64 protein-coding genes (2 of these 64 running past the window's edge) are annotated in these 57,671 nt (G+C 35.2%); 7 read left to right on the top strand and 57 right to left on the bottom strand.

Going from position 1 to position 57,671, the window contains the following annotated elements; translation table 11 throughout:
- The 7 genes from rplB to CALKRO_RS04830 form a co-directional block, all read right to left on the bottom strand.
- Positions 1-684, bottom strand: the 5' portion of a protein-coding gene (rplB, locus tag CALKRO_RS04855; RefSeq protein ID WP_013402925.1) for a 50S ribosomal protein L2. It extends 147 nt beyond the left edge of the window; only the first 684 of its 831 coding nucleotides appear in the window; the start codon lies at positions 682-684; its stop codon lies beyond the left edge, outside the window.
- 38 nt (positions 685-722) lie between these two features.
- Positions 723-1,013, bottom strand: a complete 291-nt coding sequence (gene rplW, locus CALKRO_RS04850; RefSeq protein ID WP_013402924.1) for a 50S ribosomal protein L23 — start codon at positions 1,011-1,013, stop codon at positions 723-725.
- 1 nt (position 1,014) lies between these two features.
- The gene (gene rplD / locus CALKRO_RS04845) at positions 1,015-1,641 is read right to left on the bottom strand and encodes a 50S ribosomal protein L4 (protein ID WP_013429970.1); all 627 of its coding nucleotides are present in this window, start codon (positions 1,639-1,641) and stop codon (positions 1,015-1,017) included.
- 29 nt (positions 1,642-1,670) lie between these two features.
- A complete protein-coding gene (gene rplC / locus CALKRO_RS04840) occupies positions 1,671-2,303 on the bottom strand; it encodes a 50S ribosomal protein L3 (protein WP_013429969.1) in 633 nt (210 codons plus the stop codon).
- Positions 2,304-2,309: 6 nt separating this feature from the next.
- A complete protein-coding gene (gene rpsJ / locus CALKRO_RS04835) occupies positions 2,310-2,630 on the bottom strand; it encodes a 30S ribosomal protein S10 (RefSeq protein WP_013290149.1) in 321 nt (106 codons plus the stop codon).
- 338 nt (positions 2,631-2,968) lie between these two features.
- On the bottom strand, positions 2,969-3,130 hold the full coding sequence (locus tag CALKRO_RS13670) for a hypothetical protein (protein ID WP_013402921.1): 162 nt from the start codon (positions 3,128-3,130) through the stop codon (positions 2,969-2,971).
- 59 nt (positions 3,131-3,189) lie between these two features.
- Entirely contained in the window at positions 3,190-3,696 is a 507-nt protein-coding gene (locus CALKRO_RS04830) for a ferritin-like domain-containing protein (protein ID WP_013429968.1), read from the bottom strand.
- A gap of 218 nt (positions 3,697-3,914) precedes the next feature.
- On the opposite strand from CALKRO_RS04830, the gene CALKRO_RS04825 reads away from it, so the two are divergent.
- Positions 3,915-5,093 carry an HD-GYP domain-containing protein gene (locus tag CALKRO_RS04825; protein ID WP_013429967.1) on the top strand — a complete coding sequence of 393 codons (1,179 nt, stop codon included), beginning with the start codon at positions 3,915-3,917 and terminating at the stop codon, positions 5,091-5,093.
- A gap of 5 nt (positions 5,094-5,098) precedes the next feature.
- On the opposite strand, the gene CALKRO_RS04820 is transcribed toward CALKRO_RS04825, so the two are convergent.
- Together CALKRO_RS04820 and CALKRO_RS04815 are read right to left on the bottom strand one after the other, a co-directional pair.
- Complete coding sequence (locus CALKRO_RS04820) at positions 5,099-6,463, bottom strand: sensor histidine kinase (protein WP_013429966.1); 1,365 nt, start codon at positions 6,461-6,463, stop codon at positions 5,099-5,101.
- Positions 6,447-7,151 (bottom strand): response regulator transcription factor, encoded by a 705-nt coding sequence (locus CALKRO_RS04815; RefSeq protein WP_013429965.1) that lies wholly within the window; start codon positions 7,149-7,151, stop codon positions 6,447-6,449. Before CALKRO_RS04815 ends, CALKRO_RS04820 begins: the two co-directional genes overlap by 17 nt.
- Positions 7,152-7,291: 140 nt before the next feature.
- Between CALKRO_RS04815 and CALKRO_RS04810 the strand changes: the two genes are divergently transcribed.
- Complete coding sequence (locus CALKRO_RS04810; protein ID WP_013429964.1) at positions 7,292-8,683, top strand: phosphoglucomutase/phosphomannomutase family protein; 1,392 nt, start codon at positions 7,292-7,294, stop codon at positions 8,681-8,683.
- 41 nt (positions 8,684-8,724) lie between these two features.
- Here the strand turns inward: CALKRO_RS04810 and CALKRO_RS04805 are convergent, their stop codons facing one another.
- Entirely contained in the window at positions 8,725-10,152 is a 1,428-nt protein-coding gene (locus CALKRO_RS04805) for an aminopeptidase (protein WP_013429963.1), read from the bottom strand.
- Positions 10,153-10,368: 216 nt separating this feature from the next.
- Between CALKRO_RS04805 and CALKRO_RS04800 the strand changes: the two genes are divergently transcribed.
- A complete protein-coding gene (locus CALKRO_RS04800) occupies positions 10,369-11,583 on the top strand; it encodes an Nramp family divalent metal transporter (protein WP_013429962.1) in 1,215 nt (404 codons plus the stop codon).
- Between the two features lie 60 nt (positions 11,584-11,643).
- On the opposite strand, the gene CALKRO_RS04795 is transcribed toward CALKRO_RS04800, so the two are convergent.
- From CALKRO_RS04795 to CALKRO_RS04770, 6 genes are all read right to left on the bottom strand, one after another.
- Complete coding sequence (locus CALKRO_RS04795) at positions 11,644-11,844, bottom strand: DUF6485 family protein (protein ID WP_013290141.1); 201 nt, start codon at positions 11,842-11,844, stop codon at positions 11,644-11,646.
- A gap of 18 nt (positions 11,845-11,862) precedes the next feature.
- Positions 11,863-13,470 carry a B12-binding domain-containing radical SAM protein gene (locus CALKRO_RS04790; protein WP_013429961.1) on the bottom strand — a complete coding sequence of 536 codons (1,608 nt, stop codon included), beginning with the start codon at positions 13,468-13,470 and terminating at the stop codon, positions 11,863-11,865.
- Positions 13,471-13,601: 131 nt separating this feature from the next.
- Entirely contained in the window at positions 13,602-14,078 is a 477-nt protein-coding gene (locus tag CALKRO_RS04785) for a DsrE/DsrF/DrsH-like family protein (protein WP_011917807.1), read from the bottom strand.
- Between the two features lie 17 nt (positions 14,079-14,095).
- Positions 14,096-14,320 (bottom strand): sulfurtransferase TusA family protein, encoded by a 225-nt coding sequence (locus CALKRO_RS04780; protein WP_013432999.1) that lies wholly within the window; start codon positions 14,318-14,320, stop codon positions 14,096-14,098.
- 184 nt (positions 14,321-14,504) lie between these two features.
- Positions 14,505-14,762: a metal-sensitive transcriptional regulator gene (locus tag CALKRO_RS04775; protein WP_013429960.1), complete on the bottom strand. Its 258-nt coding sequence runs from the start codon at positions 14,760-14,762 to the stop codon at positions 14,505-14,507.
- A gap of 11 nt (positions 14,763-14,773) precedes the next feature.
- Complete coding sequence (locus CALKRO_RS04770; protein WP_013429959.1) at positions 14,774-14,977, bottom strand: 4Fe-4S binding protein; 204 nt, start codon at positions 14,975-14,977, stop codon at positions 14,774-14,776.
- Between the two features lie 205 nt (positions 14,978-15,182).
- Here CALKRO_RS04770 and CALKRO_RS04765 point away from each other — a divergent pair, with 205 nt between their 5' ends.
- Both CALKRO_RS04765 and CALKRO_RS04760 read left to right on the top strand, forming a co-directional pair.
- Positions 15,183-16,295, top strand: a complete 1,113-nt coding sequence (locus CALKRO_RS04765; RefSeq protein ID WP_013429958.1) for a S1C family serine protease — start codon at positions 15,183-15,185, stop codon at positions 16,293-16,295.
- 30 nt (positions 16,296-16,325) lie between these two features.
- Complete coding sequence (locus CALKRO_RS04760; RefSeq protein WP_013429957.1) at positions 16,326-18,191, top strand: hypothetical protein; 1,866 nt, start codon at positions 16,326-16,328, stop codon at positions 18,189-18,191.
- An 84-nt stretch (positions 18,192-18,275) separates the two neighbouring features.
- On the opposite strand, the gene CALKRO_RS04755 is transcribed toward CALKRO_RS04760, so the two are convergent.
- The 31 genes from CALKRO_RS04755 to CALKRO_RS04605 form a co-directional block, all read right to left on the bottom strand.
- Positions 18,276-19,391, bottom strand: a complete 1,116-nt coding sequence (locus CALKRO_RS04755; protein ID WP_013429956.1) for a THUMP domain-containing class I SAM-dependent RNA methyltransferase — start codon at positions 19,389-19,391, stop codon at positions 18,276-18,278.
- Entirely contained in the window at positions 19,388-19,699 is a 312-nt protein-coding gene (locus CALKRO_RS04750; protein ID WP_013402904.1) for a YerC/YecD family TrpR-related protein, read from the bottom strand. Before CALKRO_RS04750 ends, CALKRO_RS04755 begins: the two co-directional genes overlap by 4 nt.
- A 102-nt stretch (positions 19,700-19,801) precedes the next feature.
- Complete coding sequence (gene ytxC / locus CALKRO_RS04745; RefSeq protein ID WP_013429955.1) at positions 19,802-20,698, bottom strand: putative sporulation protein YtxC; 897 nt, start codon at positions 20,696-20,698, stop codon at positions 19,802-19,804.
- A gap of 88 nt (positions 20,699-20,786) precedes the next feature.
- Positions 20,787-21,539, bottom strand: a complete 753-nt coding sequence (locus CALKRO_RS04740; RefSeq protein WP_013429954.1) for a DUF6873 family GME fold protein — start codon at positions 21,537-21,539, stop codon at positions 20,787-20,789.
- Positions 21,536-22,087 carry an ECF transporter S component gene (locus CALKRO_RS04735; protein ID WP_013429953.1) on the bottom strand — a complete coding sequence of 184 codons (552 nt, stop codon included), beginning with the start codon at positions 22,085-22,087 and terminating at the stop codon, positions 21,536-21,538. The genes CALKRO_RS04740 and CALKRO_RS04735 overlap by 4 nt, the downstream gene beginning before the upstream one ends.
- A gap of 143 nt (positions 22,088-22,230) precedes the next feature.
- Positions 22,231-23,781: a methyl-accepting chemotaxis protein gene (locus CALKRO_RS04730; protein WP_013429952.1), complete on the bottom strand. Its 1,551-nt coding sequence runs from the start codon at positions 23,779-23,781 to the stop codon at positions 22,231-22,233.
- 38 nt (positions 23,782-23,819) lie between these two features.
- Positions 23,820-24,302 carry a chemotaxis protein CheW gene (locus CALKRO_RS04725; protein WP_013429951.1) on the bottom strand — a complete coding sequence of 161 codons (483 nt, stop codon included), beginning with the start codon at positions 24,300-24,302 and terminating at the stop codon, positions 23,820-23,822.
- A 9-nt stretch (positions 24,303-24,311) separates the two neighbouring features.
- Positions 24,312-26,204, bottom strand: coding sequence for a chemotaxis protein CheA (locus CALKRO_RS04720; RefSeq protein WP_237699146.1), 1,893 nt, complete (start codon positions 26,202-26,204; stop codon positions 24,312-24,314).
- A 29-nt stretch (positions 26,205-26,233) separates the two neighbouring features.
- Positions 26,234-26,587, bottom strand: coding sequence for a response regulator (locus tag CALKRO_RS04715; RefSeq protein ID WP_013429949.1), 354 nt, complete (start codon positions 26,585-26,587; stop codon positions 26,234-26,236).
- Between the two features lie 137 nt (positions 26,588-26,724).
- Positions 26,725-27,543, bottom strand: a complete 819-nt coding sequence (locus CALKRO_RS04710; protein ID WP_013429947.1) for a purine-nucleoside phosphorylase — start codon at positions 27,541-27,543, stop codon at positions 26,725-26,727.
- A gap of 17 nt (positions 27,544-27,560) precedes the next feature.
- Complete coding sequence (locus CALKRO_RS04705) at positions 27,561-28,733, bottom strand: phosphopentomutase (protein WP_013429946.1); 1,173 nt, start codon at positions 28,731-28,733, stop codon at positions 27,561-27,563.
- 41 nt (positions 28,734-28,774) lie between these two features.
- Positions 28,775-29,437 carry a deoxyribose-phosphate aldolase gene (gene deoC, locus CALKRO_RS04700; protein WP_013429945.1) on the bottom strand — a complete coding sequence of 221 codons (663 nt, stop codon included), beginning with the start codon at positions 29,435-29,437 and terminating at the stop codon, positions 28,775-28,777.
- A gap of 20 nt (positions 29,438-29,457) precedes the next feature.
- The gene (locus CALKRO_RS04695) at positions 29,458-30,783 is read right to left on the bottom strand and encodes a pyrimidine-nucleoside phosphorylase (RefSeq protein ID WP_013429944.1); all 1,326 of its coding nucleotides are present in this window, start codon (positions 30,781-30,783) and stop codon (positions 29,458-29,460) included.
- 19 nt (positions 30,784-30,802) lie between these two features.
- A complete protein-coding gene (locus CALKRO_RS04690; RefSeq protein WP_013429943.1) occupies positions 30,803-30,973 on the bottom strand; it encodes a XapX domain-containing protein in 171 nt (56 codons plus the stop codon).
- A 34-nt stretch (positions 30,974-31,007) separates the two neighbouring features.
- The gene (locus CALKRO_RS04685) at positions 31,008-31,424 is read right to left on the bottom strand and encodes a cytidine deaminase (protein ID WP_013429942.1); all 417 of its coding nucleotides are present in this window, start codon (positions 31,422-31,424) and stop codon (positions 31,008-31,010) included.
- A gap of 3 nt (positions 31,425-31,427) precedes the next feature.
- Positions 31,428-32,159 (bottom strand): GntR family transcriptional regulator, encoded by a 732-nt coding sequence (locus CALKRO_RS04680; protein ID WP_041741932.1) that lies wholly within the window; start codon positions 32,157-32,159, stop codon positions 31,428-31,430.
- Positions 32,160-32,181: 22 nt separating this feature from the next.
- A complete protein-coding gene (locus CALKRO_RS04675; protein ID WP_013429940.1) occupies positions 32,182-33,111 on the bottom strand; it encodes an ABC transporter permease in 930 nt (309 codons plus the stop codon).
- 1 nt (position 33,112) lies between these two features.
- A complete protein-coding gene (locus tag CALKRO_RS04670) occupies positions 33,113-34,186 on the bottom strand; it encodes an ABC transporter permease (RefSeq protein ID WP_013429939.1) in 1,074 nt (357 codons plus the stop codon).
- 6 nt (positions 34,187-34,192) lie between these two features.
- The gene (locus tag CALKRO_RS04665) at positions 34,193-35,704 is read right to left on the bottom strand and encodes an ABC transporter ATP-binding protein (RefSeq protein ID WP_013429938.1); all 1,512 of its coding nucleotides are present in this window, start codon (positions 35,702-35,704) and stop codon (positions 34,193-34,195) included.
- Between the two features lie 18 nt (positions 35,705-35,722).
- On the bottom strand, positions 35,723-36,457 hold the full coding sequence (locus tag CALKRO_RS04660) for an S-methyl-5'-thioadenosine phosphorylase (RefSeq protein ID WP_013429937.1): 735 nt from the start codon (positions 36,455-36,457) through the stop codon (positions 35,723-35,725).
- Positions 36,458-36,561: 104 nt separating this feature from the next.
- Positions 36,562-37,584 carry a BMP family lipoprotein gene (locus CALKRO_RS04655; RefSeq protein WP_013429936.1) on the bottom strand — a complete coding sequence of 341 codons (1,023 nt, stop codon included), beginning with the start codon at positions 37,582-37,584 and terminating at the stop codon, positions 36,562-36,564.
- A gap of 173 nt (positions 37,585-37,757) precedes the next feature.
- Positions 37,758-38,486 (bottom strand): type 1 glutamine amidotransferase, encoded by a 729-nt coding sequence (locus CALKRO_RS04650; RefSeq protein ID WP_013429935.1) that lies wholly within the window; start codon positions 38,484-38,486, stop codon positions 37,758-37,760.
- Positions 38,477-39,832, bottom strand: coding sequence for a Mur ligase family protein (locus tag CALKRO_RS04645; RefSeq protein ID WP_013429934.1), 1,356 nt, complete (start codon positions 39,830-39,832; stop codon positions 38,477-38,479). The genes CALKRO_RS04650 and CALKRO_RS04645 overlap by 10 nt, the downstream gene beginning before the upstream one ends.
- A 91-nt stretch (positions 39,833-39,923) precedes the next feature.
- Complete coding sequence (gene xerD, locus CALKRO_RS04640; protein WP_013429933.1) at positions 39,924-40,799, bottom strand: site-specific tyrosine recombinase XerD; 876 nt, start codon at positions 40,797-40,799, stop codon at positions 39,924-39,926.
- A gap of 55 nt (positions 40,800-40,854) precedes the next feature.
- Positions 40,855-41,418, bottom strand: a complete 564-nt coding sequence (locus tag CALKRO_RS04635; RefSeq protein ID WP_013429932.1) for a hypothetical protein — start codon at positions 41,416-41,418, stop codon at positions 40,855-40,857.
- Positions 41,419-41,470: 52 nt separating this feature from the next.
- Complete coding sequence (locus CALKRO_RS04630; RefSeq protein WP_237699132.1) at positions 41,471-41,785, bottom strand: hypothetical protein; 315 nt, start codon at positions 41,783-41,785, stop codon at positions 41,471-41,473.
- Positions 41,786-41,793: 8 nt separating this feature from the next.
- Positions 41,794-42,927 carry a stage II sporulation protein P gene (spoIIP, locus tag CALKRO_RS04625; RefSeq protein WP_013429930.1) on the bottom strand — a complete coding sequence of 378 codons (1,134 nt, stop codon included), beginning with the start codon at positions 42,925-42,927 and terminating at the stop codon, positions 41,794-41,796.
- Between the two features lie 99 nt (positions 42,928-43,026).
- On the bottom strand, positions 43,027-44,010 hold the full coding sequence (gene gpr, locus CALKRO_RS04620; protein ID WP_013429929.1) for a GPR endopeptidase: 984 nt from the start codon (positions 44,008-44,010) through the stop codon (positions 43,027-43,029).
- A 140-nt stretch (positions 44,011-44,150) separates the two neighbouring features.
- Positions 44,151-44,324: a small, acid-soluble spore protein, alpha/beta type gene (locus tag CALKRO_RS04615; RefSeq protein ID WP_013429928.1), complete on the bottom strand. Its 174-nt coding sequence runs from the start codon at positions 44,322-44,324 to the stop codon at positions 44,151-44,153.
- A gap of 77 nt (positions 44,325-44,401) precedes the next feature.
- Positions 44,402-45,802, bottom strand: coding sequence for a germination protein YpeB (gene ypeB, locus CALKRO_RS04610; protein WP_013429927.1), 1,401 nt, complete (start codon positions 45,800-45,802; stop codon positions 44,402-44,404).
- 29 nt (positions 45,803-45,831) lie between these two features.
- Positions 45,832-46,389, bottom strand: a complete 558-nt coding sequence (locus CALKRO_RS04605; protein ID WP_013429926.1) for a cell wall hydrolase — start codon at positions 46,387-46,389, stop codon at positions 45,832-45,834.
- 116 nt (positions 46,390-46,505) lie between these two features.
- Between CALKRO_RS04605 and CALKRO_RS04600 the strand changes: the two genes are divergently transcribed.
- Positions 46,506-47,618 carry an MGDG synthase family glycosyltransferase gene (locus CALKRO_RS04600; RefSeq protein ID WP_013429925.1) on the top strand — a complete coding sequence of 371 codons (1,113 nt, stop codon included), beginning with the start codon at positions 46,506-46,508 and terminating at the stop codon, positions 47,616-47,618.
- A gap of 25 nt (positions 47,619-47,643) precedes the next feature.
- Here the strand turns inward: CALKRO_RS04600 and CALKRO_RS04595 are convergent, their stop codons facing one another.
- Positions 47,644-48,543 (bottom strand): M23 family metallopeptidase, encoded by a 900-nt coding sequence (locus CALKRO_RS04595; RefSeq protein WP_013429924.1) that lies wholly within the window; start codon positions 48,541-48,543, stop codon positions 47,644-47,646.
- A gap of 158 nt (positions 48,544-48,701) precedes the next feature.
- Here CALKRO_RS04595 and CALKRO_RS04590 point away from each other — a divergent pair, with 158 nt between their 5' ends.
- Complete coding sequence (locus tag CALKRO_RS04590; protein ID WP_013429923.1) at positions 48,702-48,974, top strand: hypothetical protein; 273 nt, start codon at positions 48,702-48,704, stop codon at positions 48,972-48,974.
- Between the two features lie 43 nt (positions 48,975-49,017).
- On the opposite strand, the gene CALKRO_RS04585 is transcribed toward CALKRO_RS04590, so the two are convergent.
- From CALKRO_RS04585 to CALKRO_RS04545, 9 genes are all read right to left on the bottom strand, one after another.
- Positions 49,018-50,289 carry a PDZ domain-containing protein gene (locus tag CALKRO_RS04585; RefSeq protein WP_013429922.1) on the bottom strand — a complete coding sequence of 424 codons (1,272 nt, stop codon included), beginning with the start codon at positions 50,287-50,289 and terminating at the stop codon, positions 49,018-49,020.
- Between the two features lie 17 nt (positions 50,290-50,306).
- Positions 50,307-51,500: a S41 family peptidase gene (locus CALKRO_RS04580; RefSeq protein WP_013429921.1), complete on the bottom strand. Its 1,194-nt coding sequence runs from the start codon at positions 51,498-51,500 to the stop codon at positions 50,307-50,309.
- Positions 51,501-51,515: 15 nt separating this feature from the next.
- Positions 51,516-52,655, bottom strand: coding sequence for a murein hydrolase activator EnvC family protein (locus tag CALKRO_RS04575; protein WP_013429920.1), 1,140 nt, complete (start codon positions 52,653-52,655; stop codon positions 51,516-51,518).
- A 44-nt stretch (positions 52,656-52,699) separates the two neighbouring features.
- Positions 52,700-53,584: a permease-like cell division protein FtsX gene (ftsX, locus tag CALKRO_RS04570; protein WP_013429919.1), complete on the bottom strand. Its 885-nt coding sequence runs from the start codon at positions 53,582-53,584 to the stop codon at positions 52,700-52,702.
- Entirely contained in the window at positions 53,541-54,260 is a 720-nt protein-coding gene (gene ftsE / locus CALKRO_RS04565) for a cell division ATP-binding protein FtsE (protein WP_013429918.1), read from the bottom strand. Before ftsE ends, ftsX begins: the two co-directional genes overlap by 44 nt.
- A 22-nt stretch (positions 54,261-54,282) precedes the next feature.
- Positions 54,283-55,377 (bottom strand): PucR family transcriptional regulator, encoded by a 1,095-nt coding sequence (locus tag CALKRO_RS04560; protein WP_013290895.1) that lies wholly within the window; start codon positions 55,375-55,377, stop codon positions 54,283-54,285.
- A 135-nt stretch (positions 55,378-55,512) separates the two neighbouring features.
- A complete protein-coding gene (locus CALKRO_RS04555) occupies positions 55,513-56,625 on the bottom strand; it encodes an ABC transporter ATP-binding protein (RefSeq protein WP_013429917.1) in 1,113 nt (370 codons plus the stop codon).
- Positions 56,626-56,822: 197 nt separating this feature from the next.
- Complete coding sequence (locus CALKRO_RS04550; RefSeq protein WP_013290897.1) at positions 56,823-57,098, bottom strand: GlsB/YeaQ/YmgE family stress response membrane protein; 276 nt, start codon at positions 57,096-57,098, stop codon at positions 56,823-56,825.
- Between the two features lie 60 nt (positions 57,099-57,158).
- Positions 57,159-57,671 carry the 3' portion of a thiamine diphosphokinase gene (locus CALKRO_RS04545; protein WP_013429916.1) on the bottom strand. The gene runs 123 nt beyond the window's last position, so the window shows 513 of its 636 coding nt (coding positions 124-636); the start codon falls outside the window, past its right edge; it ends in the stop codon at positions 57,159-57,161.

Genomic DNA, 57,671 nt, shown 5'->3' with positions numbered 1-57,671 from the left:
TGGGTTCATTGCAGAACCTCTAACAGTTGGTCTGATACCCATCCATCTTTTGCGGCCTGCTTTTCCTATTCTGACATTTTCATGGTCCAAGTTACCAACCTGACCAATTGTAGCTCTGCATTCTTGGCTCACATACCTGAGCTCACCGGACGGAAGTTTTATCAGCGCATATTTCCCTTCTTTTGCCATAAGCTGAGCAACACTACCTGCTGAACGGCAAAGCTGTCCTCCTTTTCCCGGCATAAGCTCTATGTTGTGTATCATTGTACCAACAGGAATGTTTTTAAGCGGTAGTGCATTTCCCACCTTAATATCCGCATCTGGTCCAGACATAACAGTGTCGCCAACTTTTAAACCTTCAGGTGCTATGATATATCTTCTTTCACCATCAGCATAGCACAAAAGTGCCAGAAAAGCTGTTCTGTTTGGATCATATTCAATTGCCTCAACCTTCGCAGGGATTCCATCTTTATCTCTTTTGAAGTCTACAATTCTTATTTTCTTTTTATGACCGCCACCTCTGTGACGAACAGTTATTCTACCTTGGTTGTTTCTACCTGCCCATTTCTTTTCTGTAAACACTAATGATTTTTCAGGTTCGGTTTTGGTAATAATTTCTTTGTAGTTTAGAACCGATGCATTTCTTCGTCCTGGAGATGTAGGTTTATAGACTATTATACCCACCTTTGTTTCCCTCCTTAAACTCAGCATTTATATTAGTGTTAGATTAAGCTGTCGAAAAACTCTATTGTTTTGCTTCTATCTGTTAACTTTACAATCGCTTTTTTCCATGCCTTTGTTCTTCCTTCAAATCTTCCAACTCTTTTTCTCTTTGGTTTTACATTCATAGTCCATACTTTTTCAACCTCAACACCAAATAGCTGTTCAACAGCTTTCTTTATCTCAATCTTGTTTGCCCTTCTGTCAACCTCAAATGTGTATTTTTTCTGTGGAATCATGCTCATACTCTTTTCTGTAATTATAGGTCTTTTGATTATTTCTTCTGGCAACATGTTATGCGTACACCTCCTCAACTTTCTTCACAGCATCCTGGAGGATGACAAACTTGTCATATTTGAGTATGTCAAATACATTTAAGTTGCCAACCTGCAAAGTTTTTACCTCAGGAATATTCTTTGTTGATTTTTGCAAATACTCATTCTTCTCTGGAATGACAATTAGTGCTTTTTGGTTTTCAAGCCCTAAGTTCTTCAAAACTCTTAAAACCTCTTTTGTCTTGTACTGGTTCATATCCCATCTGTCAAGCACAATAAGATTGTTTTCTTTTACCTTTGACGACAGTGCACACTTGAGAGCAAGTCTCTTTACCTTCTTTGGCAATTCTATTGAGAAATCTCTTGGCTTTTTAGCAAATACAACCCCACCTTTTCTCCATGTTGGAGCTCTGATAGATCCTTGTCTTGCCCTACCTGTTCCTTTTTGTCTCCAAGGTTTTCTTCCACCACCGCGAACCTCAGCTCTTGTCTTTGCAGCAAATGTTCCTTGACGCCTATTCGCCAAGTGTGCAACAACAGCTTGGTGCAAAACATGATTATTTATCGGCACATTGAAGATTGAGTCATTTAGCTCAATCTCTCCAATCTGCTGTCCTTCTATATTGTAAACCGGCACCTTTGCCATTCTGTTTCCTCCTTCCTAAAACTTAAAGCTTATTTGCTTTTGACAGAATCTCTGATGATTAAAAGCGAATTCTTATTTCCTGGAACACTTCCTTTAACAAGAAGCAAGTTTCTGTCTGGGTCAACCTTTACAACCTGCAAATTCAAAACTGTAACCCTTTCACCGCCCATTCTACCAGGCATTTTCTTACCAGGGAATGTTCTTGCTGGGAATGTATTTGAACCCATTGAACCAACTCTTCTGTGATACATGGAACCATGGCTCATTGGACCTCTTTGCTGACCATGTCTTTTGATAACGCCCTGGAACCCTTTTGCCTTTGAAATACCTGTAACATCTACTCTTTCGCCCGGCTGGAAAATATCAACTCTTATCTCCTGACCAACTTCATACTTATCTGCGTCTTTAAGTCTCAGTTCTCTCAAAAATCTTTTTGGTTTTACCCCATGCTTTGCAAAATGACCTCTTAATGGTTTATTGAGCTTGCTTTCTTTTATATCCTCAAAACCAACTTGAATTGCAGAATAACCATCTTTTTCAACAGTTTTTTTCTGAACAACAACACATGGCCCTGCCTCAATCACAGTAACAGGTATTGCTCTTCCTGCTTCATCAAATATCTGGGTCATACCTATTTTCTTGCCAAGTATCCCTTTTGTCATTTACATTTACACCTCCTTCAGCTTGATCTCGATGTCTACACCTGCTGGAAGTTCAACACGCATTAGTGCGTCTACAGTTTTTTGTGTGGGCTTGATTATATCAATAAGTCTTTTGTGAGTTTTGATCTCAAACTGTTCACGTGAATCTTTGTACTTGTGCGGAGCTCTGATAATTGTAATTACCTCTCTGTCTGTCGGCAGCGGAACTGGACCCGATACCTCTGCCCCTGTGTTTTTAGCTGTCTCAACTATCTTTTTTGCTGACTGTTCTAACAGCTTGTAATCAAATGATTTCAGCTTAATTCGCATTCTCTGTGCTTTTGACATACATTCCCCTCCTCTAAAATAATGTGATTCTAAGATCTTTCAAGCAATTTGCGACAGGGGAACTTTGCAACTTGGCCGTGTGTGTCCACAACCTTTATATAAAAATACCCGGAGTTTTTCCTTTTCGGGCATAAAAACACCGGGCATGAAATATTCTTTCACACCTTCCCCGTGTCGCCCGTCTCAAAGGACAAGACATACTCAGCAAAAATTCCCTGCAAAGTGACTTTGCACCTTGCAGCAACCTTTTGCCTCATCGCAACATATGAACATTATTTTTCACCCACACAACGACTTTATAATTTTATAATAAAAAAAGGCGGTTTGCAAGAGAAATTTTAATAAGTTGCCCCGCCTTCTTGATAGATTTTTTTTATTAGCTCAACATCAACTTCATCCGCCCTAACAAAATGGTTTGGTTCAGCACCACAGTATGGACACGGGGAATTTAAATCTACAATCTCATAGCCGCAAATACCGCACACATATTTTTCTTGCATACTAAATTTCCCTCCTCAGTATATTGTACTTCTTTTGTTATTTATTTAATACCCACAAATCAAAACTTTCTATCAAGATAATCTTTTAACAATTTTATGTGTTTCTCCTCATCCAAAATTATCCTTTCAAGCAGCTTTTTGATGTACCTATCATCTATCATTTCAATGTGTCTCTTGTAATTCTTGATAGCCTCTTTCTCGGATTGGATATCAATCTTTATCATATCTTTTAAATCTTTATCGTAGTTTACAAAGTATCCGTTCCAGTACTGTCCATAGGTTGTGTAAGAGCCTCTGTATTTTGGCAGTGCACCAAGCAGATAAATTGTGGTGCCAAGAAGGTCCAAGTGTTTCATTTCAACCTGGGCAATACCAATTATGAGGTCTGCAAAATCTCTGTGTTTTACGTCGCTTATAAAATGCTGATACGAATATAGAGCGATTGCGGTAAACTCACTTGCGTATCCTGCATAGTCATCAAGCAGAATCTCTGCATAGTGCCTGTTGGGCTCTTCTACCTTAGGTTCTGGATAAGGCGCATCATATGCAAACTTTGTTAAGTCCATTTTAACTTTATTCCCTCCTTTATACCCCAGTTTGTGCTTTTAATACATTATATTGTTCAAAGAGATTTTTGCTACCCAAATTACTTTTCAGTTGTACAAAGTCTTATATAAAAAATGAAGTAGAGATTTTAAAAACTTTGTCAAAAAATTTTTTAGCTTTTGAGTTATAATAAGGTTACGAAAGACAGTGCTTTTTAAAAAGGTGGTTGATTTTTCCTATGAAGATTAGTGTTGGAAATCTTCTTTCAGCTATTTCACATCTTATCGATATAGCTCAAGGAAGAAGAGAACATGCGCCAAAAGTTACATATATCTCTTTGCAGCTTTCAAACCTTTTAGGACTTAAACCTGTTGAAAAAAAGAAGATATACTATGCAGCTTTTTTTCACGACATAGGAATAACAGTTGCCGATAAAAAATTCATTACATCCCATATTGACCCAAACCTTGCCAAAAACCACTGTCTACTTGGCTATGAATTTTTGCAAAAACTTCCTTTAGATAAAGATATTGCTGAGTTTATAAAATATCATCATGAGTTTTATAACGGATCTGGTGCATTTGGATATGACCACTTGGTCACACCATTTGCTTCTCAGATTATAAATCTTGCTGACCAGATTGATATCACCTTAGATTTTTCAAAACCATATTATCAACAGATTGAGGAGATAACAAATTGGGTGTTGAAAAAGAAAGGTGTGCTTTTTAATCCTATCATTGTTGAAGCTTTTTTAGAAATTGCTCAAACAGATAAATTCTGGTTGGACCTTTATAACCCTCACTTGAGGCACATTGTCATGGCTTTATCACCTGAAGACGAGGTTTATTTTGATATAGAGCAGATGCTAAAGTTCTCTGAAGCAATATCTTTGCTTATTGACAACAAAAGCTTCTTTACTCATATTCATTCCCAAGGAGTTTCACAAACGGTTTATACAATTGCTAAAACAATGGAACTGGATAGTGAGATGTCAAATAAACTTAAAATCGCAGGTTACCTTCATGATATTGGCAAAATGGTTGTTCCAAATGAAATTCTCAACAAAGAAGGAAAGCTTACAAAAGAGGAGTTTTATATTATAAAATCCCATCCTTACTATACAAAATTGATTCTTTCTCAAATTCCTGCCTTCAAAGATGACATAGCTAACTGGGCAGGAAATCACCACGAGAGAGCAGACTCAAGTGGTTATCCCGAAAAACTTGGAAAAGATGGACTCTCACTTTTAGACAGAATAGTAGGCATTTGTGATGTCTATCAGGCTTTAATAGAGGATAGACCTTACCGCAGAGGACTGCCCCAATCTACAGCACTGAGCATTATTTCTGATATGGTTAAAAATGGTTTATTTTTAGAAGAAGAATTTTTGCTATTAAAAAGAGCAGTAAGCTAAAAAACTTACTGCTCTTTGTAGATTTTTCCTTTTATCTTAAAGCGGGCGCCTTTGGTTATTTTGTTTTCAGCTTCTATAATAAACCCATGTTTTTCGAATATAGCTTTTGCAATTGAAAGACCAAGTCCACTTTCGCCCCTTTTCCCTTTATAAAATCTTTCAAAGATTTTATCAATTTCTCCTTGCCCAAAACCCTCTCCGTCATCCTCAATTGTTACCTCAAATTTATCTTTTTCAGATTTTATTTCAATTGTAACCTTATTGTTCGCATATTTTATGCAGTTTGAGATAATATTTGAAAAAGCTTCTTTTAGTCTGTGTTTGTCGCATTGGACATACGTCCTTGTCTGCGGAGCAAATTCAATATCTACTGTCTTAGAAAGTAAATAGCCTTCATTTTCTAAAATAGCTTCAAAAATGACCTCTTCAAGCATACTTTTTTCGAAATTAAAATAGTTTTCAATAGATTCAATCTTTGTGAGGTCAATAATCTGGTTTATTAAACTTTTCAATCTGTCAACATGCCAAATTATTTTATCTGCAGCTGATTCCATCTTGCTTTTATCTAAAATTCCCTCTTTTAGCATCTCGGCGTATCCACGCACTGAAGTAAGAGGAGTCTTGAGTTCATGAGAAATATTTTGTAAAAACCTTATCTGTGCTTGATTGTATTCATCAATCTTTTCGATAAGTCTGTTAAATTCGGTAGCAATTAAGCCAATTTCGTCTTTTGAAATTACTTCAACCTTTTTGTTAAACCTCATCTGAGAAGCCTGTTCTATTGCTTCTTTAAGGCGCAAAAGTCCTCCAATCATTCTACGAGATATAAAAATGGCCACAGTTGCAGCAAATAAACAGCTGAGTCCTGCTGTTTGCAAAATGAGAAGGAAAAATCTTCTTTCAAAGTTCAAAATCCTTGCAAGATCAGTAATAATAATTACAAAAACACTTTTTGATTTTCCACTGTATATGGTGAACAGACAGGGCTTTTCCCTAATGCTGCCTATCTCAAATCCGTATTGAGCATCTTTATTTTCGTCAAAAAGTTTCATTATCTTTACTCTTGCTTCAATGTCCAGCTCTTTATTTGAATATTCTATCGCACCATCATTACTGACAATTATAATATAGTCCTGCAAAATTTTTGACTCTAAACTTTCAAAATACGATTCAAATGGTTTCAAATTAACTGTGTTCTTGTTCTGGCTTGTAATAACAAATTCTATAAGTCTTGCAAAGCGAAGGTTGTCCTCTTTCATCTGGTCAATCAAGTTTTTTTCAAACCAAGCATAAAAAAGGATAACAAAAGCTATAAACATGAATAAAATTATACCCACGTACGACAAATATATTTTAATCTTTATACTCATCTTTTTTCTCCTCAAGCTTGTATCCTAAACCCCACATCGTCTTTATCTCAACAGGCAAGTTGTATTGCAAAATCTTTTTTCTAAGCCTTTTGATAACATCATCAACCATCCTTTCATCATATAAAGCAGGGTCTCCCCATATTCTTTCTAATATACAGTTTCTCTTCAAAACCTTATTTGACTCTTTCAAAAGAAGTGCAAATGTTTCAAATTCCTTTGGCGAAAGTTCTATATGTGTGCCATTATAAAAAACATTTCGCTGATTAAAATCAACCTTTATACCAAACATTTCTATGACATTATCCTGTTTTATTGGACTTTTGTTTACTCGTCGTAAAATCTTTTTTATTCTTGCTTCAAGTTCTGAAAGAGAAAACGGCTTTGGTATGTAATCGTCACTTCCAAGTTCAAGCCCCAAAACTTTGTCAAGCTCTTCTCCCTTTGCAGACAGCATTATAATCGGCACTTCGCTATTTTTTCTTATTCTTTTACAAATCTCATAACCGTCAATGTCCGGAAGCATAATATCAAGTATAACTATATCAGGTTCACTTTTTTCAAATTCTTTTAAAAAACTTTCGCCATTCTCAAAGGTTTTAACTGAATAGCCTTTTTGAGTCAAATATTCAGATACAAGCTCTAATATATCCTTTTCGTCGTCAACTATATACACAGTGTACGCAGACATCTTGAAATTCCCTTTCTTTATAAAAGTTTAGACAATTCCTTTCAAATATTTGAAAAAATTCTGAAACTCTTGTATACTATATAGTGGTTTCAAGATTTATTATAGCACAATCATTATTTCTTTGCAGGAGGTGAAGGATCATGATAAAATTTGGCACAGATGGCTGGAGAGCTGTGATTAGCAAAGATTACACCTTTGACAATGTAAAGATTGTTGCTCAGGCAATTGCTGATTATATCAAAGAAATTGATGACAAAAGACCTGTTTTGGTAGGGTATGACACAAGGTTTATGTCAGAAGAGTATGCTCGTCTTTGCGCAGGGGTTCTTGTTGCAAACGGGATAAAGACATATCTTACAAAAAAGCCAACACCAACACCTGTTGTATCATTTACTGTCAAAAACATGAATTTGGCAGGAGCTATAATGATTACAGCAAGTCACAATCCACCACAGTGGAATGGTATAAAATTTAAAGGTGATTATGGTGGGTCAGCTCTTCCTTCTATAATTGCCGAAATAGAAAAACATTTATATAAAAATGAAGTAAAATTTGCTGAGCCTGAAAGTAGTAATCTCTTTTCTTTTATAGACCCTGATAAAGAGTATTTTGAGCACATTGAAAAGCTTGTAGATTTAAACCTCATTGCAAAATCCAAACCATTTGCAATAATAGACCCAATGCACGGTGCAGGAGTTGGATATGTAAAAACATTGTTAGAAAAATATGGAATCAAACACACCCAGATAAGAGATGAGCGAAACCCATACTTTGGAGGAGTCAATCCAGAACCTATTTATAAAAATCTTGGAAAATTAATTGATACAGTTGTCCAAAACAAAGCAGACATCGGTCTTGCAACAGATGGTGATGCAGATAGAGTTGGCGCTGTTGATGAAAAAGGAGAGTTTATTGATTCACATAGAATATATGCACTTCTTCTGAGACATTTAGTTGAAGTGAAAGGTTTAAAGGGTGGTGTTGTAAAAACATTTTCAACAACCAATATGGTTCCTATTTTGGCAAACAAGTACGGTCTCAAAATCTACGAAACACCGATTGGTTTTAAATATATCTGCGAACTTTTCTTAAAAGAAGACATTCTCATTGGTGGCGAGGAAAGCGGAGGTATTGGAATTAAAAATCATATACCTGAAAGAGATGGAATTTTGTGTAGCTTGCTGCTCCTTGAAATTATGGCATACCATCAAAAACCAATTGGTCAAATACTTGATGAGCTTTTTAAAGAAATAGGTTATCACTACTATGACAGAGTTGACCTGCATTTGCCAAACGAAATCAAAGAAAAGACGTTGAAGATGATTTCCCAAAACACAGAGTTTGCAGGCAGAAAAATTAAAGAGATTCAAACATTAGACGGCTATAAATATGTCTTTGAAGATGGCTCATGGATACTCTTCAGAGCATCTGGCACAGAACCAGTTTTGAGAGTTTACACAGAACAGTTTACCAAAGATGAGGTCAAAAGACTTTTAGATGAGGCTGTGAAGCTTATAGAGAAAATGAAATAAAAAGGGCTCATGTGGCACAAAACGCCAAGAGCCCTTCTATTTTATTCAAACTTTCTCAGAAATTTACTATAAAACTTATATGTCATATACACATCAACTTTGCTTGTTATTTCAAATGTTGAGTGCATAGACAAAACTGGAACACCTGAGTCTATTACATTTATCATTTTTCTTGCGATAAACATAGCAATTGTACCGCCACCGCCTTGGTCAACTTTACCTAAAAGACCTGTCTGCCAGCAAATGTTATTTGAATTCAAAAAGTTTCTGATTTTGCCCACATACTCTGCTGTTGCTTCAGAACCACTGTATTTGCCTCTAACTCCTGTATACTTTTCAATAGTAACACCGTGGCCAATTAGCGTAGAATTGAGCTTATCATAAGCACTTTCATATGTTGGGTCAAGGGCTGCTGCAACATCACCCGAAATTGCTGCTGAGTTTTCAAAGCAAAGAGCCAAATCAAGGCTATTCTCGTACTCACCCAATGCTTTCATTAGCTTTGCAACTGATATATCAAAAAAGCTTGCCTCAGCGCTTGATATTCCTACACTTCCTATTTCCTCTTTGTCAACCAAGTAGACTATTGCAGTCTTTTCCGGAATTTCATCAATTGAGAATATAGCTTCTGCTGCCAAAAAACTGCACGCTCTGTCATCCTGACCATATGCGCCAATTAGGCTTCTGTCAAGTCCCACATCACGCGCTTTTGCAGCCGGCACAACTTCAATGTCAGCTGAAATAAGATCTTCTTCTGTAATACCATATTTTTCATTCAGAATCTTCAAAACATTAAGTTTTACTTTTTCTTTCACCTTCTCATCATTAAACGGCATACTTCCTATGAGCACATTCAAGTTTTCAGCGGGAATTGCCTCGCTTGCCTTTTTCTGAAGCTGCTCAGAAGATAAGTGAACAAGAAGGTCTGTTATATAAAAAACAGGGTCATTTTCATCTTCACCAATTGTAATCTTTACTTTTGAACCATCACTTTTCACAACAACTCCGTGGATGCTAAGTGGTACATTTACCCAGTGATATTTTTTAATGCCACCATAGTAGTGTGTCTTCAAAAGAGCAAGCTCACTTGACTCATATAGTGGCTTTGGTTTTAAGTCAAGTCGTGGAGAATCTATATGGCTACCTATCAGATTAAATCCTTCCTTTAAAGGCTTTTTGCCTATATGAGCAAACAAGATGCTTTTGTTATTGTTGACAAAATATACTTTATCACCTGGCTTTAATTCTTGGATATTATTGTTAAATTCTTTATATCCTTTTTCTTTAGCTCTTTCTATGAAATATTCAACAACTTCTCTTTCTGTCTTTGCACAGTTCAAAAAGTGCTTATACTTTTCTGCCAAATCAAAAACAAAAGGCTTTTCTTCTTCTTTTAAAACTTCCCATGCATTTTTTGAAGTGTAGGATAATTTTTCATAAAGCTCCTGGCCATAAGACTTTTCGTTCATTTTCATAACCTCCAATGTCTTAATGTCGAAAATTCAAATTTTTATACAATAAATATTTCTTCTGCTTCACACAAACTATGATATCACAATCCTCTTTTTTTGGGTATTAATTTTAATATAAGAGTTTAAGAATAAGATTTCCTATTTATCATTCACCACTTTAGAAGATATTTCATAAAATTACTTTAAGAAGAAAGGTGTGAAAGGCAGCACAAAATGAAAAACGCAAGAGAAATACTTAAATACATAGGGCCAGGTCTTCTTGTCACAGTGGGATTTATCGATCCCGGAAACTGGGCATCAAACGTGGCTGCTGGCAGTAGCTTTGGTTTAAATCTTTTGTGGGTAGTTTTACTATCCACCATAATTTTAATAGTGCTTCAGCACAACGCAGCTCATCTTGGCATTGCAACAGGTCTTTGCTTGGCTGAAGCAACTTCAATCTATCTTAATAAATCTCTTGCCACAGTTGTGCTTTCATCTGCCATGCTGGCAACAGTTTCAACTGCTATGGCAGAAATCTTAGGCGCAGCAATTGCCCTTGAGATGCTTTTTAAAATTCCTATTAAGCTTGGATGTTTAATCATCCTGCCTTTTACTATATTTTTCTTATTTTCTAACTCATATAAAAAGGTTGAAAGGTGGATAATTGCGTTTGTGTCGCTGATAGGTCTTTCCTTTTTGATAGAACTTTTTCTTGTGAAGGTCCCTGTAAAAGATGTTGTCTTTGGCTGGATAACTCCAAGCATACCTTCTGGTTCATTGGTTGTGGTTCTTTCAATCCTTGGTGCAGTTGTCATGCCACACAATTTGTTTTTGCACTCTGAAATAATTCAGAGCAGGCAATGGAATACTCAAGACGAAAAGTTAATAAAACATCAGCTCAAATTCGAGTTTGTTGATACACTTTTTTCAATGTTTATAGGATTTTTAATTAACAGCAGTATGATTATAATAGCTCATGCAACCTTTTACTCAAAAGGTATTGCTGTTGAATCGCTGCCACAGGCTCAGCAGATGTTAAAACCCATTTTGGGAAGTTTCTCTGCAACAATTTTTGCATTCGCTTTATTGCTTTCTGGCATCTCCTCAAGCATAACAGCTGCATATACAGGTGGAACTATCATGGCAGGACTTTATAAAAGGCCTTATAATATTGAAGAGCTGCCAACTAAAGTTGGAATTATCATTCCATTGGTGTTAGCATCTATCATAATACTTTTTATCTCAAACCCTTTCAAAGCTCTGATAATCTCACAGATGCTCTTGAGCTTGCAGCTGCCAATTACAATCATTCTTCAAATATACCTGACGTCATCCAAAAAAGTTATGGGTAAATTTGCAAACTCTTTAGCAGATAAAATAATTCTTCTGATTGTGGCAGCTTTAGTAATAGGACTTGATGTTTTTCTGCTCATCACATCTTTATAAAAAATAAAAGCGGGCAGATGAAAGTAAAAATCTGTTGTCTGCCCACTTTTACTTCACTTTTTATTTCCTTGAAGAATAGTCACGAATGAAGTTTTCTATTGAACGGTCATATGTTCTTTCTGCTTCTTTTGAAAAATAGCAGGCAGGGAGCTGTCCATTTTTCCTGTGATAGTGCAAACACTCGCAGCATCTTCCCTTTCTTGAACACGGTTCATAAGTACATGTGCAGATTGAAAGGTTTTTTGAAAGTGTACACTCCATATTACCCTTTCCTCCTTTTCACTGAAGTTTTATCTTCTTTATTTTTTCTCCAAAAAAGATATATAAAAAATTCCCTTTTTCAATACTATTATCTTCTACAAACCTTTCGATGTCAAATTCAAATATGCAAGCTCTTGATCTTCTTATAATCTCTTTTGGTTCTCCGATATCTTGGTATTCTTTAGCTTGATATATTGCATGTTTAATTCTTTCTTTTTCCTCTTTTGTCATTGCCAATTCCTCAGGCAAAAATTCTTCCGGAAACCTTCTTAGAATGTCAAATCTGAACAAACTGTTCAATATATTTGTGTCTAAAACAAAATTATCTTTAATGATTCTGTAAAGCTCTTTTATAAACTCTCTTGTGTTTAAACTACTATCCATTTTACTTGAGAGTTTTTCAAAAAATTCTGATGGAGAGACTATTTTAAAGATATATCTTAAAGTAAAATATAGGTACTGCCTGTTGTAAACTTTGTCTATTAAATCTTCTATCTTTTTAAGCTTATAAATCTCTTCAAAGCTAATAAAGCTATTTGAGATAACCTCATATGGTGGGTCTTTGAAAAATTCATAATTGTATTTAGTTGCTTCATTTCTTATCTTTGTTCCTTTTAACATCTTCAAAAACCCAAGCTGAACTTCATCGGCAAAATACAATATGGTCTTGTCAAGACTTCTTTTAAAACTCAAAAAATCTTCATATGGCAAGCCCGCTATTAAGTCAAGATGAACAATGGCCTTTTTGTTCTCCATAAGCTTTTTCAAGTTTTTATCAATTTTATCTATGTCAAAAAATCTATCTATTGCATCAAGAGTTTGTGGATTGAAACTCTGAAGACCTATTTCAAGTCTGAAAAGGTCATCTTTAGAATTATTTATTGCACTGATAATGTCATTGTCTAAAAGTGTTGGGTCTATTTCAAAGTGTACTTGAGTAGCTTGAGACTTTTGTTTGCAAAATTCTATTATTTTTATTGCTCTTTCTTTGTTTGCATTAAATGTCCTGTCAACAAACTTTATGAGTCTTACCTGTTTTTTAAAAAGATAGTCAAGCTCTTCAAAGACCTTTTCAAGTGGCGCAAATCGAACACCTTTTTCAATGGAAGAAAGACAATACGAACATCTAAAAGGGCAGCCTCTGCTGCTTTCATAATAATAGATTCTGCTGGTGTCTAATTTTTCATCTTTGTATGCAAAAGGAAGCTTACTCAAATCAAATGGAGGATATTCTTTTTGAGTATATTGCCTGCCAGCTGCAATATGCTCACACAAATCTAAAAAAGGATACTCTCCTTCTCCTCTGATTATTGAGTCTACAAATTTCCACTCTTCAAGGCTGTCAAAATACACCTCTGGCCCGCCAAGAATTATTTTTATGCTTTTTTGCGCCTTTTTTAATCCTTCAACAAGCTTTTCAACATAGCTTCTGTTCCAGATATATGTTGAAATTGCAACATATTCAGGTTTTTTACTCAAAATTTCATAAAGTACATCCTGCAAAGGCTGATTAATATTAAACTCAATATACTCACATGGATAGTTGTCTTTGCAGAGCTGATAAAGGTATCTTACCGCTAAATTTGTATGAACATACTTTGAGTTTATTGCAACAAGCAGTATCATAGCGATTTTCCTTTCTGATACTGAAAAACTTTTTATTGCTCCATTATTATATCACAGTTTTGATTTCAAAAGAGCAAAAAAAACAAAAAGGCAGGGTTTTTCCTGCCTCTATTAGTTAAGATTCCCCTAACTTAGATAAACAGATTCACACCTGCTTCGCTCGCCTCACCAAGGTATGTGGCAACACCGCCAATCTCAACACCATCAATTAATTCTTCTTTTTTTATTCCCATAACATCCATAGACATTGAACATGCAACCATCTTTATACCAAGCTCTTGCGCCTGTTTTATCATCTCAGGTAACATCATCACATTTTTCTTTTTCATCATATATTTCATAAGCTTTGGACCAATCCCTAAAAAGTTCATCTTGGAAAGCGGGAGTTTTTCAACCCCTTTTGGCATCATAGCACCAAACATTTTTTCCAAGAAAGATTTGCCCTGTGCCTTCTTCTTAGCATCTCTTAGAACATTCAAACCCCAGAATGTAAAAAACATTGTGACCTCATCACCCATTGCAGCAGCACCAGTTGCAATTACAAATGCTGCCATAACCTTATCCATATCGTTTGAAAACACAATGATTGTCTTTTTGTCTTCTCTCATAATCTTCTCACCCACTTTTAAGCCTTTTTAATCTTTGCTTGAATTACACCATTTTCTTCTTTGAGCTCCAAAAGCTCATTCTTTGTCTTTTTACACCAGCTCTCAACATCACGTTTGAACGCTGGGTCTGTCACTTCAATTGTTACAACATCTCCACTTTGTGCTTCCTTCATTTGTTTAAAAAGCTGAGTAATAGGTCCTGGACACTGAAGTCCTTTTGCATCAATAAAATATTCTGCCATTTTAAATACACCTCCATAAATTTTTATTTTTACCTTTTATATTGTTACCCCATTTTCATGAGATTTATTTAACAAACTTCTGCAAAAAAATTTTTTTAAAATTAGATTGTTAAAATAATAACATTCTTAAACACAAAAACTTTTAAGGATTCAAAAGGAGAAAAATAGATATCAACTTTACCTTTCAACTTAAAAACTTCATCATGATATTCAATATTTTTTGGACCTGAGCCTTGTTCTTATCATCTGACAAGCACTTTTCAGCATGACTTTCTATTATATAATATCCCACTTTTTCCAAAGCTTTCTTGACAGCAATTATCTGGAGCATAATCTCTTCACATTCTTTTTCTTCTTCTACCATTTTAATAATTCCTTCTATGTGACCTTTGATATTTTTAAGTCTTGAAAGAACCTCTTCTTTCCTTTCATTCTCAGACACCTCAGAGTCACCTACTCTTCAACCAACTTTATAGCTCCCTGCGGACAAAACCTTACACATACACCGCATCCAGTACACTTTTCCTTGTCAATTTCAATCTCTACATCAAAAAATCCTCTTACATTTCTTTTTATTGCACCAAACTTGCACGAACGCGAAGCAGGACAAAAAGGAGACCTATCACACATGCTTTTGTTCAATACTGCTTTTCTCATTATTCTGTATATTCTCCTTCCCCAACAAATTTATCCCCTATACCATGGGGGTGTATTGCATTCACAAGTTATATTATAAAGCAAAAGATAAAAATAATCAAGTATAAAAATTGCAACTAAAATTTTTTATTTTAATAGATAACATTTTTGGCTAAAATACGTTATAATTATATGGTGACAAATTCTTTTGATGGGAGGTTCTGCAATGAGAAAAAGTATAAAGATATGGCTGGCTGGATTTATTGTAATATTTATTCTTTCAAACATTGTATTTGCCCAGACTATTGCCGTGACTTCAAAAGAGATTGACGGAAAAACCTACGTTGATATTGATTCTCTAAAAGACTTTTTGAACTTTGATTATACCAAAACTCAAAATAGCGTAATAATCCAGAAAAAAGACCTGTCCATAAGTGAGGTCATTGACAAGGTAAACAAGTCTGTTGTAGCAATCATAGGTGACAGCAAAAAGATTAAAGCAGACGACTTTTACTACAGCAAAATCCCAGCTGGACTTTCTCACGGATCTGGTGTTGTAATTGATAAAAATGGACTGATTTTGACAAACAACCATGTTGTTGAAGATTTAAAACAGCCTTATGTTATCTTTTACGATGCCAAGGCTTACAAGGCAACTGTACTTTACAGTGACAAAGAAATTGACCTTGCAATTTTGAGAGTTAACCGAAGAAATCTTACCCCAATTGAAATTGAAAATCCGAAAAATATTTATGTGGGTCAGGAAGTTTTGGCAATAGGCACACCGCTTTTTTTAGGATGGCGAAATAGTGTCACAAAGGGAATAATAAGCGGACTTAATAGACCTGTAGATGAAGTCTATACATTTTTGCAAACAGATGCAAGCATCAATCCAGGTAACAGCGGTGGCCCACTTGTTAATATGCAGGGAAAACTTGTAGGGATAAATACTCTCGGTATTGATTACTGGCAGGGAATTAACTTTGCAATTCCTGCAGAGAATATACTTTATTTCCTTGACCACTACAAAAAGTTTGGTAGAATCAAAAGATGTTACTTAGGTCTTGAGTTTGAAGACAGTTGGCTCTCGTATGTTGGGCTTCCGTCTAACCTCGGTCTTAAAATTATAGATGTAAAAGCTGATAGTCCTTTAAAAGGATTTGCTCAAGAAAATGATATACTTGTTACAATTGACAGCTACCCTATTAATTCTATTGCAGAATACAATCAAACTCTTATGAAATATCTTCCTGGTGACAAGGTAAAGATAAAAATCAAAAGAAATGGCAAAATTCTTGAAAAAGAAGTCATTTTGAAAGAGTGGCCAACAAACAAATAGTTAAAAATATATAGAAAGGGTGGTAGTTATATGTTAAGAAAGTTAAAAACAGTAATTTGTATTTTTACAATAGTTGCTTTTGTGCTGACCTCTTCTATCTTCGCGCTTGCACAAGAAGATAGTGGCGTAATTGACTTTTATACAGTCTTTTCAAAAGATGACGTCAATAAGAACAGGGTTGGAAACAGTGTTTACAACTGGTCTATCTATATGCCACAGGATGCCTATATAAACAAAGACCCAAAAGGAAGCTATTTTTCAATGTCAAGCAATAGTTACAAGGCAAATATTAATGTTGAGGCAATTTTAAACAAAGAAGGCTATACATCATTAGATGAGATTTTGCTGTATGGTCAAGATTTAATTTCAGGTTATTATTCGGGTTCAAAGCTATATTCGCTTAAAAAAGGAAAAGACAAGCAAGGTCAAGAATATATTGAAGCCACAAGTGTTTATACCGACTCCTTTTATGTATTTGTTGACGAAGAAGAAAGTTCTGGTACTTTCAATCTCATACGAATTTATTTGAGCAAAAATAAAAGATACAACTACATTTACAGACTTACGATTAGCATGGATTTAAATTTCTATTCACAACACCAAAATCTTTTATACAAGATTGCTGATTCTTTTGAAACAAACTTTGACAGAAACAATCCCAACATAAAAGATTTAGCAGACAACGTAACATCGTGGAGAGTTCACAAAAACACAAGTTATGGATGGCAGATTGATCTTCCACCCTATTGGAAATCTACAGACATTTATAATCTTGAGTACAATTCATCAACACAATCATTTGCTCCACTTTATACAGATGAGGAGATGGGAATCTCAACCCAAAAACAGCAGGATACCTCAAGTATAATACCTTCAGATAGTCAGCAGGAATATGACGAATATCTTTCTGTCAGTTTTGTGACAAACTCGAATGTCAGTTTTGACAAATGGGTTTCTCAGGAAATAAAAAGTATTGAGCTTTACAATAAAGAACTTTTAAAAGTCATCTCATCCAAAAGTTTAAATATTGGAACAAGCAAAGCAAAAATTTATGAACTTAGAATCAGAAAAAGCCTTAACAAGACGTTTGTTGAAAAAAGACTTTATGTTGACTCAAACAATAATAAATATGTGGTAAGACTGTACGCTGCAGAAGAAAAATATAACAAAGATAAGCAAAAATATGAGAGGATAATAAATTCATTCAAAGTATTGCCGGCAAAAAGCAGATACTTTGATTCTATTCTTTGGTCTGGAGATTTGAAACCACAAAGCAGTTTGAAAACCATAAAACTTAACAAAGCTCCATTTGAAATGAAGATTTCAAAGGATTACAAAACAAATATGCCATATTACTACTATAGCTACTTTAGTCAGATAATAGGAACCTCAATTCCATCTGCACAGGGTATTTCAGACATTGAAACAGTGATGCTTTACAATACTCCATACTCAATCTTGACAATAAATGGTGGAATAAACGTAGACCCTGCCGAAAAAATTATAAAAAACACTATGCAAGCATGGGTTGAAAGCAATGAATACAAGAGCAAAACTGTAAATATGAGCTGTTTGAAGTATATTGATAAAAATCTTTCTATTTATAAGTTTACTTATGTCTATAACATTTCTAAGCTTTCAGAACTTGCAAAGGGAAATCCAAATAGAGACTTTAATTTCATGAATCTTCAGAATAGAATTATTTATATGATAAAATACAATCAATATTATTACACCATCGACCTGTCAATTCCTGTTTTGTATTATAATAGCTATACAGTTTCTGACTTTGAGAACTTTGTGAAAAGCATAAAGATAGACAAGATTGAGTTTTCAAAGCTGAATATAAAATTTGTAAAAGAGGATTTGGAAAAATTTAAGAAAAAAGAGGAATAAAACTATAAAGGGCTTGCCAAAATACATATGCTTTTTTGGGACGGCAAGCCCTTTTTTATTTACTTTAGTTTTTAACTCATTTTATCATAACTGAAAATAGAAATAAAGATATGTTTTTATCTTACCATTGTAAAGCTTCCTATTCTTGTCTGCTTTTCTGCCAAATGCTTTTTCAATTTTGCTATACGCTGATAACACAAAAAAGTGCCAGTTATCAAATGTTTTAAGACATCTACCAAAATCTCTATAAAGCTCAAATATGTTTATACCATCAATCCTCTCTCCATACGGTGGGTTTGTCACAATTATACCTTTTTCTGAAGGTTTTTTAATTTTCCTTGCATCTGCCCTGAAAAATCTTATGTCTTTATCTACACCAATCTCCTTTGCGTTTACCTTTGCAATGTGTATCATATTCTCGTCAATATCTGAAGATAGTAATTCAAATTTTTTTTGATAGTCAATTCTCTCAATTGCCTCAAGCCTTGATTTTTTCCATATCTGCGGTGAAATAAATCCATTTTCTTCAGCCAGAAAGGTTCTATTAATACCAGGAGCTATGTTTCTGGCAATCATTGCTGCTTCAATTGCTATGGTTCCAGAACCACAAAATGGGTCCCAGAATACTTCTTCATCGTCTTTCCATTTGGCAAGCAGGATTAAAGTTGCTGCTATGTTTTCTTTCAAAGGCGCTTTAGAAATAAGCTTCCGATAACCTCTTTTGTGAAGAGAATCGCCTGTTGTGTCAAAAAGCAGATAAGCAATGTCATTTATCATGGCAATTTCTATTTTGAAAAGCTGTCCAGTCTCTTCAAGCAAGTTTACATTGTATTTTGATTTTAGTTTTTCAACTATTGCTTTTTTAGTTATAGACTGACATGCCCTTATACTAACCAGTTTAGACTTTTCTGTCCTGCCAGTTACCAAAATCTTTGCATCTTTTGGCAGTATTTCATGCCAAGAGTAGCTGTACACTCCATCAAATAGTTCATCAAAAGTCTGAGCTTTGAATTTATTTAAGATAGCAAAAATTCTGTTTGGCGTTCTTAAATTTATATTGATCTTGGGTATGTCTTCAAGCTCGGCTGACACAAAAATCCTTCCATTTTCAACTTTCAAGTTTTTATATCCCAGCCTTACCAGCTCTTCCTTTGCAACCGACTCTGTACCTAAAGGCGTGGCAACAAAAAGTTCTATCACTTTTCATCATCCAATCTTGATTTTTGTTTAAGTCGTAAAAGCACTGTTTTATAGCCGTCAGCTCCATAGTTTAGACACCTGTTTACTCTGCTAATTGTAGCAGGAGATGCCCCCGTTTTTTTTGTAATATCACTATATTTTGCACCCTCAAATAGAAGCTTTGCAACCTCAAATCTTTGAGAAAGCTCCTGAATCTCTCTTACCGTGCACAAATCTTCAAAAAAATTATAACATTCCTCTACTGTTCTCAGTTCAAGTATTGCTTCAAAAAGATGGTCTGTCATCTCATTCTTAAGTTTTTCATTCATATACTTTATACACCTCTTTGTAACCCCGCTTACTACTTCTCCTCTTTAAGATTATATCACTTTAAATAATTGAAGTAAACAGGACAAAACAAAAGTGAGGAACTATTCCTCACTCTTGGACGAAAAACTATCTCCGTATTTTATCTTGCAAGAAGTGCAAAATTGAAGTTTTTTATCAAATACAAGAGAGAGAATTTCAAGTATATCCGCTGGAATAGTTGTATCCTGGTGTTTGTGAAAAATAATATTTTGAGGGGAGAGTGAAATTAGTCTACTTAGAAGTATATCTTCTTTTGAAAGATTTAACTTAAAATTTCTTGATAAAAGCTCATAAAATTCGTCTTTTATCTCATTTCCTTCTTTATCAAGGATCAAATACATTTTAGCAGTCGGGATAACATCTACATGTTCTATCTTTGATTCTTGAATGTCTGTAAAATATCTTAGAAGGTTTATAAACTGAAAGTATTCCCTTTCCAGAAGGTATTTATTTGTAACATCTTCCACAATATTTTGAATTGTCTTTATATATTCTTTTAATCTGAAGGTCAAAAAACCTTCAAAATTAAATTCAAAGTTAGAGTCTAAATAGTCAAGTACCTTTTTTATTATTTCGAATTTTACCTTTGAAAAGCTCTGGGCACTTGTCAGTTCATTTAATCTTTTTTGACTTTCTTGATATATTTTCTTTGCTTCTATTTCATCTAAAAAATAATAATCTTGTTTTATTAGTTTAAAAAGAAATTTTTCTCTGGTGTACTCAATTATTACATTTGCTATTGCATCAGCAACAAAATATTTTACTCTCTCATAAGCATTCAAATCGAAATTTTTTTTGAGTTCATCGTCGCTTAAAAAAATACCATAAAATGTGATACTACCACATTGATTTGGTTCAATAAAAAGTCCTTTCACATTTTTATTCCTATCCAGCTGTTTTTTTAAACCCTCATATACAAAAACAGGATCGTCTGCCACTCCCAAACTCAATATTTGCATTTTCTTCACATCCCTGAATATAAGCTTTAACTTTTTAGCACAATAATAAATATACCCTCAAATACTCTTTTTCAATATGCTCTTTTTTCTACTCCTGACACAAAGGAATGATAGAACCTATATCTGAAAGCTGTAAACCCGCCACATTCAAGATATCAATATCATACTTTTTAAGAAAATTTTTTATACTCAAATAATCTGGATGCATTGAAATATCGCCATTAAAAGCCATAATATTTTTGCTAATTAACCCACCACAGCCGCCAATAAAACCATAGTTAAGTCCTTCTAATTTAATAAAGCCTGGCGATATAAGTAAGCTATCTATTCCATTTTCTAAAGCTTTTTTGTAAATTCCTTTATCAGAGGTAATAATTGCATTTGAATTTACAATCAAGATTGAACATTTACTATACCCTTGTTTTATATGAATCCTTTGAAGGTTATCATCTTCTATTCTTTTTGCTACTATTCTATCAGTAAATTTAAAATTGTGAAAGACTTTTGTACCAACTTTTGCGATATTGTACTTTACATCCTCAGGATATTTTCCCAAAACAGCTTTCTCTCCAAATATTATATTAAATCCAAGCTTTTTCAGTTCCTCTGTGGTTTTTCTTGGTGAGTTGGGAGCGGCATAGATTAAGTTGTCTTCATAGTGAAAATAAAATATATCAGGGTGAGAAGATATCGCAGGATAAACATCGTCACAGTTTTCACATATTATTATTTTTATACCTAAATCTTCTAACGTATAGATAAACTTATCGTACGCTCTTTTGTCAAGCAAAATGTGTGTAGCTTTATTTTCTGGTATATATGGAAATTTTAAGTATTTCAAATTCTCATCTTCCCGATAAATTTATTATTATAAACAGGTACAGCTAATATTATGGAAATTATTGCGGACAAAACACCCTGAAGTAAATTAAAAGGCAAATTCGCAAGAGCAACTTTAAGCCCAAATTGTAAGTTTCTCTTAATATTTAATGCCGATGATAGATATTTTAACACACAAGCTTCTGACAAAAAATATCCCACTGCCATAAGAATGCCACTTAGCATTGTCGAAATAATAAAAGATGCCCACTTTTTCTTTCCTTCTATTTTCTCGAAAATCAGTCCACAGATAAAACCTTCAAGTCCTTTGATGACAAAAGTAAAAGGAGCATAAATGGTATAACCAGAAACAATATCCGCAAGGGCAGAACCAAAACTTCCGCCCATAAAACCTATACTTTTACCAAACAAAATAGAAGAAAGCATTATCACAACATCGCCAATGTTAAAATATCCTGCCATAAGCGGTATCTTTATTGTAAATGTTAAAACAAACACAAGAGCAATTATTACCCCAGAAAATACCCAAAACCTCACACCGTTTTTCATATAATCACCTCTTCAATAATATTTCTACTTGCCTAATTCTACACAAAAAGATTCAAAAATCAAATCTTTAAAACCAAAACTGTATCGATACAAAAATAAAAGGAGCTGGTTTTCCCAGCCCGATTAGTTTTTCACTATTTTCATTAGCTTCTTGTCTTAAATCTTTCAACAAGATTTTTAAGAACATCTGCCTGGCTGAAAAGTTCTTCTGAAGCTGCAGCTGTCTCTTGAGAGTTTGCTGAATTGCTCTGTACTACATTGGCAACTTGGTTTATCCCCTCTGTAATCTGTGCTATTGCTTCAGACTGTTCTTTTGAAGAATACATTATATCATTCATAATCATGGCCATTTTATCGATATTCTTTGTAATCCTATCTAACGAGGTGTATGTCTGTTTTGCAATACTATCTCCCACTTCAATCTTTTTGATGGTAGATTCAATAAGACTACTTGTCTCTTTTGCAGCATTTGCACTCCTTGTTGCTAAGTTCCTTACCTCTTCGGCTACAACAGCAAACCCTTTTCCATAGCTTCCTGCCCGTGCTGCCTCAACCGCAGCGTTAAGCGCTAATATATTTGTCTGAAAAGCAATTTCATCTATCGTCTTGATTATTTTTGATATATTGGATGAGGCAGCATTGATTTCTTCCATAGCTTTCATCATTTCTTCCATTTGCTGCATACCTAATTTTGCATCATCTTTTATTTGATTGGCAAAATTAGTTGCTTCTTCTACGTTTTTACTATTTTGTTTCGTCTGCGCAGACACCTCTTCTATTGAAGCATTCAGCTCCTCTATAGAACTTGCTTGGTCAGTTGCCCCTTGAGCAAGGCTCTGGCTTGCATCTGCGAGCTGTTTTGCACCAAGCGCAACCTGTTCTGCTGATGACTTTACTGAATAGATAAGCTGGGATAGTGATTCTATCATCTTAGAAAAAGCTTCTGACAAAATTCCAATTTCATCCTTAGAATCAACACTTACATCAACTGTTAAATCTCCTTCTGCAATCTTCTGGGCAGCTAAAACCATTTTAGAGATAGGTCTGCTAATTGCATAAGAAATAACCAGACCTATAAAGAGAGATATTGCTATGCACAAAATAACTATTATCACCATAGACGTTACTGTACTTTTTGCAAGGGCATTATTTTGAATGTTTAACTTTTCGATGTACTTTTTTTCAAGGTCATAGAGAGTCTTAATTGAGTTTTGAACATCACTTACAAGCTGAGCTGAACTTTGTTTGAACAAAAGATCAACTGCTGCTTTTTTGTCACTTTTTGCAAGTTCAATTATTTGATTTGTTAACTTATCATATTCATCAAATAAAGAATTCAACTTTTGATACTCTTGTCTTATGTCCTCTTCATTTATCAGTTTTGAAAAATCCTCAAGGTTTGTTTTGTAAAAATCATTTATCTCATCGACCTTCTGAAGATAAGAATTCATCTCTGCAGAATTTCTCGCAAGTAAAATATTTCTGTAGTTAATACGCTGTCTTTCAAAACCTTCAAGCACATTGCCAATTGCAATAAATGCTTTAACATTACTCTGATAAACCTCTGTATAGTCATTGTTTATTCTGTTGATATTTGTAACAGCTATTGTACCCATGAAGAGTATCAAAATCAAAACAATTCCAAACCCCGCCAAAATCTTAACAGAAATTTTGAGATTTTTAAAGAGCTTCATAAATTACCCATCTCCTTTCATTTATTTCATTTATTTTTTTAGAGATTTATCCTATCAGGCTTGACAAAAGTTTCACAATCAAGTATTAATACAAGCCTTTCATTTAAGCTTGCAACACCTCTAAAAAATCTTTCATCTACCTTTTCATATGTTTGTGGCAAAGGACTAATTTGGTCCTTGTTTATCACAGCAACCTCGCTCACATGGTCAACAATAATGCCAGCCAAAAAATCATCTATGCTTGTGACAATTACACAAGTTCTTTCGTTGTACTCCTTTTGAGGCTTTGAAAGTCTCATTCTTGCATCAATTACCGGAATGATTTTACCCCGCAAATTAATTATTCCTTTAACATATTCTTCTTGATTTGGCACATAGGTTATTGGCAAAAGACCAATTATCTCTATAACATACTTAATTTCTATCCCATAGAATTGGTCATCCACTTTGAATATAAGGTACATATCTTTCATAGCTTCTTCAAATTCATCCACTTTGCTATGCAGCAATTCTTTCTGCACTTTTCTCACCTACCTTTCAAGCAAAGCATCAATATCTAAAATAAATGCTATATTACCACTTCCAAGGAGTGTACACCCTGAAATACCTCTTACCTGCTTTAAAATAGCAGGCAGAGTTTTTATAACTATCTGCTGCTGGGAAATCATATTGTCAACAAGCAAAACACCATTCTTCTCACCATTTGTAACAAGTATACCCAGATAAAAAGGTCTCTCTTTGTAAAGAATATCCTTTCCATAAAACATCTTGTTCAAATCAATTACACCAAAACATATGCCTCTTCTATACACAAACGGAATTTCGTTTTCCAATACTATCTGCTGTTTTTCAAGTTTAAATGTCTCAACTATTGAGCTCAAAGGTACAACAAAGACATTGCCATCAACATCAATTAACATTCCGTCAATTATTGCCAAAGTGAGAGGTATTCTAATTGTAAATCTTGTGCCTCTGTCTTTTTCAGACTCAACAAAAATTCTTCCGCCAATTTTTTGAACGCTATTTTTCACAATGTCAAGCCCCACACCTCTTCCTGAGTATTCTGTCGCCTCTTCTTTTGTAGAAAACCCTGGCTGAAATATTAACTCAAAAATCTCATCTTCGACAATATCATCAGGTGAGGTTATAAGGCCTCTTTCAAAAGCTTTTTGTAAGATTTTCTCTTTATTAAGACCTCTGCCATCATCCTCAATGCTAATAACCACTTCAGACCCGCTATTTTTAGCACTGATATACACATTACCAGTCATATCTTTACCTTTTTTTAATCTTTCTTCTTTGTCTTCTATTCCATGGTCCACAGCATTTCTAACTAAATGAATTAGTGGGTCTGTTAAGTGTTCTATCAGAACTTTGTCAAGTTCTGTCTCCTCCCCAGTAATATGAACATTAACTGGTTTTTGAAGTTTTGCAGACATCTCAATAATGGTTCTTTTCAACCTTTGAAATGTAGAAGAAAGCGGTAGCATACGCATCGACATTGCCACTTCTTGAAGTTCTCTTATTAGCTTTGACATCTGAAGTGTTAAATTTTTGAAACTACTATTCTCATCAGTTTTTACTTCTTTGTGTTGAACAATCATTGAAAAGGTTATTACCACTTCTCCAATGAGGTCTATTAGTCTATCAACTTTTTCAATATTAACGTTTATTAGCTTATGGATAGAGTGTGTGGCATTCTGATATGAACTTATCTCTTTGGTTAAAGAAGCTTTTTCTGATACTTCTTCAATCTTGATGTCTTTTACCCATGCAAAGTTTTCAAAAAGTTTTACCACATCTTCTTTTTTAAGTAAAGTTTTAATTGAAATAAAAAAACCATCTTTTTTAATTTTTTCTGAAGATGCCATGTTACTTTCAATATCAGAAGGCAAGTATTCTAAAACATTTACATATTGTTTCAAATTTTGAACAATTAAAAAGGCTCTCAAATTCTCCATTTCCCAGCCTTCTTCAAAAAGCAGCCTTATATGATATTTTTTCTCACTCTCAGCTTGTACCCTATCGTTTTCTGCTAAGCTCGTCTCAATTTTCTCTAAAACCTCTTTTATATTTTCTGCATCTTGAGGCTGCTGTAAGTTTTCTATACAATTTATCTGAATGGTTAAAAAATCTATTAACTTTAACATGTTTAAAATAAAGTTATCAAGATTTGTCGGTAGTTTACCTTCATCTCTCATACAAACAAATATGTCTTCCACTCTATGACAAACCTTGGATATGTCATCAAACCCCATCATCGCTGAGGAACCTTTTAATGTATGAAAAAATCTTAAAGCTTCTGCCACTGCTATATCTAAGTTTCTGTTTCCTTCTTTGAGTTCAATAAAGATCCTCTCAAGCGAACTTACTATCTCTTTTGCTTCGCTTATAAATACTTCAAACATGGGGTCTTTTTGCATTTCATTCACAGTCTCACCTTCTCATCCTTTTATAAAGAGGACAAGACCTTAACAAGATGTTCTTCTTTGTATGGCTTTACAATAAACCCTTTTGCCCCATTTAATACTGCCTCTTTTACCTTTTCTTCTTGCCCTAAGGCAGTTATCATGACAACTTTTGCATTCTTGTCAATTTCCATAATCTTTTTCAAAACCTCTATACCGTTCATCTCTGGCATTGTAATATCAAGTGTTACAATATCTGGACGAAGCTGCTGAAAAAGTCTTATACAGCTTTTTCCATCACATGCTTCCCCAACAACTTCAAACCCATATTTTTCTAATGTTTGTCTTAAGGAATATCTCACAAATGCTGCATCATCTACTATCAATACCTTTTTCATATAGCAATTTTCCCTCCCCGCAGGAAAAATAATATTCCAAATTTATTTTTACCCGCTTTTTTTGTATAATAAACAAAAATCCTACACTGCCCAGAAACTTTGCAGTGTAGGATATATAAGCATTTAATATTCTCATTTTAAATAATCTCTATCAAATCACTAATTATTTTTATAAACTTTTCCTCAACCATCTTTGAAACTTCTATGACCTCTTCATGCGAAAGTTTCTTTTCAAGAATTCCTGCTGCCATGTTTGTAATACATGAAATTCCAAAAACTTTGATATTCATCTGCCGCGCTGCAATAACTTCCAAAACTGTTGACATACCAACCGCATCAGCACCAAGGATTTTCAGCATCCTTATCTCCGAAGGTGTTTCATATGAAGGACCTTTTAAAAATGCGTATATACCTTCTTTATAATCAACCCCGTTTTTCTTGTAAACATCTTTTGATTTTTCAATTATCTCCCTGTCATATGCATATGTCATATCAAAAAACCTTTCACCAAATTTCTCTGCTTCTGGCCCAATTGCTGGGTTTTCGCCTGATAGATTTATGTGGTCTTTTATCACCATCAAATCTCCAGGAGAAAGCAAAGGAGAAATTCCCCCTGCCGCGTTTGTAACAATAAGGTTTTTCACTCCCAAAAGTCCTGCTGCCCTCACACCAAATACAACCTCTTGAGCATTATACCCTTCATAAAGATGAAATCTTCCCTGAAAAGCCAAAACCTCTCTTCCTTTTACTTTTCCAAAAACCAAGTTGCCTTTGTGTCCCTTGACAGTAGACACAGGAAAATGAGGTATCTCTGAATATTTGATTTCAATTTTTTCTTCCATTGTATCCGCAAAACTGCCAAGTCCACTGCCCAGAATAATAGCAACCTCTGGCACGTTTGGAATCTTACTTTTTATAAACTCTGATGCTTCTTTTACCCTTTCATAATACGACATAAAAATCACCTCAATAGCTATTTTATCACAATTTCTTTTAAAAAACTCTCTCCAAACCTTAAAGGTTTTACATTTAAATACTCTGCTATTGTCTGACCAATATCAGAAAAACTATTTCTTGTTCCAAGGTTATATCCTTTTTTGATATTTTGGCCATATACAAGTATTGGCACATGTTCACGCGAATGGTCTGTAGAAGGTGTTGTAGGGTCACAACCATGGTCTGCAGTAATTATTAGAATATCATCTTTTTTAAGCTTTTCCATGATTTCGGGAAGCCTTGTGTCAAAGTCTATTAAAGCCTTTGCATAACCATGAGGGTCATTTCTGTGACCATACAGCATATCATAGTCAACAAGGTTTGTAAAAATTAGTCCTTTGTCAACTTCATCCATTGCCTTCAAAGTTTTGTCAATCCCGTCCATGTTCCCTTCTGTGTGAATACTCTTTGTCAGTCCTCTTTTGGCAAAAATATCCTCTATCTTACCTATTCCCACACATTCAAAACCTGCTTCTTTAATATTGTCAAGCAGCGTATTATAAGGTGGCTCAACTGCAAAGTCTTTTCTGTTATAAGTTCTTACAAAACTGTTCCTATCTTTACCCACAAATGGCCTTGCAATTACTCTTGCAACAAGATATTTCCCAACAAGAAGCTGCCTTGCTATTTGGCATATCTTATATAGCTCCTCAAGCGGAATTACTTCTTCGTGAGCAGCTATTTGAAATACAGAGTCAGCAGAAGTATAAACAATTGGATAGCCGGTTTTTATATGATCTTCTCCAAGCTCTTTTATTATCTCTGTGCCAGATGCAACTTTATTGCCAAGAACTTTTCTCCCAATCCTTTTTTCAAATTCCTGAATCAAATCTTCAGGAAAACCATTTGGAAATGTCTTGAAAGGTTCTTCTAACACAACACCAGCTATCTCCCAGTGACCGGTTATAGTATCCTTGCCCTTTGACATTTCCTTGCTTTTCCCAAAAACTCCAATAGGATTGGGATTCGGTGGTGTACCTTTTATACTTGTTATGTTTCCTATTCCAAGCTTGTATAAGTTCTTAAGTTCAATGCCTCCAACTGCATATGAAGTATTTGAAAGAGTATTGCTCCCTTCATCCCCGTAAAGATTTGCATCGTCAAGCGCTCCAACACCCACGCTGTCAAGAACAATTAATATAACTCTCATTTAAAAATCTTCCCTCCAAAAACAAATACTTGAGGTTATTTTTATTCTCCACCCACAATTGCTACACCACTGCTTGTACCTATCCTGCTTGCACCTGCTTGTATCATCAAAAGAGCATCTTCAAATGTTCTAATTCCACCTGAAGCCTTGATTTTTAACTTATCTCCTACAACTTTTCTCATAAGAAGTATATCCTCATACTTTGCACCGCTTTTAGAAAAACCCGTGGAAGTTTTTACAAAATCTGCGCCTGCTGCGGCTGCAATTTTGCATGCTTCTATCTTTTTATCATCGTCAAGCTCAGATGTTTCGATTATTACCTTTACTATTTTATTTGAATACTCTCTTGCAACTTCAACAATGCTCTTGATCTCTTCGTAAACATAATCTGTGTCACCACTTAGCATAGCTCCAATATTTATAACCATATCTATCTCATCAGCACCGTTTTCAAAAGCTTCTTTTGCTTCAAACACCTTTGTTTTAAGAGTGTTTGCTCCAAGTGGAAACCCTATCACAGTTGCCACTTTGACATTTGACTCTTTCAAATATTCCTTACATAATTTTACATAATAAGGATTCACACAAACAGAGGCAAACGAGTATTTCAGAGCTTCATCACAAAGCTTTTTTATATCTGCAGGTGTTGCAGAAGACTTCAAAAGTGTATGGTCAATAAACTTTGCAATCTCTTCTCTGGTCATCATGTTCCCCTCCACGTAATTTAAAATTCAAAAACATTATCTTTTGTTATCTTTGCAAATATTACTTTTCTTTTTGGAACAGGCACTTTTGAAAACTCAAATGCAGTTTTCACATCTGTGATGGCTTCTTCAAGCCTTTTTTCATCATTTGCATAGATTTTAGCAAACGGCATATTTTTGGCTATTTTGTCGCCTATTTTACCAAAAAGTTGAATTCCAACTGCGTAGTCAATCTTGTCTTCTTTTCTTTGTCTTCCTGCTCCAAGTTTTAGTGCGCAAAGCCCAAGTTTGAGAGCATCAATATCTTTAATATACATATCTTCGTCGCATTTTAGTTCATAAATATATTTGGCTTGTGGCAGCAATGAATAATTGTCAACTATTTCAGGATTTCCACCCTGGTTTTTTATAATTTCTCTAAATTTTTTGAGAGCATGCCCTTTTTCAATGCTCTCAATTGCTCTTTCTTGTGCTAATTTTTTCTCCTTTTCAACTCCAGCCATAATCATCATCTCAGATGCAAATTCAATACAAAGATTCTTCAAATCTTCATATCCTCTGCCTTTTAAGACCTCTATTGCTTCAATAACCTCAAGAGCGTTGCCAATCATAAGACCAAGTGGCTGATTCATATCTGTAACATATGCCACTGTTTCTCTTCCTGCCAAAGTTCCAATCTCAACCATAGTATTAGCAAGCTCTTTTGCCTTTTCATACTCTTTCATGAAAGCACCTTTGCCAAACTTGACATCAAGTATTATCTTATCACTACCAGCTGCAATCTTTTTGCTCATGATAGAAGATGCTATAAGTGGTATAGATTCAACTGTACCTGTGACATCTCTTAAAGCATATATCTTTTTGTCTGCGGGAACAAGGCTTTCTGACTGCCCAACAATTGCCGCACCAACTTTATTTACAGCTTCTATAAACTCATCTTCTGAAAGCTCTGTTTTAAAACCTGGGATTGACTCCAACTTGTCAATTGTCCCACCTGTGTGAGAAAGCCCTCGTCCTGACATCTTTGCAACCTTTACACCGCAAGATGCTGCCAGTGGTATTAAGACCAGGGTTGTTGTATCAGCAATACCACCACTTGAGTGTTTGTCAACCTTGATACCCTCTATACTGCTCAGGTCTACCATCTTACCTGATTTTGCCATGAGCATGGTAAGTTCTACAAGCTCATCTTTTGACATCCCTCTAAAATATATAGCCATCAAGAAAGCAGACATCTGATAGTCTGGAATTTTGCCTTTTACATATCCGTTTACAATAAATTCAAGCTCTTCTTTGCTCAGTATCTCTCCGTCACGTTTTTTCCTAATAATCTCTGTCACCAGCACACCTTTTCACCTTCTTGCTTTACTTTGTTAATAACTTGAGAATTTGCTCAACAAAAATAGCTCCCAAGAATATTCCAAATATGCCCATTACACCTGCAAGAGCATTTGGAGCAGGAATGGGAAGCTTCAAAAGCCTGAATATAGCACCCACAACAAATCCTGTGATAAGAGAAAGTAATATTGCTTTCACCTTGAACAATCGCCCTCCTGTCTTAATCTTAATTTCATCTTTCTTGCAATTCAAATCCATATGGCAAAAGTTCTTTGATATTAGTTTCTATTACTTTTGTCATATCATAATTTGAAAGATAAATGGTGCTATCTTTTGCAAGTTCAAAAACCACCTGTCTGCACGCACCACACGGTGATATAGGCTCATTTTCAGGACCGATTATATAAAGAGCTTTTATTTTTGTTTCTCCTTCTGATATCGCCTTAAAAAGTGCAACCCTTTCTGCACACATAGAAAGGGGATACGAAGCATTTTCTATATTGCACCCTGTATACACTTTACCACTGCTACCAACAATCGCCGCACCCACCCTGAAACGTGAATATGGTGCATATGCCTTCTCTTGAGCTTCTTTTGCCAAGTTCAAAAAATACGCAGTTTGTTCATCAACTCTGTCCAAATACTTCATTTTTTATACCCTCTTTCTTACAATATAGAATCTGAATTTTTTGGGTGAAAAATAATTTGAAGAATACAAAATTGGAATGTCATTTTGGTCAAAATGAACCTGGTCAAGCAAAAGAACAACATCGTTCTTTTCAAGGTTAAGCTTTTTATAAACATTATTTTTTTCAGCAAGCATTGGGATAATATCAGAGATTGCATATGCAATATATATTCCCAGTTTGTCATTTAAATAGTCAAATAACGACTCTCCTACAAATTTAAACTCAGATGAAAAGAGCTTTGCAGGAAGTCTATCAACACAATATACAACGGGAATACTCTCAGCAAGTCGTACTCTTTCTATCTTGATAATCTCTTCAGTTGATGATATTCTGAGCATATGAGCCTCTTTTGCGTTTGGATAGGTCTTGGTAACAATAATATCTTTCGTGTGCGGCTTGTATCCCTGTTTTTCCATTAACTTCGTTATACTCTGAAGCTCTTCCATTCCAGATTGTAAAATTGGTCGTGATGAGACAAAAGTCCCAACACCATGTTTTCTTACAACATATCCTTCTTCTTCTAATATTCTTAAAGCTTCTCTGAGCGTCGCTCTGCTCACACCAAAAAGCTTTGCAAGTTCCATTTCAGAAGGAAGCTTGTCACCCTCTTTAAATTTCTCTTCAATGAGTTGCTTTAATTTCCTTAATACAAGCTCATACCTTTGGGGATATCCTACCGATTCAAAACTTTCCACAACTTGCACCCGCCCTTCCTTCTTATTTTTTGGGCCTGTAAGGAATACCGTCGGCAGCAGGTGCAACACTCTTACCACCAATACCAATTAATGCTAATATTGTAACTACATAAGGTAACATCATAATAATGTTTTTTGAAATTGAAGATTCTTGTAATGTATAGCTAAGAGCTGTGGCAAAACCAAACAAAAGTGATGCTAAAAATGAGCCTACAGGTGTCCATTTACCAAAAATCATTGCAGCTAATGCTATATAACCTCTTCCTGACGACATCTCTGGGGAAAAACTGTTCAAAACACCAATTGAAAGATAAGCACCACCAAGAGCAGAAAATGCCCCACCCAGTATAACACCCAAGTATTTCATCTTAACAACATCGATACCAGCTGTCTCAGCAGCTTCTGGATTTTCGCCAACTGCTCTTAGCCTCAAACCTATGGTTGTATAGAATAAAAACCACTGGCTAAGTATTATCAAAACAAACATTATATAAACCATTACATTTTGACCACTTAAAATCTGTCCAATTACAGGAATTCTATCTATCACAGGTATCCTAACATCAGGAAGTTTAGGGGTGTCAAAAGGTGTTCCTTCCGGGCCATATATAGCATTGAAAAGGTAAGCTGTAATACCAGATGCAAATATATTAAAAGCCATACCAAGGACTATCTGGTTTGCATACATCTTTGCAGCTGCCCATGCAAATACATATGCTACCAAAATACCTGAGATTACTCCTGCTAAAAGTCCAAGCCATGCATTGTGAAAGTATGCCGAAAACGCAACTGAAACAAATGCCGAAATTAGCATTATTCCTTCCATAGAAATATTGACAACGCCAGATCGTTCTGAAAAAGTACCACCAATTGCCGGAAGTGCAAGCGGTACCGACATCGCAATGGTTGATGCCCACAAATATGGGTTTGTAAAAATACTGAGTATATTCATCTTACTCTTGCCCTCCTACCGGTTGCAACTTTGTTTTCCTGGTTTTAATCTTTTCCATAACAATCCTATAAAGTTCTTCAATTGCAATAAAGAATATTATAAGTCCTACCACAACATCAGCAAGCTGTCCAGAAATATTTGTTTGCATCTGCATCTCCTGGGCACCTGTTGAAAGTCCTGCCAAGAAAAGTGCTGCAATTACAACACCAATTGGATTGTTATTCGCAAGAAGCGCAACAACTATAGCAGTATAACCATAACCAGAAGTAAAGCTATCATAGAGTCTGTGCTGCACACCCATTATCTGAACAGCACCAGCAAGACCAGCAAATGCACCGGAAAGCCCCATTGCCAAAACAAGTTTTTGAGCAACGTTCATGCCAGCATACTTTGCAGCTTTGATATTAAACCCTACTGCTCTGAGTTCATAACCTATGGTTGTTTTGTACATGAGAATATATACTACCACAACTGCCAAAATTGCAATGTAAAGTCCACTTGACAGCTGTGTATTTGGTACCAAAGTACTTAACTTTGCACTGTTTTGAATCACCGGTGATTGGGGTATTGTTCCCTTGTCCATCATTGGACCGCCTTCTAACAAATAGTGGCTAAAATAAATGGCTATATAGCTCATCATCATAGTTGTGATAACCTCATGAGCACCAGTATAAACTTTTGCCAATCCTGGAACAAGTCCACCCCAAAGTGCGCCCGCTATCATAGCACATATTATTATCAATGGAATGTGTAAAAACCATGGAAGACCCTTTATCTGATACCCAAGATAAGTTGCAACAATTGCGCCTATCCAAAACTGCCCTTCAGCACCAATATTAAAAAGTCCTGAAGAAAATGCTATTGCAACTCCAAGGCCTGTTATTATGAGAGGTATTGCGTTTGTCAGAGTTGTCGCAAAGTTCATTAAATTCCCATATGCTCCGCTAAAAAGTGCCATGTACGCATAAATGGGATTTTGTTTTGCTGTGATTAATATTACTATCCCACCTACAATCATGGATATAAAAATAGCAATAAGCGGCATTAAAATACTCTGCAAAACCTTTTTTACCATCACCGTTTAGGCCTCCTTCTTTTTCTTGCCTATCATCATAAGTCCTATCTCTTCTTTTGTTGCATTTTTACTTTCCAAAATATCCATAATCCTGCCCGAATACATCACAGCAATCCTGTCAGAAAGATTCAAAATCTCATCAAGTTCTAAAGAAACAAGTAGTATTGCTTTACCACTGTCCCGAAGTTCAATCAGTTTTCTATGGATGTACTCTATAGCTCCCACATCCATTCCTCTTGTTGGTTGAACAGCAATTAAAAGGTCTGGACTGCTTGAAAACTCCCTTGCCAAGATTACCTTTTGCTGATTGCCACCTGAAAGATTCTTTGCAAATAACTTGTAATCAGGTGGACGCACATCAAATTCATGTATGAGTCTATCAGCTTCTGAGATTATTACCTTATAATTTAAAAAACCTCCATTAGAATATGGCTTTTTATAGTATCTTTTGAGCACAATGTTTTCTGCCACTGTAAAGTTCAAAACAAGCCCGTCCTGCTGCCTGTCTGCTGGAATATAAGCAATCCCTTTTTCGTAACGTTTGCGGGTGGGAAGGTTTTGAATTTCCTCTCCTTTGAAGATTATTTTCCCTGTTGATGAAATAAGTCCAACAATAGCTTCTACAAGCTCATTTTGTCCATTTCCATCAACACCTGCTATACCAAAAATCTCTCCTCTTCTTACTTCAAAACTTACATCTTTGACCTTTTCAACACCGTTTTTCAGTTTGACTGAAAGGTTTTCAACCTTTAATACAGTCTCTCCTAACCGCGGTTCAGTCTTTTCAACAACAAGTTTAACTTCTCTTCCGACCATCAAATTTGCAAGTTCCTGTTCAGTTGTTTCTTTGGTGTTCAAGGTCTTTATTGTCTTTCCTCTTCTCATAACAGTTACTCTATCTGAAATTTCCATAACCTCATCAAGTTTGTGGCTTATAAATAATATGGATATCCCTTGAGCTTTCAGGTTATTTATAATCTTAAAAAGCTCCCTTGTCTCTTGGGGTGTTAGCATTGCTGTTGGTTCATCAAGTATCAAAAGCCTTGCATCTCTGTAAAAAGCCTTTAATATCTCTACTCTCTGTTGCATACCTACACTTAAATCTCCAACTTTTGCCTTTGGGTCAATTTCTAAATTGTATTTCTTCGAAATCTCAAGAATTTTCTTCTCAGCTTCTTGAACATTAAACCTAAAACCTTTTGGCTCAAATCCCAAAACAATATTTTCAGCCACGGTAAATACAGGTATCAACATAAAATGCTGATGAACCATTCCTATTCCTTTTTCAATTGCTTCATGAGGTCCTTTGACTTCAAGTTTTTGACCTTCAAAATATATCTCTCCAGAATCAGGAGTATAAAGACCATAGATGATATTCATTAAAGTAGACTTTCCAGCACCATTTTCCCCAAGTATGGCATGTACCTCACCTTTTTTGACATCCAAACACACATTATCATTTGCTTGAATATTACCAAATCTTTTAGAAATATCCTTTACCTGCAAAATGTACTCCATATCATGTCCCACCTGTCTTTATATTCTTTTTATTATTTCAATGATAACCTTTTTGAGCTTTTCTACATTTTCAGAAAACACTCTTAAAACCTCTTCATGCGAAACAGGTTTTATATCTGGGTCATCTTCTAACCCCGCATCATAGTCTGTCACAAGAGTTATGTTTAAATACTTTATTCCAAGTTCATTTGCCAAAGCTACTTCGGGATACTGGGTCATTCCAATAACGTCAAACCCCATCTTGGAATACCATCTGCTTTCTGCTAAAGTAGAAAATCGCGGTCCCTGAATAACTACACATGTACCTTTTTTATGAAATCTATATCCAAGTTCTTCTAAAACATTAATTGCAATTTCTCTCATCTGTTCATCATAAGGCTGTGCCATTGAGGTGTGCTTTACATTTCCAATATCCGAAAATGTGTCCTCTCGTCCCCATGTTCTGTCAATAAACTGGTCAACAATTACAAAATCACCCGGCATAATCTCCTTTTTTAAGCTTCCACATGCTGTTGTTGAAATAATCTTCTCAACACCCAGTTCTTTTAATGCATATATATTTGCCTTATATGGCACTTTATGAGGAGGGTAAATATGTTTCTTACCATGCCTCGGAATAAACGCAACTTCCTTTCCTCCCACCTTGGAGATTGCTATTTTATCACTTGGTTTGCCATAAGGTGTTTCAATCTCAATCTCCTCAAAGTTTTCCAAAAAAGAGTAAAATCCAGAACCACCTATTATCCCTATCATATGGATTAGTACTCCCCTCTATTTGTGTTATAAACTTGTGTATTGTTGAAAGGCCTGCTGTGATATTAGATATTGCCCAGCAGGCCTTTAAAACTTAAATGGTACTACTTTACTTCTGTTGGTATCTTTATCTTACCAGCTTTTATATCAGCAATTACCTTGTTTATTTTTGCACTCACACTATTTGGAACACCTTTCATAAATGGAGCAAGTCCAACGCCATTGTTTTTCAAATCAAAGTAAATGATACCACTTTTGAATTTCCCATTTAATGTATCTTTTATAACACTGTATGTTGCAACGTCAACTCTCTTCATTGCAGAGGTAACAACAGTGGCTGGTGCAACATAGCTTTGGTCTGAGTCAACACCTATTGCATAAACTCCCTTTTCTTTTGCAGCCTGGATAACACCAAGACCTGTCTGCCCTGCAACTTGGAACACAAAGTCAGCACCCTGTGCAATTTCTGAAAGAGCTACCTGTTTTCCTGATGCCGGGTCATCAAACTTGCCAGTGTACTTGATTATAACCTTTGCTTTTGGAATCTCGCTCAAGACGCCAGCTTTAAAACCTGCAATGTATCTGTCAACAGGTGGAATCTTCATGCCACCTACAACTCCAAATATATTCTTTCCAGTTGTTTTACCAAACTTAGCTTTCTCAAGCAAAGCTGCAGCAACTCCTGCTAAGTAGCCTGCTTGTTCTTCTCTAAACATAGCTGAGGCAACATTAGGAAGGTCAGAAATCTCAGAGTCGATAATTAAAAATTTTGCCTTTGGGAACTGCTTTGCAACTGTCACAACCGAGTCGTGCATCAAAAAACCAACTGCAATAATTAAATCGTAATTAGCTTTTGCAAGTTTCTGTAAGTTTGGAACATAGTCTGTCATCTGCTTTGACTGAATGAGAGTTGTTTTGATTTTTAGTTCTTTTTCAGCTCTTTTCAGTCCTTCATATGCAGACTGGTTGAAACTTCTGTCATTGACACCACCAACGTCAGTGACAAGCCCTACCCTAAAAGTTTTTTGGGATGTAGACCCACTTGCCATGTTCCAAGATACATTTAAGCTTAATAAAAGAGCAGCAATCACAACAAGACTTAAAACCGCATACAAGCTTCTCTTCATAAAAAGCAAACCTCCTTTTGTATTTTTTAGATGTCAGACATCTAACATCTGACATCTGACATTACTATTTTATGATCTTTATTCAAAAAAGTCAATATGAAAATTTATAAATTTGTGAATTATAATTATAAAAGGCTGCCTCTAAATTGCAGCCTTTTTTCTAAATATTTGTTTTACATATACAATTCTTTTACCCTGTTGTGTGCTAAATACTCTAATGTATCATCTAATTTCTGAAACTCTAAGCTATCCAAATTATACTTTCTTTCAAGAGCTTTTTTGATCATAAAGTCTGCAATATGCGGATTTTTTGGAAGAAGAGGTCCGTGCAGATAAGTACCTATCACGTTTTTATAAATTAGTCCTTCAAACCCATCCTTTCCGTTATTGCCATAACCTTTTAAAACCTTGCCAAAAGGTTGATAATCATGATATGTTCTACCACCATGATTTTCATATCCCACAACTGTTTTTGGAAAAACATCCAAGCTTGTTTCGATTATAATGTTACCAATAAGTCTTTTCCCCTCAGCTTTTGTTATAAAATCCAGAAGATGAAGACCCTTTATTGCTCTTCCGCTTGCATCGATATAAGCCTCTCCTAAAAGCTGATAGCCACCACAGATTGCAAGTACTACAATTCCATCTTCAATAAGACTTTTAATAAGCCCTTTCAAATTTATAAGATGTGAATATACAATAGACTGTTCTCTATCTGATGCCCCACCAAGCAAAATTATATCTGCACTTTTTAGGATTTCTTGTTCTGCACCCAAGGTGTATTCAAACACATTTGCTTTAATTCCTCGCCAAACACATCTTTTCTGAAGGCATAAAATGTTGCCCCTATCCCCGTACAAGTTCAAAACCTCGGGGAACATGTTCACAATGTTTACCTCCATTTTTTTATCCCATCCTTTTTTGAAAGGCTATCTACTATCTTTCTTACCTCAAAAAGAGCGGTGTATGTTGGAAGAATATAGACTTTGTGGATATCATTTTGATCAAAAACCCTGTTTAAATCTTCTTTGTAGTCAATAAACTCAAAATTAGAAAGTACAAATTCACTGTATTTTACTCTCAAGGCCATATCTTCTTTCCTCTTGCCACTAAAATACAAAGCTTTGATATTTTCTATTTTGTATAAGATATCAAAATCAGCATCCCAAATCCATGAAATATCTCTGCCATCCGCAGCATTATCGTTGAGGATAAACACAATAGCCTTGGGATCAGGATCCTGACTAATTACGTTTAGTGTCTCGCTCATGCCTATGGGGTTTTTTACAAGTGATATTATCACTTTTTTACCGCCAACTTCTTTCTTTTCTAACCTTCCAAGTTTATTTTCAAATGTTTCAATTCTTTCTTTTATTCTTTCCTTTTCAATGCCAATCAGCATTGCTGCCGAAATAGCTGCACATACATTGTACAGATTATAAACACCACCCATTTTCCATCTAATATTTTCAATATTTATACCTGTTTCTCTGTCAACAAAATCAAAAACAAACCCTGTCAAATCTTCTCTTATATTTGTGATGATAAACCTGCTTTCAGGATTTTTATAACCACAAACTGAGCATTCATATTTACCAAGATGTCCAACATTATAAAACGAATATTCAAGCTTGGCATTGCAAATAGGACAGAAACGTGAATCCAATGTAACATTGGTTCTTCGACTAAACATATTTTCATCAACACTATAAAACACCTTTTTTTCACCACTAAAACTTGCCAAGTTTGGATCGTCTGCATTTATTATAGCTAAAGCCTGTCCAATATGATCTAAAATCAGATCTTTTACCCTGTCAAGTTCACCGTACCTGTCAAGCTGGTCTCTGAACACATTGGTTGTAACAAATATGTCTGGTTTTAAGTATCTTGTTACAATTGGCAGTGAGCCTTCGTCAACTTCAAAACATGCAATATCATAATTTGACCTTAGATTATTTATAAAAGCACTTACAATCCCGTTTGCCATGTTTGACCCCTTCAAATTAGAAAGCACAACTCTATCGTCCGCAATTAACCAGTTTATTATGTTGTTTGTGGTTGTCTTACCATTTGTACCTGATATAAGTATCTTCAATTTGCACCTTTTATCAATCTCTTTTATAATCCTTGGATAAATCCTCAGGGCAATCTTACCTGGTGCGCTTGTTGCATCTTTCCCACAAAGCTTCAGCATAAGCTTAACAATCATCCCCAGCAAAATGGCAATGTAAAGTTTCAAATTTTCCAACTATCTCATCCCCTACTTTCTGAAAAGATATGTAAAATATAAAAAGCAAGGCACTGCCTTGCACCACGTATTTTCAAAATAAAAATCTTATTTATGCACGTGGATGAGTTTTTTGATACACCTCTTTTAGCTTAACATTTGCAACTTGAAGGTATCTCTGTGTTGTTGAAATATCAGCATGACCAAGCATTTGTTGAACAGCTCTCACATCTGCCCCATTTTCAATTAGATGAGTGGCAAAAGAATGCCTGAGCACATGCGGTGTTATTTCTTTATCTATCTTTGCATTTTGTGCATAGAACTTTACTATCTTCCAAAATCCCTGTCTTGTCATTCTTTCACCGCTAAAGTTCAAAAAAAGAGCTTCTTCATCTTTACTTTTTGCAAGGTAAGGCCGTGAATGACGCAAATACTTCTCCACTGCCGAAATGGCATATGAACCAATGGGAATAACTCTGTCTCTTTTCTTGTTTTTGCAAATAATATATCCGTGTTCAAGATTGATGTCGTCAAGATTGAGATTTATAAGCTCGCTTACCCTGATACCTGTTGCATACAAAAGCTCAAGCATTGCTTTATCTCTGATTCCCTTAATATCATCCTCTTTCGGACATGAAAGAAGCCTTTCCACCTCATCTCTTGTAAGTATCTGAGGTGGGCTTTTTTCAAGTTTTGGAGGTTCAATCTCAATCTTTCCAATATCAACAATATCCTGAATTTTTAGAAATTCATAGAAGACTTTTAGTGAAACAATTGCTCGTGCAATAGTACTGTTTGATTTACCACCTTTTTGCATACTGATAATGTATGCTATCAATGTTGTCTGAGAAGTATTTTCAAGTTTTATTTTTATGTCATCTAAAAACTCTATGTATTTTTTAGCGTCCCGTAAATACGAACTTATAGTATTCTGTGAAAATCTATTCTGTCTCTGGAGGTAATTACCAAACGCTTCTATGATACTCATCTATACCCAAATCCCCTTATATCTATAAATAAATTCCTGCCAGCTTATATCAATCTTATATTAACCTGCAAGCAAGTTTTGCTACCATGTTGTCAATCACCAGTATCCCGCACATTAAAAATATTATAATCATTCCAATAATTGCAAATGAGCTTTTGTCTGTTCTTGCCATTTTGTTTTTAAAGAATAACATTATAAATGAATACAGAATAAGTATAATCAAAAATATAAAAACAATCAATTCCTTTAATAGTATATACGACAAAAAGAATGCAAACCCTTTTATCTTGTACACGTAAAAAAAGACAGCAGTAGCAAGCCCAAATGAAAACCCTTTAAATACTACAATTCCTATATTCAAAAGCTGCATGTATCTATGAAGGTTAGAAAGCCCCCATATGCAAAGACAAAACAGTATTACTCCTAATGAGAAAATCAAAACATTTTTCCAATAGTCTTTGTTTCCTTGTTTTGCCATATTTATTGAAATTACCACAAAGTCAGAAAGCTGCCTTTTCTGATTTGCGTTCATTCCCAAGAAAAATCTTATGCCAAAAAACATACTAAGAAGATATAAAACAGAAATAGATACAATTAAAAGTTTTATTTTTGTCTTCATTGTTATCTTCTCTTTTGCAAATTTTATAGTAAAATGATATGTTAATCTTTTTTTAATTATTCCCTACCAAAGAAAATAGATACCCCTTTGATTTAAAAATGATAAAGTTTGTCTTTTTATAAAAGTGGTTGAGCAAATTTTTGCTAAATTTGACTGAAAATCTTCCACCTGCAAACTTTAAATTTATACTGTCATAGCTAAAAAGTATTTTGAGAATGTACTCGTCGTGTGGCAACATCTTTTGCTTGCTTATCTCAACAATGAAAATCATGATTAAAAAGATAACAAATATCAAAATTAGGCCTCTTCTTATTCTTCTGATAAAATTTTTATATTCACAATATCTTTTGTATCTGCTTTTTCTCAAACCAAAACTCACCTTCCCATGATAGTATCATCCAATGCCTTTGCAACAATCTGGCAACTCCTTAAGGCTTCTTCTAAGGTATTCCCATTGCTACCAATTTCAATGATTATAGCATATGGTGATACATGTTGATTGTATCGTGCAGCAGAGAGGTTTATAGGTCTTGTAATCTGAGGGCATATTTTGTTGAGATTTTTTTGAAGATGCACAGCAAACAGAAGGTTCTGTCGCCAAAAAGGATGATAAAGCCCAAGCTTGTCTGTCCCTACAACAAGCATTACCTTTGCAACCTCATATCCAAACGCAACTGTTGAAACCTTTACTTTTTTTGAACCATTTCCAATAGCATCTCTGTGTAAATCTATAAAGACTTTTATATCAGGATGTTTACTTTTATATTTCTCTATTACCTTCAATGACCGCGAATAAGAACCCTTGTATTCTGGATAATCATTTACATCTTTGCTGTGATAAACCTTATAACCATATTGTTTTTCTAAGATTCTTTTTAACTCCTCCCCTACTCTCACAACGTTGTAGTTAAAGTCAAGTGTTCTGTCTGTTGTGCCAGGAGTGTATACAAGGTTTTGAGAAAAAGAATTGTAGCTTTCTGTTGTGTGAGTATGGTAAATTAAAATGGACGGTTTTTTTCCATTGAAAATTTTGAAGTTTGTCTTCAAAAGGATATTAGCATCAATTTTATAATCTGTCTGATTCATAATCTCTATGTTATTGCAGGTCCCAACTTTTTGAGTACTATTTGTAAAGTATTTCTGAAATTCGATATTCTCATTCTGGCTTTCTGATTGAACATTTTTCTTATCTTCTTGGGTCTGCTGGTTATAATCTATCACAATAGCATCGTCTTCATATAAAGGTACACCTTCAACCTCTTGAAAGTTTGTTGCAGCAAACATCGGATAAGAAAACCTTACTGTATTTTCAATCTTAAAAATCTTGTTTGCAAAATGGTCAGAAAAAATTGGTATATTAAACGAAATAATCTCTTTTGAATACCTGAAAAGCAGAGCTGTTGCTGCTTGATTTAAAAAGATTAATCTTTCAACTAAAAAGCCAACACCAACCACAAAAAGTATAGTAGTTACCAATACTACCTTTTTAAAATCAACAACCTTAACCATTTTAAATCATTAAAAACTCCTTTTAAAACTCTTGATGTTATTTAAAAACTTTCTTTTTAAAATTCTTATTCTTCAAGCCTCCCTTTTATTACAACTCACTCAATTCACATATCTATACTCTTCATTCTCTTTTACCTCCGGATGAATTGCCTTATTTATTCCATCGGCTATCACAGTCGAAATATTTTCAACAATCCTGTCAATGTCTTTCGGCGTTACAAAGAGATTCCCATAGTAAGGGAATATAACCTCTTTGATAAGATTAAATCTGTCCTCATCAGGAATACTCTCTAAAAGCATATAAAGCGGCGATGACCTATCCGTTTCATTTTTTAGTCTTTCGAGTAGAAGGTCTATGGCATCATTTGCAATAATTGCTGCATCAACCACCATAGGAACACCAATTGCCACAACAGGCACACCAACTGTTTCTTTTGTGATACCTTTTCGTTCATTTCCAATACCTGATCCAGGAACAATACCCGTATCTGCTATCTGGATAGCAGTTGATATCCTCTCAAGCCTTCTTGAAGCAAGTGCGTCAATTGCAATTATTAAATCAGGATGTATTCTCTGAACTATACCGCCTATTATTTCGCTGGTCTCGATTCCAGTTATGCCCAGAACACCTGGCGATATCGCGCAAACAGAACGTATTCGCCTATCTTTTATCTTTTCTGGCACAAACTCAAACAAATGACGTGTAATCAATACCTTTGAGACAACTTTTGGTCCTAAAGAGTCGGGCGTAACATTCCAGTTACCAAGTCCAACAACAAGCACGGTAGATTTTTGCGACACATTTATCAAGCTTTCAAGCTCGTTTGCCAGTATCTTTGATACTTGTTCCTGGACCTCAAAATCTTCATCGCGCAATCCATCAGCTTCGATTGTGATATAATTGCCCATAGGCTTTTGCAAGATTGCTTCACCTTTTATAGAGTTAATCTTGACCTTAGTGATTTTAATTTTATCGTCAAACTCTTTTCTCTCTTCAACCTCAACACCTTCTATCTCTCTTCCAAGCCCTTTTTGGACAAGTTCTCTTGTTTCAAGGGCAAGGTCTGTTTGAATTTTAAACATTTTTATTTCCCACCTTTCCTTTGAAACTTCTTCTTACAAATTATTGTTTTCACTTTTGAGCTCATTTAACCAAAAATGTATGTTAAAAGGGAACTGCAAGATTATACTCTTGCAGCCCCCTCTTTTTATTTTCAGGGGGGTTATTGCTTTTCTTTCAAGGCTTTTTCTGCCATCTCAATAGCTTTTCTGACGATGTTACCACAGTCGCGCGATTTTACTTCTCCCCAACCGTACTTAGAAACTACATCGTACACTCCAAGTTCTTTTGCTATCTCCATTTTAAGCTCCTCTGACATAATCTTTTGCCTTGCCAAGCCAATCGCCCCCCTTGCGGCTTTTTCACCGCATATCTTAGTTTGTTCAAAAACTATTCAATTTATTATCCATTTGCTTACATTGATAAAATGCCATTAGGGTCTTTAATTATCTCCAAGATATTTTCTTCCTTTCCAGTGATTGCATTTATATAATCAGCAAAATATTTGCCATCGTATTTGCCTAAAAATTCATATGTGAAGACTTCTTTTCCAGAATCAAGTGGAATTATAGCAAGGGATACGCTTTGCACATCAAAATTTTTGCTAATAAAATTTCTTGCTTGCCTTTCAGATATTGCAGGTTTAGGAATATTCCTTGAAGTGTGAGACATATAATATGCTGTTGCATCAAACCCTACTATTTGCCCTGTGTCAAGAGCAACTCTAACTTTCACCATATCGGGATATATCTTAACACCATTTTGCAGAGGAATATAATTTATCAGGGCAGTGTTGTCCTGTTTTAGATAAAAGGTGTCAATCATGTTAGCAAAACCTTTTTCAATTAAAAACTTTTTAGCATTTTCCTTTGCTTTTGCAACACCTATTTTTGGGGAAGAGGAAGCCCTGTTGTCAATCATCCAAATTACTTTGCCGCCTTTTTTAGAAATAGCTATTGTGATTGTCCTGTCGCGAATTCTTCTGTCAGGAGTTATCTCAAAAGTATAAACCTTGATTCTATCTCCTGAAAGTCCTAAATAATTGACTATATCAGATCTTTTAAGATTTAAAAAGTCAAGCGCAATCTTTTTGGCTTGTTCTTTACTTATAAGTTTTTCTGGAAGCCCTTTTGGGGTCTGGCGGCTGATATGATCAGAAAAAGGTCCGTCATATATTAAAGTTGGATAGTCTTTAAACCCTGCCTCAACTGCCAGCATCCTGCTGCTTGTAACATTCTGAGATATCCTCTTGAGCTTTGACGTTCCAACTACTCTGACCTCGCCCCATCTCAGCCTTCCCTGACTTATCTCAATTGCAAGCTCATTTAGGTTGTTACTGAGTTTATCTGCATACGCTCGAAGTTTTTTGAGCTGCTTTTGCTGAAGCAATGTCTCCTTTTTGCCGCTCATAAGCTGTTTTGAAAGTGAAAAACTGAGGTCTCCAACCTGAGTAAGATACTTTGCTGTTTTTTCAAGTGCAACATTGTTCTCAATAGGAAGCTGAGAAAGGTTCTCCTGCGCTGCAAAAGCGTTTCGCCACACCTCGGTATATAATATTGCCCTTTGCCTGTCATCGCCTGACACTTCAGCTTTTGAAAGAAGTGATTGGATGTTTTGAACATAGCCTACCATGTCGAAAAATGCTCTGTGCCACATATTGGTAAGATAGTTATGGTAGTTTGCTTTGCCTCTATACTGATTTACTCCCCAAAGCGCTACAATCACCAAAATACCAAGCGTAATAGCCATCACACTCCAAAGTCTTACACTTTTTAGTCTTTCCCTAAGTTCTTTATAGCCACCTAAAATACTCAAGATAATCTCACCTCTTTAGTTTATTGATTTTATTTTGCAAATCTGTGCTTGCCAATGACAAGCATAACTTTTCTGCTCCAAATCCATTTATTTGTCGTCTTCGCAGGATTGTAGTAATATATACAACCGTTTGTCGGGTCCCAACCGTTTAACGCATCTCTTGCGGCTTTCAAAGCTGTCGGTTCAAGTTTTGCGTTAATCTGCCCGTCAGATACACAAGTAAAGGCACCCGGCTGATAGATTACACCGCTGATTGTCTTTGGAAATCCAGGGTGTTTTGTTCTGTTTATAATTACAGCACCGATTGCAACCTGACCTATATAAGGTTCTCCTCTTGCTTCACCATTTATAACTCTGGCCAAAAGATATAAATCTTTGTTTTGGTAGCTTGTTGAACTCTGTGTTTCAATAGATTGGTTTAAAACTTCTTTGTCAGTACTTTCCAATGCCTTTTCAAGTCTTTTCTCAATTTTTTCGTAACTTGACCTTTTTATATCATAAATAAGTTTTGCAGAATAAATGCTGAGGATAAAACTTATAAAAAGAAGCAGGAGAAAAAATGAATATCTTTTTAAGATTTTACTCATGCTTCAAACCCCCAAATATAAATTTTTCTAAAATTATTTTTTGTAAGCTCATTTTTATTATTCAAAATTAGCGGTAAAATAAACTTAAAGACTTGCAAGGGTGGAGGAAAAAACAAATGAAGGTTTTGATACTAAGCCTTGACGCAGGCGGTGGACATTTTGCTGCTTCAAATGCATTGAAAACTGCCATTTTACAAAAATATCCTGACTCAAATGTTGAAATTGTAGATACACTAAAAATTATAAGTCCTATACTTGACAAGCTTGCCGTGGGAACGTATTTAAAAGCAATCAAGTCAGTGCCATTTATTTATGGTCTTGTATATGACTCTACTGACAAAGAACCTCCAACCAGATGGAGTAGAGCTTTGTATGAAAAGTTCTACTTCGCATTTTATAAACTCTATAATATTATCTCAGATTTCAAGCCGGATATAGTAATTGGTACTCATCCATCACCAGTTGACATGGTTGCCCAACTCAAAAAAAGAGGTAATATAAATGTGCCAATTATAAGTATTGTTACTGATTTCACTATTCATCCATACTGGATAAACCATTTTGCCGATTATATTATTGTTCATCATCAAAACCTTGTGTATGAAGCGATAAAAAAAGGTGCTCAAAAAGATAAAGTAGTGCCACTTGGTATTCCTATTAACCCTTCGTTTGCTCAAACATATGACAAAAAAGAGGTCATTAAAAATTTAAACCTAGAAGATAAGCCTACCATCCTTGTTATGGGCGGTAGCTTAGGACTTGGTAATATAGAAGAGATAGTTGAAAAAGTGTGTTCAATATGTGATGAAAACTATCAAATAATTGTGGTAGCTGGGAAAAACAAGGCCCTCAAAAATGCTTTGGAACAAAAAGATTTTGGAAGAAAGATAATAGTATACGGGTTTATTGATTTCATAGACAAACTCATGGCAATAAGTGATATTCTCATCACAAAACCTGGGGGACTGACTTGTGCAGAAGCACTGTCCCGCAAACTTCCCATGATATTGATATCGCCCATTCCTGGACAAGAAGAAAGAAACACTTTTTATCTCATAAACAATGGAGCAGCTGCATATGTAAAAAATACCGAAAACTTTGATATAGTATTTAGTCAGATATTAAATAATCCCCAACGTTTAGAGCATATGAAACTTGCCTGTTCGTTTTTGGGAAAGCCTAACTCGTCACTCGACATTGCAGAATTTATAAGGGGAATGGTCCTGTAAACACTACCCATTCCCCTTCGATTTTTTAATTTGTTTTGGGTAAAAATTTCAGAGGATTTTGATTTTCTCCATTGTAAATTATCTCAAAATGAAGATGCGGCGGATCCATATACTCTATGTTAGAACTTGTTCCAACCTCTCCTATTTTCTCTCCCTGCCTTACAATGTCTCCTATCTGAATATCATTTAAGTCTTTGAGATTGTAGTACTTTGAGATATACCCATCTCCGTGGTCAATCACAATATATTTGCCATAAAGAGGATCTTCTCCTAAATCAATAACTGTACCGTCAAAACAAGCTTTTACATCGCTACCTTCCTGAGCTTCTATGTCAATTCCAGGGTGTTCTGTCCACTCATCAAGAGTTTTTGAATATACAAGCGACTGGTCGGAAAACTCTCTTATTACCTTCCCAATGGTAGGAAAGATAGGTCTAAAATCAACAGGGTTTATAACCTCAACATCATCCTGGCTGGTACTAGTTCCAATCTTAATGTTTGAATCCATCTTTTTGTTATCTTGTTTCTTAGAGAAGACAGAAGAGCTTTTATTTTCATTATTACTATTTTTAGAATAATTTCCTGACCGTGTATGGCGGATAGTAGAATTTGAATTACTACTATTTTTATTATCTTCGCTTTTCTCTTTTGAACTTATAGATCTAGAACCCTCTTTTTTCAAATCATCCTGTTTTGTTACCTCTGTTGAATTAGCCTGTGACTGAGGTATCTCGGGAAGTTTAACCTTGCTGTCTAAAGACTGTTTGTTTTCTTGATTTTGTTCTACCTCGTATCTTGTAAAGTCTGTGGTGGCAATGGTATAAACCGAAAATCCTATTACCAGCAGACATACAGCTACGATAATATAAAAACCTTTAGTGTCAAAAAAGTCTAAAAGTTTTTCTTTCCAGTTTTTCTTGTTCACCTTCGCACCTCCTTCTATAAAAGTATTTTTGCCATCCATTGCTTTGGTTATACATATATAGAAATTGATATCCATAAATTTTCTTTGAATATTTCCCTGCAATTTGATATCATAACCTTACAAAACAAGATTTAAGAACAAAAAGAAGGTGCAGAGAAGTGGAAAGAGAAAGGGAAAAAGAAAAGAGCAGGAAAAGTTTTATTCAAAAAATTTCTATCTATTCAAAAAAAATTTTGCTTGTGATAAGCCTTATTTCTATTGTGATGGCACTAATTGGAATAAAGTTTTACATTTTGTCATTGCACTATGTATCAGACAAAATAGACTTAAAAATCTTAGCCCAAGGATTTTTGCAAAATTCTGTTTACATATTCGTTGAAGGACTGGGTGCAGCAATCTTGGTGGACTTTCTTTCAAAAACAAAAAATTAAAGGGCAAAGACTCAATAGCTTCGCCCTTTAATTTTACCAGAGTTCAGCTTCTGTTGAACAAAAAATTTTTTACTCTTCTTGCTATACTTTTTATAAACATAAAATATCCATCAGACTCAAGCTGATAATTAGCACTCACATTTTTAGTAATAACAATTATTCCAAGATTTCTTATTCCATTTTCATAGTCCTGATAATATAGCTCTTTCATCTTTCCTCTTTTGTCCATAGCTTTTACCCATAGGTAAATCTGTGCATCAGAAAATATTCTTTCTATATCCTCTTCTTTTTGAACTTGAATACCATTTATTGAAAGAATAATATCCCCCGGTTTTATTCCCATCTTAGCTGCCACACTGTTTTCTTCGACATATAACACCTTTATTTTATTTTCCTCTGCTTCAAATATTGAATCTCCTTCTTTTTGTCTCTTCTGCTGATACAGTATAATCCCTTCATGAGCCATTGGGGCAAACAGAGCTGCCACCCACTTAAAAGCATAGACCTTGTATGAAAGTGCGCTCATAGCAAACAAAATAACGCTGAAAATGCTTAAAATCCCAGCGCTTTTTTTGCTTATCACAGCAGGTTCATCTTCCACCGCCAAATCTCCGTATCCAAGTGCAGCCACAATGGGAGTCATAAGAAGCATAGCATTTGGCAAAAGATTCTGTGGTTTAAAAAGAGGCCACCATGAGGGTTCAAACAGCTCAATTTTAACAACCTGCGCGGTGGTCTGATAGTTATATGCAATTATTACCATCGGTATAGCCCAGAACCTTTGCATAAGATAAGCACCTGAGGTTGAAAAAATGCCTTCTTTTTTTCTTCTCTCAATCACAACAGGTATCGCCCCACGAAAACCATCCAAGAAAATTAGAAGACTTTCAACAAAATGAAGTATTGCCACAATTACCAATATTCCTGAGATATCAACAATTGGTTTTTTGAAGATGAGAGATATCACCGAAATAATTCCGGCCGCATATGAAAAACAGAGATATCTTGGATTTATTAGTGCAAGAATCAAAGCAATATACCAAAGATACATAAAACTATCCACATCCACTACTATGCCAAAAAATAAGGTAATTAAACTAACTATATAACCTCCTACAAGTCCCGCGATAGAAGACTCTACAACCTTGTATAGAAGGCTGACTCGGTTGTGTCCAATCACAGCCTGTTCGAATTCCTGTTCTCTTCTGTACAAAAAAGAAATCAAGATTACTACCACCCAGAAGTTCCAGCTAAAAAGAAGTTGAAATATACTAAGTCCTGTCAGTTCAAATATCTGCCAGAAAAACTTTAACATTATATGCACCTCAAATTTCAAAACTTGCTCTTTGAAATTTCACTCTTTAATATCTCAATAGCTTTTTTCAGCTGCAAATCTTTATCCATTGGAACATTCATTTTGTCCTGATACTCTTTGGGTTGAGCTACTTTAATATCTGGCTTTATTCCTCTTTTGTGAATATATGCTCCGCTTGGTAAAAGATACTGGCTTACCGTTATTTTTATTGCAGACCCATCTCCCAGGTCAAATACCTGCTGAACAACGCCTTTGCCAAAAGTCTTCTCACCAACAATTTTTGCCCTCTTTTGGTCTTTTAAACATCCAGCTAATATCTCTGAAGCTGACGCTGAATACTTATTGGTAAGCACGACAAGCGGCGTTACCGTGTCCCCATTTTTGTATGATTTGAAATACTCTTTGTTATTGTATCTATCCTTTAGATACACTATAAGCTGTCCTTTCTTGAGAAAATTGCTTGCAACATCAACAACAGACTCTAAAAGCCCACCAGGGTTAAATCTCAGGTCAATAATAAGTCCACGGCAGCCAGAACTTTTGAGTTTGTCATAGCTATTGTAAAAATCTTGAGGAGTATTTTCATCAAAGTTAGTGATTTTGATATAACCTATGTTGTTTTCAAAAATGGAAGTAGATACAGTCTTTATTTTTATCTCGTCTCTGACAATTTTAAGGTCAATAGGCTTTGAGCTGCCATCGCGCAAAATTGTAACTGTCACGCTTGTTCCTTTTGGTCCTCTCATCAAACTTACAGCCTTTTCTATATCTTTTGATGTCAAACTTATTCCATTTACTTTTATAATCTTATCCCCTGGTTTTATCCCCGCCTTGTACGCCGGAGAACCTTCAAACGGTGTTACAACTTCGATATAATGTTCGCCAGGCTCTATTGTTACTCCTACCCCAAAATACGTACCCTTACTTTGTATCATGAACTCTTCATATTCTTTTTTAGTAAAATACTCTGTGTATGGGTCATCAATACTTGCAGCAATACCATCTATTGCACCGTCTATAATTTTTTGGTCACTTATATCCTTAGGCTCATAGTAATATTTTTTCAAAAGCCATATAACCTTAGATAATTTAGGATTAGTTACTAATTTGTTTGTATATATAGGACTTCCAAAATAGATATAAGTAGTCGCAATATATGTTACAATTGCAGTAATGAGAACTATTGCAAAAGTTTGAAGTCTTTTTTTCATTCTCTTTTCAGCTCCTTATCTTAGGAAATTAAGCGGATCAGTAACATCGCCGTTTATTCTAACTTCAAAATGAAGGTGAGGCCCGGTGGCATATCCCGTAGCTCCAACATAACCTATAGTCTCACCTTTTTTCACCTTCTGCCCTATTGAGACTTTTATTGTAGAAAGATGAGCATATAAAGTTGAAATACCACTACCATTATCTATAATGATAGTCTTACCATAACCAGACACCCATCCGGCTAAAATCACATCACCGTCTGCTGCTGCTAAAACACTTGCTCCATATGGTGCTGCAATGTCTATCCCTGTGTGCATTTTGTTTTTCTTCAAAATTGGATGAAATCTCATACCAAAATATGATGTTATCCCATAATACCCCTCAAGCGGCCACAAGAGCTTGCCACCTTTATATATGCGTTTTGTCTTCTGTCTTGCCAAAATCTCCTTTATTTTCTTGGAAAGCTCATTTGAAATCTCTTCAAGTTCATCAAGCATCTTTTCCAATTTATCTTGCTCTTTTTCAAGTTCCAACAAAAGTTTTTTCTTTTCATTTTGCTCCGCCAAAAGAGAAGCTTGGTAGTTTTCAAGCTCCCTCTTTTCTCTACTCAAGTCTTCCTTTAGCAGTACAAGTTCTTCTTTCTTATTTTTGATAGTCTCAATGCTCTTTGTGTACTCATTTAGTATTTGCTTATCATATTCAATTATATCGTTAAAAAGATACATTCTTGTAAAAAAATCTGAAAGGTTTTGAGAGTCAAGTAGCATTTCAATATACGATACAGAGACAGTATTTAGCTCATAAATACATCTTATTCTATCTTTAAACTTTTCATAATACATTTCTTTCCTTTTTTCTTCTTCATTAAGTTCAGCCTCTGTCTGCAAAATCTTGTTTTCAACAGATGCAATGTTTGCTTTTAAATTTCTTATTTTTCCTTCTACATTATCAATCTTTTTGTCAAGATTATCTATTTGTAATAAGACCTGCTTTTGCTGTTTTTTAACTTCTACTATCTTCTGCTGTGTCTTTTGCTTGCTCTTTTCAATAGACTTTAGCTTGCTTTGATACTCTTTTAAGGTACTTGATACAGCAGTTTCAAAAAAAATAACAAATACAAGCAAAATAGAGAAAATTTTTAGTTTATTTTTCAACAGCCAAACCCCCTCTTTTACAAAAGACAAAAGAGGCTTGATTTTCAGGCTTTTAAGTACCTTCTTAGAGAAATTAAGCTTCCCAGTATGCCTACCATGCTTCCTGTAAGTATAAACACTCCTAATATTTTGTACTTGTAAATAGAAATGTTGACAAAATCAACAAAGGTAATAGTTTGTGAAAGGTACCTTATTGCATAGTGATAAAATAACAGAACAATGGCATATGCTAAAATCGAACCTAAAATGCCTATAATAAATCCTTCAACCACAAAAGGTCCGCTTATAAACCTGTTAGTTGCACCAATATATCTCATAATTGAGATTTCTCTTCGCCTTGCAAAGAGGGTTATTTTGATAGTATTGGCAATTATAAATATAGCAACTATATAAAGACCCAAAATTAAAAGTATGCAAAAAAGATTTATTATCTTCAAAATCCTTTTAAGCTTTTCCACCGTCTCAGAAGGAAAATAAACCTGAGCAACACCATCTAAGGTTTCTAATTCTTCGGCAAGTTTTTTAGTGTATTCAATCTTTACAGGCTTTACTACAAAGTATCCCCGCAGAGGATTGTCTTTTTCAAGTCCTTCAAGCAAAAACGCATTTTTACCAAGCTTATTTTTCAAATCTTGAAGAGCCATCTGTGGACTTATGTATTTAAACTCTCGAACCAAAGCATTTTTCCTCAAATACTCCTCAATCACAACCACTTTTTCTTCCTGACCTTTTTGTAGTATCACCCTTATATCAACCGTCTTTTCTATCTGCTGTGAGATATACTCCAGATTAATCCCGATTGCAATAAATATCCCAACCACAGTTAAGGCTGCCACCACTATAGAAATAGAAGCAGCAGCCATGGTCTTATTTAAAAAAATGTTTTTAAATCCATCTTTGCAAAAGTACTTGATTGTCTGAAGACTCATAGCTGTAAACTCCTCTATGCTGATCTTTTACAATTCTGCCACAGTCAATCGCCACAACCCTTTTTCTCATGCTATCAACAATCTCTTTAGCATGTGTTGCAACAAGCACAGTTGTTCCTCTCTTGTTAATATCTTCTAAAAGCCTCATTATCTCCCATGATGTATCAGGGTCTAAGTTACCTGTTGGCTCATCAGCTACAAGCAAGTTGGGCTTGTTTACAATTGCTCGCGCCAAGGCAACCCGCTGCTGTTCACCGCCTGAAAGCTCGTGCGGGTAACATTTTGCCTTGTGCGCAAGCCCTACCAATGAAAGAACATAAGGAACCTGTCTTCTGATGATTTTTGCAGGTGCTCCTGTTATTTGCATAGCAAACTCCACATTTTCATATACAGTTTTGTTGGGAAGAAGTCTAAAATCCTGAAATACTATTCCAATCTTTCTTCTGTAATATGGTATCTCCCTTTTTGGAAGCTGTGTGAGCTTGTACTCTCCAACAATAATCTCTCCTTCAGTTGGGTCAATCTCTTTCAAAAGAAGCTTTACAATTGTAGATTTTCCTGCCCCGCTTGAACCAACCAAAAATACAAACTCGCCTTTTTCAATGGTCAAATTGATATTTGTGAGCGCAAGCACCCCATTTGGATACCTTTTGCTCACATTTATAAACTTTACCATCCTTTGTCACCTACAATGTTTTTTAAAATGTAATGTTACCTTTTGTATACTCTAAATACTGATTTACAAGCATAGCCATTTTGAAGATAATAGCATCTTCGAACTTTCTAAGGTCAAGCCCTATCATTCTTTCTATCTTGTCAAGTCTGTAAACCAAGGTATTTCTGTGAATATAAAGCTGTCTTGCTGTCTCTGAGACGTTCAAGTTGCATTCAAAGAACATCTCAACAGTCTGTATGAGTTCTGGGTCAAAATCAGAAAGTTTTACATCCTTGAAGACCTCTTCCAAGAACATCTCACAAAGTTTTGTCGGCATCTGATATATAAGTCTTCCAAGGCCGAGCTTGTGATAGCTCACAATATACTTGTCCTTTTCAAAGATGTAGCCTATTTTGAGCGCTGCTTCTGCCTCCTTATAAGACATTGAAAGTTCTTTTATGTCATCGACAACAGAGCCAATTCCAATATATGCCTTGAGCAAAAGTTCTGAGTTGAGTGTGTCAAGTATAATCCTTGCAACCTTGTATGCATCCTCATCATTTGAACCTGGTTTTAACTCTTTTATGAATACCAGAATATTGTTGTCAAGCTGGATAATAAAATCTTTTGTGCTCTTTGGGAATATGCTTGTCAAAATCTCACCGATATTCACATCTTTAATCTCTTTTGCATTTGGAATATAGATAGCAAACACAACCCTTGTTGCACCTGTTGCAATGTGAAGTTCTCTTGCCTTTGTGTAGATTTCACCTGGTAGGATGTTGTCATACAAAAGATTTTTTATAAACAACTTTTTATCATACGCAGATGCTGGCTCTTTTGCTTTCATCACAACAAGGTTTAACATATCCAAAAGCTTTTCAGCATGAGGTTCTGTGTTGTTTATATAAAGAACATAGGTATCTGTCTGGCTTCTGTAAACCTTGTATGTGCGACCTTCAAATATCTCAAGGTCTGTATCAGTTTTTATCATGTCAATTGCAACTGTGTTTATCCTGTTTTGAGAAAGTGGATTTGAGCTGTAGATAACTCTACCATCAGCTTCAATATATCCAAATTCATCGTCGATGATGTCTTTTGCCTGCTCTAAAACATCAATAACCTTCTGTGTCATCATAACGCAATACCTCACCCTTTTCTCAATAGTATTTTATAACTCTATTATACTTTTTTTCTCTGAAGTTGTAAAAGGTTTTTGAAAACAAAAAGCCCCTGCCACACTTTCCCACATGGCAAGGGCTTAATTTTAATCTTAGTGAACAATAGCCTTCTCTGTTTCTTTATCAAACAGGTGAATTCTGTTAACGTCAAACGCAAGTTTGATCTTGTCGCCACTTTTTGCCTTTGACCTTGGATCAACTCTCGCAATGAGGTTAAGACCATCAACAACAACATATAAAAGTGTTTCAGAACCAAGCATCTCAACAACATCAACATCTGCATCAACAACAGCATCCTGAGCTGTCTGCAGGAATATCTCTTCATCGTGCAAATCTTCTGGTCTAATACCCATTATAACTTCCTTCCCAACATAGCCGAGTTCTTCAACTTTCTTTGCCTTTCCTTCTGGGAGTTTTATTGCGTTGTTTCCAAATACAACATATAAGTTCTTATCCTTTTGCTCAATTCTTGATTCAATGAAGTTCATCTGTGGCGAACCAATGAAACCTGCAACAAACAGGTTTGCAGGTTGCTCATACAGAACCTGTGGTGTGTCTACCTGCTGGATAAATCCATCTTTCATAACAACAATTCTTGTACCCATTGTCATAGCTTCTGTTTGGTCGTGTGTAACGTAGATGAATGTTGTTCCAAGTCTCTTGTGAAGTTTAGATAGCTCTGCTCTCATCTGGACTCTGAGCTTTGCGTCCAAGTTTGAAAGAGGCTCATCCATGAGGAATACCTTTGGTTCTCTCACAATGGCACGACCTAAAGCCACTCTCTGTCTCTGACCACCGGACAGAGCCTTTGGTTTTCTGTCAAGCAGGTGCTCAATTCCCAAAATCTTAGCTGCTTCATGTACACGTCTTTTTATCTCATCTTTTGGAAACTTTCTGAGCTTGAGACCAAATGCCATATTCTCAAAAACTGTCATGTGAGGATACAGAGCATAGTTCTGGAAAACCATTGCAATGTCTCTATCCTTTGGTGGAACGTCGTTTACCAGCTTGTCCCCTATGTAGATTTCGCCTTCTGTTACCTCTTCAAGACCTGCTATCATTCTCAGTGTTGTTGTCTTACCACAACCAGATGGTCCTACCAAAACTATGAATTCCTTGTCCTCAATATCTAAGTTAAAGTCAGAAACAGCTGTAACACCACCAGGATATCTCTTGTAAACACCTTTTAATCTTACACTTGCCACTTTTCTTTTACCTCCTACACAGTATTGTATATAAACTTGTAATAAATCTTCTTCTAATATAGACTATACAATTATTTGCGATTAAAAACTATTGATTTTTTAAACAAACTTTTCAAAAACCTTTTAGATAACATGTCTAAACTATCTTACCAAAAACAAAGGCTGATAAGGAGCCTTTCCTTATCAGCCAAATTTTACTATTGCTGTTGTTTGGTTGCCTCTTCGGCACCTTTTCTGAAAAGTCCCAGCACAAATATAAATATTGCCGCACCGAGGATGGTTGGAATAATAGGAATACCAGCAATCACAGGACCAAGTTTCCTGAAAAACGGAATATATGCTCCAATCCAAGACCCGACAAGTCCAGCAATCATAGCTCCAATAAATCCGCCTGGCATTTTATACTTGGTCAGCGCATCGCCTATATATCCTGCAATTGCCGCAACAATCAGGGTCATTATAAATCCGAGCATAAGTTTTGACCCCCTTTTTGATGGAGCATCTACTCATTAGTATGATTACTTTTATCGAATTTAATCACTTGATAATATTACCAACAATACCCCATCTTTTACCTCAACAATTGCTTCATCTTCAATAATAACATTTGACACACCATAAGGATTTCCAAACTCCATCATACCATCTTCTAAAGGATAATACAAACCTTTGGTACAAATACCACTTACAGTTTGTGTGTATGGAAGTAAAGAAAGCAAGTGTCCTTTTTTCCCATGAATTTTTATTTTGTTTCTTGTCATCATGATTATGTTATTTTCATCTACTATTGCGCCCTTTATGTCGTGCTCAAGCAAATAATACAAAAGACTTATGTTTGCAAGAACATGGTCAAGTCTTTTGCCAGTGCAAGAAAGCATTACCACCTCGTCAAACCCATTCTCAGCTAAATACTCAATGGCAATCTGTGTATCTGTTTTATCCTTTTCACAAGGAAATTCTATTATTTTTATACCATTAGTTTTAAAATATTCCAAAACTTTTTTATCTACAGAGTCAAAATCGCCTATTATCAAGTTTGGCACAAA

The organism is Caldicellulosiruptor kronotskyensis 2002, assembly GCF_000166775.1.
Lineage (GTDB): Bacteria > Bacillota > Thermoanaerobacteria > Caldicellulosiruptorales > Caldicellulosiruptoraceae > Caldicellulosiruptor > Caldicellulosiruptor kronotskyensis.
Note: the sequence above shows the minus strand (reverse complement) of the source record. Positions and strands in the feature narration are given on the sequence as shown.

Coding starts and splice junctions, on each gene's coding strand:
- CALKRO_RS04750 (WP_013402904.1), bottom strand. CDS start 19,699: ATGAATGAAAAACTTAAGAATGAGATGACAGACCATCTTTTTGAAGCA.
- CALKRO_RS04685 (WP_013429942.1), bottom strand. CDS start 31,424: ATGAAGTATTTGGACAGAGTTGATGAACAAACTGCGTATTTTTTGAAC.
- CALKRO_RS04585 (WP_013429922.1), bottom strand. CDS start 50,289: ATGTTAAAGTTTTTCTGGCAGATATTTGAACTGACAGGACTTAGTATA.
- CALKRO_RS04670 (WP_013429939.1), bottom strand. CDS start 34,186: ATGGTAAAAAAGGTTTTGCAGAGTATTTTAATGCCGCTTATTGCTATT.
- CALKRO_RS04780 (WP_013432999.1), bottom strand. CDS start 14,320: ATGGCAGAATATTTTATTGATGCAAAAGGACTTCAGTGTCCAGGACCT.
- CALKRO_RS04650 (WP_013429935.1), bottom strand. CDS start 38,486: ATGGAGGTAAACATTGTGAACATGTTCCCCGAGGTTTTGAACTTGTAC.
- ytxC (WP_013429955.1), bottom strand. CDS start 20,698: ATGCAAATATTGAGTTTGGGAGTGGCAGACGATCCTGTTTTTGTATAT.
- CALKRO_RS04800 (WP_013429962.1), top strand. CDS start 10,369: ATGAAAAACGCAAGAGAAATACTTAAATACATAGGGCCAGGTCTTCTT.
- CALKRO_RS04715 (WP_013429949.1), bottom strand. CDS start 26,587: ATGAAAAAGGTATTGATAGTAGATGATGCAGCATTTGTGAGATATTCC.
- CALKRO_RS04580 (WP_013429921.1), bottom strand. CDS start 51,500: ATGAAAAAAAGACTTCAAACTTTTGCAATAGTTCTCATTACTGCAATT.
- rplC (WP_013429969.1), bottom strand. CDS start 2,303: ATGACAAAAGGGATACTTGGCAAGAAAATAGGTATGACCCAGATATTT.
- CALKRO_RS04810 (WP_013429964.1), top strand. CDS start 7,292: ATGATAAAATTTGGCACAGATGGCTGGAGAGCTGTGATTAGCAAAGAT.
- CALKRO_RS04785 (WP_011917807.1), bottom strand. CDS start 14,078: ATGAGAGAAGACAAAAAGACAATCATTGTGTTTTCAAACGATATGGAT.
- CALKRO_RS04790 (WP_013429961.1), bottom strand. CDS start 13,470: ATGATACTGCTTGTTGCAATAAACTCAAAGTATGTTCATACAAATTTA.
- CALKRO_RS04635 (WP_013429932.1), bottom strand. CDS start 41,418: ATGAAGACAAAAATAAAACTTTTAATTGTATCTATTTCTGTTTTATAT.
- CALKRO_RS04815 (WP_013429965.1), bottom strand. CDS start 7,151: ATGTCTGCGTACACTGTGTATATAGTTGACGACGAAAAGGATATATTA.
- CALKRO_RS04760 (WP_013429957.1), top strand. CDS start 16,326: ATGTTAAGAAAGTTAAAAACAGTAATTTGTATTTTTACAATAGTTGCT.
- CALKRO_RS04550 (WP_013290897.1), bottom strand. CDS start 57,098: ATGCTCGGATTTATAATGACCCTGATTGTTGCGGCAATTGCAGGATAT.
- CALKRO_RS04820 (WP_013429966.1), bottom strand. CDS start 6,463: ATGAGTATAAAGATTAAAATATATTTGTCGTACGTGGGTATAATTTTA.
- CALKRO_RS04770 (WP_013429959.1), bottom strand. CDS start 14,977: ATGAGAAAAGCAGTATTGAACAAAAGCATGTGTGATAGGTCTCCTTTT.
- CALKRO_RS04665 (WP_013429938.1), bottom strand. CDS start 35,704: ATGGAGTACATTTTGCAGGTAAAGGATATTTCTAAAAGATTTGGTAAT.
- spoIIP (WP_013429930.1), bottom strand. CDS start 42,927: ATGGTTAAGGTTGTTGATTTTAAAAAGGTAGTATTGGTAACTACTATA.
- CALKRO_RS04825 (WP_013429967.1), top strand. CDS start 3,915: ATGAAGATTAGTGTTGGAAATCTTCTTTCAGCTATTTCACATCTTATC.
- CALKRO_RS04765 (WP_013429958.1), top strand. CDS start 15,183: ATGAGAAAAAGTATAAAGATATGGCTGGCTGGATTTATTGTAATATTT.
- CALKRO_RS04705 (WP_013429946.1), bottom strand. CDS start 28,733: ATGAGAGTTATATTAATTGTTCTTGACAGCGTGGGTGTTGGAGCGCTT.
- ftsE (WP_013429918.1), bottom strand. CDS start 54,260: ATGGTAAAGTTTATAAATGTGAGCAAAAGGTATCCAAATGGGGTGCTT.
- rplD (WP_013429970.1), bottom strand. CDS start 1,641: ATGGCAAAGGTGCCGGTTTACAATATAGAAGGACAGCAGATTGGAGAG.
- rpsJ (WP_013290149.1), bottom strand. CDS start 2,630: ATGTCAAAAGCACAGAGAATGCGAATTAAGCTGAAATCATTTGATTAC.
- CALKRO_RS04655 (WP_013429936.1), bottom strand. CDS start 37,584: ATGAAGAGAAGCTTGTATGCGGTTTTAAGTCTTGTTGTGATTGCTGCT.
- CALKRO_RS04730 (WP_013429952.1), bottom strand. CDS start 23,781: ATGAAGCTCTTTAAAAATCTCAAAATTTCTGTTAAGATTTTGGCGGGG.
- CALKRO_RS04560 (WP_013290895.1), bottom strand. CDS start 55,377: ATGATGACACAGAAGGTTATTGATGTTTTAGAGCAGGCAAAAGACATC.
- CALKRO_RS04675 (WP_013429940.1), bottom strand. CDS start 33,111: ATGAATATACTCAGTATTTTTACAAACCCATATTTGTGGGCATCAACC.
- CALKRO_RS04605 (WP_013429926.1), bottom strand. CDS start 46,389: ATGAGTAAAATCTTAAAAAGATATTCATTTTTTCTCCTGCTTCTTTTT.
- CALKRO_RS04830 (WP_013429968.1), bottom strand. CDS start 3,696: ATGGACTTAACAAAGTTTGCATATGATGCGCCTTATCCAGAACCTAAG.
- gpr (WP_013429929.1), bottom strand. CDS start 44,010: ATGTTTAAAATTCAAACAGACCTTGCCCTTGAAACAAGAGAACTTGTC.
- CALKRO_RS04660 (WP_013429937.1), bottom strand. CDS start 36,457: ATGATAGGGATAATAGGTGGTTCTGGATTTTACTCTTTTTTGGAAAAC.
- CALKRO_RS04600 (WP_013429925.1), top strand. CDS start 46,506: ATGAAGGTTTTGATACTAAGCCTTGACGCAGGCGGTGGACATTTTGCT.
- CALKRO_RS04795 (WP_013290141.1), bottom strand. CDS start 11,844: ATGGAGTGTACACTTTCAAAAAACCTTTCAATCTGCACATGTACTTAT.
- CALKRO_RS04805 (WP_013429963.1), bottom strand. CDS start 10,152: ATGAACGAAAAGTCTTATGGCCAGGAGCTTTATGAAAAATTATCCTAC.
- CALKRO_RS04735 (WP_013429953.1), bottom strand. CDS start 22,087: ATGAAAAACGGTGTGAGGTTTTGGGTATTTTCTGGGGTAATAATTGCT.
- ftsX (WP_013429919.1), bottom strand. CDS start 53,584: ATGAGTCTTCAGACAATCAAGTACTTTTGCAAAGATGGATTTAAAAAC.
- deoC (WP_013429945.1), bottom strand. CDS start 29,437: ATGACCAGAGAAGAGATTGCAAAGTTTATTGACCATACACTTTTGAAG.
- rplW (WP_013402924.1), bottom strand. CDS start 1,013: ATGTTGCCAGAAGAAATAATCAAAAGACCTATAATTACAGAAAAGAGT.
- CALKRO_RS04720 (WP_237699146.1), bottom strand. CDS start 26,204: ATGCAAAAAGACCCCATGTTTGAAGTATTTATAAGCGAAGCAAAAGAG.
- CALKRO_RS13670 (WP_013402921.1), bottom strand. CDS start 3,130: ATGCAAGAAAAATATGTGTGCGGTATTTGCGGCTATGAGATTGTAGAT.
- xerD (WP_013429933.1), bottom strand. CDS start 40,799: ATGAGTATCATAGAAGCGTTTGGTAATTACCTCCAGAGACAGAATAGA.
- CALKRO_RS04710 (WP_013429947.1), bottom strand. CDS start 27,543: ATGTCGTATTATGAAAGGGTAAAAGAAGCATCAGAGTTTATAAAAAGT.